Origin of the sequence: Plesiocystis pacifica SIR-1, from assembly GCF_000170895.1 — a bacterium.
GTDB lineage: Bacteria > Myxococcota_A > Polyangia > Nannocystales > Nannocystaceae > Plesiocystis > Plesiocystis pacifica.
This window is the reverse complement of the sequence record NZ_ABCS01000026.1, coordinates 57,672-105,832: the sequence shown is the minus strand read 5'-3', so window position 1 is coordinate 105,832 and position 48,161 is coordinate 57,672. Positions and strand designations below refer to the sequence as shown.

General features: G+C 70.2%; 38 protein-coding genes (1 of these 38 only partly in view). 14 read left to right on the top strand and 24 right to left on the bottom strand.

Annotated elements, in window-relative coordinates; genetic code table 11:
* The first annotated feature begins 752 nt into the window (after positions 1–752).
* The 3 genes from dnaN (at position 753) to gyrB (ending at position 5,956) form a co-directional block, all read left to right on the top strand.
* Positions 753–1,871 (top strand): DNA polymerase III subunit beta, encoded by a 1,119-nt coding sequence (gene dnaN / locus PPSIR1_RS15730; RefSeq protein WP_006972076.1) that lies wholly within the window; start codon positions 753–755, stop codon positions 1,869–1,871.
* 19 nt (positions 1,872–1,890) lie between these two features.
* A complete protein-coding gene (gene recF, locus PPSIR1_RS15725) occupies positions 1,891–3,111 on the top strand; it encodes a DNA replication/repair protein RecF (protein ID WP_006972075.1) in 1,221 nt (406 codons plus the stop codon).
* A gap of 226 nt (positions 3,112–3,337) precedes the next feature.
* Complete coding sequence (gene gyrB, locus PPSIR1_RS15720) at positions 3,338–5,956, top strand: DNA topoisomerase (ATP-hydrolyzing) subunit B (protein ID WP_006972074.1); 2,619 nt, start codon at positions 3,338–3,340, stop codon at positions 5,954–5,956.
* A 280-nt stretch (positions 5,957–6,236) separates the two neighbouring features.
* Here the strand turns inward: gyrB and PPSIR1_RS15715 are convergent, their stop codons facing one another.
* Entirely contained in the window at positions 6,237–6,656 is a 420-nt protein-coding gene (locus PPSIR1_RS15715) for a hypothetical protein (protein ID WP_157595603.1), read from the bottom strand.
* A 223-nt stretch (positions 6,657–6,879) separates the two neighbouring features.
* Between PPSIR1_RS15715 and PPSIR1_RS15710 the strand changes: the two genes are divergently transcribed.
* Positions 6,880–8,145, top strand: coding sequence for a cytochrome-c peroxidase (locus tag PPSIR1_RS15710; RefSeq protein ID WP_006972072.1), 1,266 nt, complete (start codon positions 6,880–6,882; stop codon positions 8,143–8,145).
* Between the two features lie 66 nt (positions 8,146–8,211).
* On the opposite strand, the gene PPSIR1_RS15705 is transcribed toward PPSIR1_RS15710, so the two are convergent.
* From PPSIR1_RS15705 to PPSIR1_RS15695, 3 genes are all read right to left on the bottom strand, one after another.
* Positions 8,212–8,916, bottom strand: coding sequence for an MBL fold metallo-hydrolase (locus tag PPSIR1_RS15705; RefSeq protein WP_006972071.1), 705 nt, complete (start codon positions 8,914–8,916; stop codon positions 8,212–8,214).
* Between the two features lie 10 nt (positions 8,917–8,926).
* Positions 8,927–10,036, bottom strand: coding sequence for an S-(hydroxymethyl)glutathione dehydrogenase/class III alcohol dehydrogenase (locus PPSIR1_RS15700; RefSeq protein ID WP_006972070.1), 1,110 nt, complete (start codon positions 10,034–10,036; stop codon positions 8,927–8,929).
* Positions 10,037–10,138: 102 nt separating this feature from the next.
* Entirely contained in the window at positions 10,139–10,624 is a 486-nt protein-coding gene (locus PPSIR1_RS15695; protein WP_045116072.1) for a CarD family transcriptional regulator, read from the bottom strand.
* Positions 10,625–11,001: 377 nt separating this feature from the next.
* Between PPSIR1_RS15695 and PPSIR1_RS15690 the strand changes: the two genes are divergently transcribed.
* Entirely contained in the window at positions 11,002–11,490 is a 489-nt protein-coding gene (locus tag PPSIR1_RS15690) for a hypothetical protein (RefSeq protein WP_006972068.1), read from the top strand.
* Positions 11,491–11,604: 114 nt separating this feature from the next.
* Here the strand turns inward: PPSIR1_RS15690 and plsY are convergent, their stop codons facing one another.
* From plsY to PPSIR1_RS15640, 10 genes are all read right to left on the bottom strand, one after another.
* The gene (plsY, locus tag PPSIR1_RS15685; protein ID WP_006972067.1) at positions 11,605–12,213 is read right to left on the bottom strand and encodes a glycerol-3-phosphate 1-O-acyltransferase PlsY; all 609 of its coding nucleotides are present in this window, start codon (positions 12,211–12,213) and stop codon (positions 11,605–11,607) included.
* The gene (hisIE, locus tag PPSIR1_RS15680) at positions 12,210–12,938 is read right to left on the bottom strand and encodes a bifunctional phosphoribosyl-AMP cyclohydrolase/phosphoribosyl-ATP diphosphatase HisIE (RefSeq protein ID WP_006972066.1); all 729 of its coding nucleotides are present in this window, start codon (positions 12,936–12,938) and stop codon (positions 12,210–12,212) included. The genes plsY and hisIE overlap by 4 nt, the downstream gene beginning before the upstream one ends.
* An 18-nt stretch (positions 12,939–12,956) precedes the next feature.
* Positions 12,957–13,760, bottom strand: a complete 804-nt coding sequence (gene hisF, locus PPSIR1_RS15675) for an imidazole glycerol phosphate synthase subunit HisF (protein ID WP_045116071.1) — start codon at positions 13,758–13,760, stop codon at positions 12,957–12,959.
* Complete coding sequence (locus PPSIR1_RS15670) at positions 13,754–14,512, bottom strand: 1-(5-phosphoribosyl)-5-[(5-phosphoribosylamino)methylideneamino]imidazole-4-carboxamide isomerase (protein WP_232296486.1); 759 nt, start codon at positions 14,510–14,512, stop codon at positions 13,754–13,756. Before PPSIR1_RS15670 ends, hisF begins: the two co-directional genes overlap by 7 nt.
* Positions 14,513–14,525: 13 nt before the next feature.
* Positions 14,526–15,146: an imidazole glycerol phosphate synthase subunit HisH gene (gene hisH / locus PPSIR1_RS15665; protein WP_045116070.1), complete on the bottom strand. Its 621-nt coding sequence runs from the start codon at positions 15,144–15,146 to the stop codon at positions 14,526–14,528.
* 137 nt (positions 15,147–15,283) lie between these two features.
* A complete protein-coding gene (locus tag PPSIR1_RS47870) occupies positions 15,284–18,619 on the bottom strand; it encodes a dynamin family protein (RefSeq protein ID WP_006972062.1) in 3,336 nt (1,111 codons plus the stop codon).
* Positions 18,620–18,670: 51 nt separating this feature from the next.
* Positions 18,671–20,734, bottom strand: a complete 2,064-nt coding sequence (locus tag PPSIR1_RS15655) for a dynamin family protein (RefSeq protein WP_157595602.1) — start codon at positions 20,732–20,734, stop codon at positions 18,671–18,673.
* 5 nt (positions 20,735–20,739) lie between these two features.
* The gene (locus tag PPSIR1_RS15650) at positions 20,740–21,723 is read right to left on the bottom strand and encodes a M48 family metalloprotease (protein ID WP_006972060.1); all 984 of its coding nucleotides are present in this window, start codon (positions 21,721–21,723) and stop codon (positions 20,740–20,742) included.
* Between the two features lie 130 nt (positions 21,724–21,853).
* Positions 21,854–22,660, bottom strand: a complete 807-nt coding sequence (gene hisN / locus PPSIR1_RS15645; RefSeq protein ID WP_006972059.1) for a histidinol-phosphatase — start codon at positions 22,658–22,660, stop codon at positions 21,854–21,856.
* Positions 22,661–22,672: 12 nt separating this feature from the next.
* Positions 22,673–26,932 carry a tetratricopeptide repeat protein gene (locus tag PPSIR1_RS15640; protein WP_006972058.1) on the bottom strand — a complete coding sequence of 1,420 codons (4,260 nt, stop codon included), beginning with the start codon at positions 26,930–26,932 and terminating at the stop codon, positions 22,673–22,675.
* A 388-nt stretch (positions 26,933–27,320) separates the two neighbouring features.
* Here PPSIR1_RS15640 and PPSIR1_RS15635 point away from each other — a divergent pair, with 388 nt between their 5' ends.
* Both PPSIR1_RS15635 and PPSIR1_RS15630 read left to right on the top strand, forming a co-directional pair.
* Positions 27,321–28,628 (top strand): HD domain-containing protein, encoded by a 1,308-nt coding sequence (locus PPSIR1_RS15635; protein WP_006972057.1) that lies wholly within the window; start codon positions 27,321–27,323, stop codon positions 28,626–28,628.
* A gap of 23 nt (positions 28,629–28,651) precedes the next feature.
* A complete protein-coding gene (locus PPSIR1_RS15630; protein WP_157595601.1) occupies positions 28,652–29,335 on the top strand; it encodes a DTW domain-containing protein in 684 nt (227 codons plus the stop codon).
* A gap of 99 nt (positions 29,336–29,434) precedes the next feature.
* On the opposite strand, the gene PPSIR1_RS15625 is transcribed toward PPSIR1_RS15630, so the two are convergent.
* From PPSIR1_RS15625 to PPSIR1_RS15600, 6 genes are all read right to left on the bottom strand, one after another.
* A complete protein-coding gene (locus tag PPSIR1_RS15625) occupies positions 29,435–29,884 on the bottom strand; it encodes a hypothetical protein (protein ID WP_006972055.1) in 450 nt (149 codons plus the stop codon).
* Positions 29,885–30,493: 609 nt separating this feature from the next.
* The gene (locus tag PPSIR1_RS15620; RefSeq protein ID WP_006972054.1) at positions 30,494–31,678 is read right to left on the bottom strand and encodes a hypothetical protein; all 1,185 of its coding nucleotides are present in this window, start codon (positions 31,676–31,678) and stop codon (positions 30,494–30,496) included.
* Positions 31,679–31,727: 49 nt separating this feature from the next.
* The gene (locus PPSIR1_RS15615) at positions 31,728–32,606 is read right to left on the bottom strand and encodes a hypothetical protein (RefSeq protein ID WP_006972053.1); all 879 of its coding nucleotides are present in this window, start codon (positions 32,604–32,606) and stop codon (positions 31,728–31,730) included.
* A gap of 44 nt (positions 32,607–32,650) precedes the next feature.
* Complete coding sequence (locus PPSIR1_RS15610; protein ID WP_006972052.1) at positions 32,651–34,027, bottom strand: formimidoylglutamate deiminase; 1,377 nt, start codon at positions 34,025–34,027, stop codon at positions 32,651–32,653.
* Positions 34,024–34,704, bottom strand: coding sequence for an HAD family hydrolase (locus PPSIR1_RS15605; RefSeq protein WP_006972051.1), 681 nt, complete (start codon positions 34,702–34,704; stop codon positions 34,024–34,026). Before PPSIR1_RS15605 ends, PPSIR1_RS15610 begins: the two co-directional genes overlap by 4 nt.
* Positions 34,705–34,711: 7 nt before the next feature.
* A complete protein-coding gene (locus tag PPSIR1_RS15600; RefSeq protein WP_045116069.1) occupies positions 34,712–36,862 on the bottom strand; it encodes a retropepsin-like aspartic protease in 2,151 nt (716 codons plus the stop codon).
* 190 nt (positions 36,863–37,052) lie between these two features.
* On the opposite strand from PPSIR1_RS15600, the gene PPSIR1_RS15595 reads away from it, so the two are divergent.
* The 5 genes from PPSIR1_RS15595 (at position 37,053) to PPSIR1_RS15575 (ending at position 41,104) form a co-directional block, all read left to right on the top strand.
* Complete coding sequence (locus PPSIR1_RS15595; RefSeq protein ID WP_006972049.1) at positions 37,053–37,691, top strand: twin-arginine translocase TatA/TatE family subunit; 639 nt, start codon at positions 37,053–37,055, stop codon at positions 37,689–37,691.
* A gap of 16 nt (positions 37,692–37,707) precedes the next feature.
* On the top strand, positions 37,708–38,352 hold the full coding sequence (locus tag PPSIR1_RS15590) for a hypothetical protein (protein WP_006972048.1): 645 nt from the start codon (positions 37,708–37,710) through the stop codon (positions 38,350–38,352).
* 229 nt (positions 38,353–38,581) lie between these two features.
* Entirely contained in the window at positions 38,582–39,460 is an 879-nt protein-coding gene (gene tatC / locus PPSIR1_RS15585) for a twin-arginine translocase subunit TatC (RefSeq protein WP_006972047.1), read from the top strand.
* A 132-nt stretch (positions 39,461–39,592) separates the two neighbouring features.
* Positions 39,593–40,339 carry a hypothetical protein gene (locus PPSIR1_RS42830; RefSeq protein ID WP_157595600.1) on the top strand — a complete coding sequence of 249 codons (747 nt, stop codon included), beginning with the start codon at positions 39,593–39,595 and terminating at the stop codon, positions 40,337–40,339.
* Between the two features lie 12 nt (positions 40,340–40,351).
* The gene (locus tag PPSIR1_RS15575) at positions 40,352–41,104 is read left to right on the top strand and encodes a hypothetical protein (RefSeq protein WP_157595599.1); all 753 of its coding nucleotides are present in this window, start codon (positions 40,352–40,354) and stop codon (positions 41,102–41,104) included.
* Here PPSIR1_RS15575 and PPSIR1_RS15570 read toward each other — a convergent pair.
* From PPSIR1_RS15570 to serA, 3 genes are all read right to left on the bottom strand, one after another.
* The gene (locus tag PPSIR1_RS15570; RefSeq protein WP_157595598.1) at positions 41,085–43,151 is read right to left on the bottom strand and encodes a hypothetical protein; all 2,067 of its coding nucleotides are present in this window, start codon (positions 43,149–43,151) and stop codon (positions 41,085–41,087) included. The two genes, PPSIR1_RS15575 and PPSIR1_RS15570, sit on opposite strands and share 20 nt — an antisense overlap.
* Positions 43,152–43,465: 314 nt before the next feature.
* Positions 43,466–44,167 (bottom strand): hypothetical protein, encoded by a 702-nt coding sequence (locus PPSIR1_RS15565; protein ID WP_157595597.1) that lies wholly within the window; start codon positions 44,165–44,167, stop codon positions 43,466–43,468.
* Positions 44,168–44,459: 292 nt separating this feature from the next.
* On the bottom strand, positions 44,460–45,698 hold the full coding sequence (gene serA, locus PPSIR1_RS15560; RefSeq protein ID WP_232296485.1) for a phosphoglycerate dehydrogenase: 1,239 nt from the start codon (positions 45,696–45,698) through the stop codon (positions 44,460–44,462).
* 149 nt (positions 45,699–45,847) lie between these two features.
* Here serA and PPSIR1_RS42825 point away from each other — a divergent pair, with 149 nt between their 5' ends.
* Positions 45,848–46,981 carry a fibrinogen-like YCDxxxxGGGW domain-containing protein gene (locus tag PPSIR1_RS42825; protein ID WP_157595595.1) on the top strand — a complete coding sequence of 378 codons (1,134 nt, stop codon included), beginning with the start codon at positions 45,848–45,850 and terminating at the stop codon, positions 46,979–46,981.
* A gap of 59 nt (positions 46,982–47,040) precedes the next feature.
* Here the strand turns inward: PPSIR1_RS42825 and moaC are convergent, their stop codons facing one another.
* Positions 47,041–47,529 (bottom strand): cyclic pyranopterin monophosphate synthase MoaC, encoded by a 489-nt coding sequence (gene moaC, locus PPSIR1_RS15550; protein WP_006972040.1) that lies wholly within the window; start codon positions 47,527–47,529, stop codon positions 47,041–47,043.
* Positions 47,530–47,617: 88 nt separating this feature from the next.
* Here moaC and PPSIR1_RS42820 point away from each other — a divergent pair, with 88 nt between their 5' ends.
* Positions 47,618–48,161: the 5' portion of a ferritin-like domain-containing protein gene (locus PPSIR1_RS42820; protein ID WP_006972039.1), read on the top strand. It continues 458 nt past the right edge of the window; the window shows 544 of its 1,002 coding nt (coding positions 1–544); the start codon lies at positions 47,618–47,620; its stop codon lies off the right edge, out of view.

The window sequence follows — 48,161 nt, the reverse complement described above, 5'->3', positions numbered from 1 at the left end:
TGCTGCACGCGGTGGGGTGGTCGACGGGGAGGAATTTTTTGACGGGGGTGAAGAGCATCGAGGTGGCTCGACCCTGCTGCAGGCATTTAGAGAACACGGCGCAACTCGTTCGAGACCCCAGCATTCGCTCTGCGAACCCCGAGCAGGCCGCTCGGCGGGAGGGGTCCCTGCGACGAGCACCGAGCCGCCTACAATCTTGGAAGAGCAGAAGATGTGGCTCGGCTCGAGCGCAGGAGTGGGGAGGCGCCCGCCGAATAGGCCGCGGTGCACCGCCGGAGCCCCGACCCATGCCAACCAAAACCAACGACCTCCTCTATCAATTACCCACGACCGCCTCCATCGATCACCCAACCCCCCCCACACGAACCTCCCCGATTCTTCGCAGATTTTTTGGCGACCTCCACCGCACCTGCTAGGGCCCTCGACACCCCAAGACGAGCCCGTGAGGAAGCCCCCCGGCTCCCGAGACTCGTCCACAGCTGGGGAGAACAACTCGTGGAGGGCGAGGCGCGCCATTTTCCCGTGGACAAAGCGGCACCCCGTCCACGCCCATCCACGATCTCCGATCTGGTGAAAGCCGAGTCATTTCAGTGACTTGACTGGCTTATTCACTTCTCCACAGGACAGATCAGAGATCGAGAGAATTTTAAAATTAAAGAACCCTGATCCCTTAGCGGCCGACCTCGAACTCTCGCCCGTCCAGCCCTCCCAAGCTGCCCGCTCCCCTGGTACAACGGGCGGCCGAGGACCCCATGGAGTTCGAGATCGATCAGGCCCGCTTTTTGTCCGCGCTCACCCTGGCGTCGACCGTCGCGGATCGCCGCAGCACCATGCCCGTCTTGGCCAACGTGCTCCTCCGCGCGACGACCGACGACGAGCTGGTGTGCTGCGCGACGGACATGATGATCGCGCTGACGGAGAAGGTGCCCTGCAAGGTGAGCAACCCCGGCAGCCTGACCCTCGGCGTGCGTCACCTGCAGAGCGTGGTGCGGACCCTCCCCAGCGGCGCGCTGCGCATCAAGAGCCTCGACAACTCCTGGGCGCAGATCCTCGCCAAGCGCTCCGAGTTCAAGCTCATGGGCATGCCCGAGGGCGACTTCCCCGAGCTGCCCGACGCGAGCGGGGAGAGCTTCACGACGGTGCCCGCCCACAAGCTGGTCAACCTCATCGAGAAGACCCTGTTCTCCGTGTCCACCGACGAGGCGCGCATCAACCTCAACGGCGCGATGCTCGAGTCCGACGGTCAGACCGCGACGATGGTCTCGACCGACGGCCACCGCCTGACCAAGTTCAGCCTCGAGCTCGAGGGCCTCGCCCTGCCCCGGGAGATCATCGTCCCGCGCAAGGGCATGGACGAGATCCGCAAGGTCCTCAACCGCGTCGAGGGCGAGGTCGGCATCGCGGTCAGCGACCAGTACCTGTTCGTCGAGGCCGAGAAGCTGACCCTCTCGGTCAAGCTCAACAACGTCACCTTCCCGCCGTGGAAGCAGGTCGTGCCCAAGGACTTCCAGCGCCGCGCTGGGGTCGAGCGCACCGAGCTCATCGGCGCCCTGCGCCAGGCCGCGGTCATCGCCCCGGAGAAGACCGCCACGGTCAAGGTCCAGCTCGACAAGGGCAGCTTGCGCCTCAACGCCGACAACCCCGAGCTCGGCGCCATCAACCTCGAGCTCCCGGTCGACTACGACGGCAGCCCGCTGACCGCCGGCTTCAACGCGAACTACCTCATCGAGGCCCTCGGGGCCCTGAGCGCGGACCGCATCTACCTCGACTTCCAGGGCGAGCTCGATCCCTGCGTGCTCCGCCCCGCCCCCGATGACGAGGGCAACGACCCCGTGGACTTCCTCGCGGTCGTCATGCCCATGCGCATCTGAGAGGTCCCAGGCCCCCGTCTTGGAGCTGCGCCGGCTGACCCTCGCGGACTTTCGCAACTTCCGCGGAGCTACGCCCGAGCAGCCGGGCCCTGGGGTCGAGCTGGCCTTCGGCGAGCGCTTCACGGTGCTGTGGGGGCACAACGGCGCGGGCAAGACCAACGTGCTCGAGGCCCTGTACCTGTGCTCGACGCTGCGCTCGTTTCGGACCACTGACGCCAAGGCGCTGCTGCGCCGGGGCCAGGACCACGCCCGCGTCGAGCTCGAGGCCTTCGACGACGACCTGGGCCTCGACACCTGCCTCGAGGTCCGAATCGATCGCGGCGCCCGCTCGACCCGCCGCAGCGCCCGGGTCGACGGCAAGCTGGTTCGATCGGCGACGGACTTTTACGGCCGGGTTCAGGCCGTGCTGTTCACCCCCGAGGACCTCGGGATCCTGCGCGGCTCCCCGGGCGGTCGACGACAGTTCCTCGACCGGGTGCTGTTCGCTCGGCAGCGGGCCCACATCGCCGACGTGCAGCGCTACGAGAAGCTGCTGCGCTCGCGCAACCGCGTGCTCAAGACGGATCCTGCGGAGCTGCCCCGGGCCGAGCGCACGCGCATGCTCGACACCTACGACCACGGCCTGGCCGAGGTCGGGGCGCAGATCTGGGATCGAAGGCAGGGCCTGGTCGAGGACCTGCGCGAGCCCTTCGCGGCCGCCTTCGCGCACATCCACGATCGCCGGGATCCGGGGGAAGGCGGGGCCGCCCTCGCGGCCGGTCTGGCCTACGGGGCGCGGGTGCTGACCCGGGAGTCTCAGCCGGCGACGGCGGTCGAGGACCTCCCGGGCCGTCAGCAGGCCCTGGCGCAGGCTCTGCGTGACACTCGACGGCGCGACGAGGCCGCGGGGCGGACCACCGTCGGGCCGCACCTCGACGACCTGCACGTGCGCCTCGACGGCGTCGAGGCCGGGGACTTCGCGTCTCAGGGCCAGGCCCGGGCGCTGGTCCTCGCGTTCAAGATCGCCGAGCTCCGGGACGCCCAGCAGCGCCACGGTCGACGCCCCACCCTGCTCCTCGATGACGTGTCCAGCGAGCTGGATCCGCGCCGCAGCGCCCGTTTGTTCGAGACCCTGGCCCAAGAGGTCGGTCAGTGCGTGCTGACGACCACGGACGCCCGCTACATCGAGCTCGGGGCCGGGGTCGAGCGCCGGGACTTGCAGGTCCGAGACGGCCAGATCCGCGTCGCCTCCGAGTCCTGATTGGGGCCCCAATCGGGGCGTCGATCGGGCCCTCGATCGATGGCTCGATCAGGCCGTTGGCGAAGCACCAAAAAGTGCTGATTTCGCGCCGCTAACGCCCGGTTATTCGCCGATCTCGCCTGGTCAGGGATCGCCTTCGGTGCTATCTTTCGCGCGCGCGAGGTGCCCAGACAAAAGCCCCATCTCGAGGCTTCGATCTGGACCCCATCGCCACCCCGCTCCGACCATGACGACCGCCGAATCCCAGGCCCCCTCCGCGTCCGAGACCGAGTCCCCCGAAGCCCAAGAGGGACAGCCGACGCCCGCCGCCGACGGGCCGCCGCCCGCCTACGACGAGAGCTCCATCTCCCACCTCGAGGGCCTCGAGGCCGTGCGCAAGCGGCCCGGCATGTACATCGGCGACACCGACGTCACCGGCCTGCACAAGATGGTGTTCGAGATCCTCGACAACTCCATCGACGAGGCCCTCGCCGGGCACTGCAAGCAGATCCAGATCGTCATCCACGAGGACGAGTCGATCTCGGTCGAGGACGACGGCCGCGGCATCCCGACCGGGCCCATGGAGGTCGAGGGCAAGATGGTCCCCGCGGCCATCGCCGTGTTCACCAAGCTGCACGTCGGCGGCAAGTTCGACAACGCGGCCTACAAGGTCTCCGGCGGCCTGCACGGCGTCGGCGTGACCGTGGTCAACGCCCTGTCGGACTGGCTCGAGCTCGAGATCAAGCGCGAGGGCAAGGTGTTCACGGCCCGCTTCGAGCGCGGCGAGGTCGCCCGCGAGCTCGACGTCGTCGGCGAGACCGAGGCCCGCGGGACCAAGGTCACCTTCCACGCCGACCCGCTCATCTACACCGGCGTGCGCGTCGACTTCGACACGCTCAGCTCGCGCTTTCGGGAGCTCAGCTACCTCACCGAGGGCGTCAACATCACGCTCACGGACCTGCGCCCGACCATCAACGGCGAGAAAAAGCGCGAGCAGTCCTTCGACGGCGAGGGCGGCGTGGCCAGCTTCGTCGAGCTGCTCACGGCCAAGCGCACGCGCATCGGGGCGATGATCGAGCTGCGCTCGCAGGTGCCCTTCGAGTTCGAGGGCCAAGATCACGAGCTCGGGGTCCAGGTCGCCCTGCAGTGGACGGACGCCTACCACGAGATGGTCCACTGCTACACCAACAACATCGCCAACCGCGACGGCGGCACGCACCTGACCGGGCTGCGGACCTCGCTGACCCGCGTGGTCAACGGCTACGCCGGCGACAAGAACCTGCTCAAGGGCCACAAGGGCAGCCTCGCCGGCGAGGACGTGCGCGAGGGCCTGGTCGCGATCATCTCGGTCAAGCACCCCGACCCCAAGTTCAACTCGCAGACCAAGGAAAAGCTGGTCTCGAGCGAGGTCACGGCGCTCGTGGGCACGGCGGTGACCGAGGCCCTGAGCCGGCACTTCGAGGAGAAGCCCAAGGACGCCAAGCTCGTCGTCGAGAAGGCCCTGCTGGCCGCTCGGGCCCGGGCCGCGGCCCGCAAGGCCCGGGAGACCATCACCCGCAAGGGCGTGCTCGACGGCCTGAGCTTGCCCGGCAAGCTCGCCGACTGCCAGGAGAAGGACCCCGAGCTCGCCGAGCTGTTCATCGTCGAGGGTGACTCCGCAGGCGGCTCGGCCAAGCAGGGCCGGGACCGGAAGGTTCAGGCCATCTTGCCCCTGCGCGGCAAGATCCTGAACGTCGAGAAGGCGCGCATCGACAAGATCCTGTCGAGCCAGGAGATCGTCACGCTGATCACCGCCCTGGGCACGGGCATCGGCGAGGACACCTACTCCATCGACAAGCTCCGCTACCACAAGATCATCATCATGACGGACGCGGACGTCGATGGTTCGCACATCCGCACCCTGCTGCTGACCTTCTTCTTCCGCCACTTCGTCGAGATCATCGAGCGCGGCTACCTCTACGTGGCCCAGCCGCCGCTGTACAAGGTCAAGGCCGGCAAGAAGGAGCGCTACATCAAGAACGAGGGCGCCCTCGACGAGTTCATCGTCAGCAACGCGGTCGCCGACCTCGAGCTCGAGATCGGCGGCGCGGCGGCGTCCAAGGAGGTCCTCGCCGAGGTCGCCAACGCGGGCATCCGCTACAACAACGTGCTGCGCTCCCTCGAGCGGGAGCACCGGCGCGGCATCCTCGAGGGCATCCTCGGGGCCATCGAGGCCCGGGGCTGGGAGGCCGTCGAGGCCGCCTTCGAGCAGGGCGACGACGCCTTCCTCGCGGCCATGGGCCAGGCCGTGGTCGAGGCCGCCGTGCCGACCATGCCGCTGACCAAGGTCGCCGCCAGCTTGCGCAAGGTCCTCGACGAGGTCGAGGCTCCCGCGGAGGGCGAGGGCGACGAGGGCGAGGGCGAGGTCCAGGCCGCGCGGGAGCGGACCGTGCTGCGCTTCGCCGTGCTGTCCGACGGCGTGACCGTCAACGAAGACGTCGGCCTGCCCCTGCTCCGGTCCACGGAGATCCGCGAGCTCCTGCGCATTCGGGCCGAGCTCGCCGCCCGCGGCGAGGGGGCCATCAAGCTGCGCAAAAAGGGCGACACCATCGCCGAGCCCAAGTCCCTGATGCAGGTCATCGACCACGTCGGCGAGGTCGGGCGCAGCGGCCTGTCCATCCAGCGCTACAAGGGTCTGGGTGAGATGAACCCCGACCAGCTGTGGGAGACCACGATGGACCCGGAGAACCGGGAGCTCTTGCAGATCAAGATCGCCGAGAAGGACATCGCCGACGAGGTCTTCACCGTGCTCATGGGCGACGAGGTCGCGCCGCGCCGGGAGTTCATCACGGAGAACGCCCTCAACACCCGCAACCTGGACGTCTAACTTTGCCCCCGCAGGCGGCTCGAACCGGGGGCGCTCCGTCGCTGTCCGCTCCTCCGCTGAGGTCGTGGGGCAATGGGGTTCGTCCCTACCGAGAAAGGCAGCCGCCCACGGGTTCAACGCCAGCTGAGTCCGTGGACGATGCTTTCGTGGATCATGGGTCCCGGCGCGGCCGGGGTGGGCGACTGCTAGGCGGCATGTGGTCGCCCCCGCAAGCGGGGGCGTAGTCTGGCGAAGGTGACGCAGATGAAGGTCAGACCGTCAGGCCCGGACGACGGGCACCTCAGTAGGCTTGGTCGAGCAAGGCCTCGAGCTCGGCGTCCTCTTCGGCCAGCTCGATGAACAGGCTCTGGACGTCGAGGGCCTGGGCGCCCTTGCCCCGGCGGGGGATGGCCCAGCGCTTGCGCGATTGGTAGCGCTTGACGCCCGTGGGGTCACCGACGAGCTCGACGCACAGGTCGAAGCCGCGGGTCGGCTTGCAGTCGCGGGTGCGGACCTCGTAGCTGCGCTGGGCTTGGAGCATGTGCACGACGCCGCGGTCCTTGCCCTTTTGCTTCCACGTGAAGCTGTCGTAGGAGCCCTGGTAGACCGAGCCGTGGTAGAAGCTGCCGGCGCTGCGCTTGGCGACCTCGGTGATGACCATGGCGTCGACCTGGTCTCGGGGCCCCAGCGGCATCTCGCTGACCCACAGGCGATCAGTCAACTTGGCGGGGGCCTTGTTGTTGCATCCGCTGACGAGGCCGAGGCTGGTCCCCAGGAGCAGGAGGGCGCCGACGAAGCTCGGAAGGCGAGTGCGTGCGGCACGACTCGAGGGATTCACGGTGCTGGGTGCGGTGGGCTCGGGGATCACGGCTAAATCGTGACAAGCTCTCGCCGGCTCAGCAAGGTGGCTTTTGCGTCAGCGACGCGGGAGATACCATGGAGCCATGCTCGACCTCGATGTCCTGCGTCGCTCCTCCCTCCTCGCCAGCGCCGCCCTCGCCCTGACCCTCTTCGCCTGCGACAGCGGCGAGGGAGAACACGGCGGCGGGCACGGAGAAGGTCACGCCGAATCCCACCTTGGCCGGATCCCCGCTGCGGCCCCCGAAAAGCCGATGATCGACGTCGACAAGCTGCGCAAGCAGGCCTTGAAACAATTCGCGGTGCTGCCCGAGTCCTTTCCAAGCGCACAAAACCCCGGCACGAAGGCCAAGGTCGACCTCGGTCGGATGCTCTACTACGACGGGCGTCTGTCCGTGAACGGGGAGATTTCGTGCAACAGCTGCCACGTGCTCAGCGAGTACGGCGTCGACTCCCTCCCCACCTCACCGGGTCACGAAGGCAAGAACGGCGACCGCAACTCGCCGACCGTGTTCAACGCCGCCGGTCACCTCGCCCAGTTCTGGGACGGGCGCGAGCCCACCGTCGAGGCTCAGGCCAAAGGGCCGATCCTCAACCCCATCGAGATGGGCATGCCCGACGAGGCCACCGTCGTCGCGGTGCTCAACGCCATCCCCGGCTACGTCGAGGCGTTCCAAAAGGCCTTCCCCGACGCGGCCGAGGGCGAGGCCGTCAGCTACGACAACATGGCCAACGCCATCGGCGCCTTCGAGCGCAACCTGGTCACGCCCGGGCCCATCGACAAGTGGCTCGCCGGCGACGACGCGGCGCTCTCGGCCGAGGCGATCGCGGGCCTGCAGCTGTTCATGGACTCCAAGTGCACCGATTGCCACACGGGCACGAACTTCGGCGGCGCGAACTACCAAAAGCTCGGCGTCGAGAAGCCCTGGCCCGGGCTCGAGGACGTGGGCCGCTTCGCGGTCACCAAGGACGAGCGCGACCGCAACGTGTTCAAGGTCCCGAGCCTGCGCAACATCGAGGAGACCGGCCCCTACCTCCACGACGGCTCCATCACCAGCCTCGAGGACATGGTCACCAAGATGGTCGAGTACCAGGTGCCGCGCGAGGCCCTGAGCGAGGAAGAGATGGCCAACATGCTCGCCTTCCTCGGCTCGCTCACCGGTGAGCTGCCCACGGCCTACATCGCCAAGCCCGATCTGCCCGAGGGCGACGTGGCCGGCGTGGTCGGGGGCACGGGGGGCGATGACGCAGACGCGGACGCGGACGCGCCGGTCGAGGACGCTCCGGCCGAAGCGGAGCCCAAGCCCGAGCCCAAGCCGGCCGAGGATGCTCCGGCGGACGGCGGCGAGTAGTCCCCTCCCCTCTCAAACGAAAAGAGCAGCTCCATGGCTGCTCTTTTTCGTGCCTGCTCGCGGACCTCAGCCCGCGTCGGGCTCCCACGGATCGGGGATCGGCAGCACCGTATTCGGCGTCTTGCCGTCCATGCGATGCGCCACGAACTCCGCCACCGTGGTGTGCTTGAGGTAGGGGTTGTCGCGCAGCTGCTCGTCGACGGTGGCCGAGGGCGTGGGCCCGTAGTGGTGCCCCGGGTACATCACCGTGTCCTTGGGCAGCTTGCTCATGAGCGCCTCGAGGGTCTCGAACATCAGCTCCGGATCGCCGCCGACGAAGTCGCAGCGTCCGCAGCCGTTCACGAACAGGGTGTCGCCGGTGACGATCGAGTCGCGCAGGCGATAGGAGCACGAGCCCGGGGTGTGTCCCGGGGTGTGCATCATCGTGATCTCGAGCTGCTCGCCGACGCGCACGGTGTCGCCGGGGCTCGAGGCGATGAGGTTCTCGCACTTGAAGTCGGCGAACTCGATCTCCGGGCGCAGCATGTGCACGGGCACGTCGACGTGTTTCAGCAAGGCCTCGACCTTGTCGACGTGGTCGAAGTGGCTGTGCGTGCACAAGATCGCCGAGATGGTCACGTCGAGGCGCTCGGCCTCGGCGAGGATGCTCGGCGCGTGCCAGGCCGGGTCGACCACGGCGACGGAGCGCGTGCGCTTGTCACCCAGGAAGTAGATGAAGTTGTCCCAGGGCCCGAGCTCGAACTGGTGGACGAAGATGCCGTCTTGGCGCATGCAGTGGCCCCTAGAAGGTGATCACGGAGCGGATCGACTCGCCCTCGTGCATCAGGTGGAAGGCGTGGTTGATCTCGTCCAGGGGCATGGTGTGGGTGATCATCGGGTCGATCGAGATCTTGCCGTCCATGTACCAGTCGACGATCTTGGGCACGTCGGTGCGGCCCTTGGCGCCGCCGAAGGCCGTGCCGCGCCAGCTCCGGCCGGTCACCAGCTGGAAGGGGCGCGTCGAGATTTCCTCGCCCGAGCCCGCGACGCCGATGATCACCGAGGTGCCCCAGCCCTTGTGGCAGCACTCGAGGGCCTGGCGCATGACCTGGACGTTGCCGACGCACTCGAAGGAGTAGTCCGCCCCGCCGCCGGTGAGGTTGACGATGTAGGGGACCAGGTCGCCCTCGACCTCCCTGGGGTTGACGAAGTGGGTCATGCCGAAGCGCTCGGCCATCTCTTTTTTGCCCGGGTTGATGTCGACGCCGACGATCATGTTGGCCCCGGCCATGCGCGCGCCCTGGATGACGTTGAGGCCGATGCCGCCCAGGCCGAACACGACCACGTTGTCTCCGGGGGCGACCTTGGCCGTGTTGATCACCGCGCCGATGCCCGTGGTCACGCCGCAGCCGATGTAGCAGATCTTGTCGAAGGGGGCGTCCTCGCGGACCTTGGCCACGGCGATCTCGGGGACCACGGTGTAGTTGGTGAAGGTCGAGGTGCCCATGTAGTGGAACAGGGGCTCGCCGTCGATCGAGAAGCGCTTGCTGCCGTCGGGCATCAGGCCCGCGCCCTGGGTCGAGCGGATCGCCTGGCACAGGTTGGTCTTGCCGGACGTACAGAAGTTGCACTCGCGGCACTCGGGGACGTAGAGGGGGATGACGTGGTCTCCCTTTTTGAGGCTCTGCACGCCGGGGCCCACGTCGACCACGATGCCCGCGCCCTCGTGGCCGAGCACCGCCGGGAACAGGCCCTCCGGGTCCGCGCCCGAGAGGGTGTAGGCGTCCGTGTGGCAGACACCCGTGGCCTTGATCTCGATGAGGACTTCGCCTTCCTTCGGGCCGCCTACTTCGATCTCTTCGATGGTCAGCGGCTTGTTCGGGGCGTGAGCGACAGCGGCGCGCGATTTCATGGGCCGAGGGTACCAATGGAAACTTGGTCAACCACCAAAAAGGCTGGCCCGATGATTCGGAGCCAGCCTCTCGTGGGTTTGAAATGGGAGCGCGGTCGGGCGCTAGGTGAACATCGCCTCGATCTCTTTTTCGACCTCGTCCTCGGTCTTCTCTTTGACCAGGGCGAGCTCTTGGATGAGCAAGGCCCGGGCCGTCTCGAGCATGTTCCGCTCGCCGTAGGACAGGTCCTTGTCACCGCGCAGCAGGTAGAGGTCGCGGAGCACCGTGGCGATCTTGGCCAGCGAGCCCGTGCGGATCTTGTCCATGTACTCGCGGTGGCGACGGTTCCAGGTCGCCGTCGAAATCTTCTCGCCGCGCTTGCGCAGGACCTCGTAGACCTCTTCGACCTGCTCGTTGGTGATCAAGTTGCGCAGACCGACGGAGTCGGCGTTGGACATCGGGACCATCAAGGTCATGTCCTTGCCGAGCACCCGCAGCACGTAAAATCGCTGAGTCGTTCCCGAGATCTCCCGGTTCTCGATGCCGGTGATCTCGGCGACGCCGTATCCAGGGTAGACGGCCTTATCACCAACTTGGAAATCGGGCATACGTTCGGATCCTGAGCCGCAGACGCACTACGGCGGGTCGTAACAACTACCATGATGGTGGAGAAAAGTCAAAAACCTGAGCTTTGTCTCACTCGCGCGCTAGCCCACGGAAAAAGCTAAAAAACCCCCCGCAGCTGGGCTCGCGGCGGGCTCGGATTTGAAGGCGCGGAGGCGATTGCTCGACCTGGGTAAAGCTGCCGTCGTCGCCGTGTGAAACCAGCCGAATCGGTCGATGCGTCTTGAACACGAGCGGTCGAATTCGCGTCTGGGCAGCCATGCGAGGTGTGCTTCCGTTGGCATCCAAGGTCGGGGTCGGGCCCCGCGCAGACCAGGGTGTGGGCTTGCCCCCAGGTCCCGTTTCTCTATCATCACTCGCCATGGCTCCCCGCAGCGGCATTGGTGCCATCGTCCTCGGACTCGGCCTCGCGCTCGTCTCGGCTTGTACGCCGAACCCCGAGCGCCTCGACTCCCCGGCGAGGAATTTCTACTACGCCATCGAGGACGACGATAAGCAGCTCGAGTACCTCAAGCTCAAGGAGTCCGAGCGCCAGGCCCACCTCGAGAAGCTCGGCCTATGGGCAAAGTGGCTCGAGCTGTCCAGCGAAGAGCGCGAGGCCGCCGAGACCGGTGAGATCAAGGTCGGCTTCAAGGAGTTCGCCGCGTACATGGCCTGGGGTCTGCCCGCCGACGTGCGCGTCGCCGAGGCCCGCGGCCGGGAGGTTCGCTACGAGACCTTCATCCGCTGCACCAGCGGGCCGAAGATCGGGCGCTACGTCAGCTCCAACGTCGACTGCGACGGCACCTCGAGCGAAGTCCAGATCGCCGTCGAGAAGGGCATCGTCACCGAGATCAAGTACCTCGACTAGGCCGAGCCTGGTCTTCGACTTTCAGAGGGTCGGCCAAAACGAGTTCTGGCCGACCCTCTGTCTATTTTAGCAGTCGCGGACGACGCCACGCCCTCCCTGCCCCACGTCCGCGACTCAGGGCGCCCTCTCTTCGCGGCGCTCTTTGTCTTGGTTGTTTCCGCCCAGGATGTCCTGGAGGTTGGGCCGATGGCGCTCCCAGACCAGGCCGGCCGTGGCCGCGGCGAGCAGCTTGTAGGCCAAGGGCGCGGTCGGGTCGGCGATGGTCAGGCCGACGATGGTGGTCGTGGCGGTGAGCGAGCCGATCGCCGACACGCGGGTGAGCCACAGGGTCTGCAGGTAGATGGCGATGCCGACCACGGCCGCGACCGGGGACAGGACGAGGAACACCCCGAACGCGCAGGCGACCCCCTTGCCGCCGCGAAAGCGCAGGTAGGGCGTGAAGATGTGGCCCAAGATGGCGGCGAGGGCGACGAGGGCGAGGGGCCCGGGCGCGTCAAAGCGGGCGCTCGCGGCGAGCACCGGCACGCTGGCCTTGGCGACGTCGCCCACGAACACGAGCAGGCCCCAGCCCTTGCCGAGGTTGCGCATGGCATTGCTCGCGCCGATGTTGCCCGAGCCGACCGCGCGCAGGTCGACGCCCCGGGCCTTGCCGATCAGGTAGCCCACGGGGATCCCGGCGACGAGGTAGGCGCCGAGCATCCACGCGAGGACCTCCAGGCTCATGAGCCGCGGCTGGCTTTCTCGTCGATGCCGCTGACGCCGTGGCGCTCGTGGACGATGGCCGACACGCCGGCGGGCTCGAGGTCCCGGGCGGCGAGGCCGACGAGGGCGAAGAAGAGCAGGTCCGCGGCTTCCTTGTGGACCTGCTCGTCGCTCTCGCTGGCCAGGGCGACGGCGAGCTCCTCGGCCTCCTCGCGGATCTTCGCGTTGATCTTGGCGATGCCCTTGTCGAGCAGGCTGCGGACGTAGCTCTTGCCCTCGGCGTTGGTCATGCCCTCCCCGGCCTTGCGGGCGAGGATGGTCGACCACAGCAGCTCGACGGCGGGATCGGTGGCGTGGCGTGGCGGCGCGGGCCCGTCGTCCTCGCCGACGATCGTGCCGAGGTCCTCGCCAGAGATGCCCAGGCGCTTATAGAAGCACGAGTCCGCGCCGGTGTGGCAGGTGGGGCCCGCGGGCGTGGCCGCGACGACCAGCGCGTCGCCGTCACAGTCGACGCGGATCGACTCGAGCGCGAGCACGTTGCCGGAGCTCTCGCCCTTTTGCCACAAGCGCTGCTTGGAGCGGCTGAAGAAGGTGACCTTGCCGCTGTCGAGGGTGAGGGCCAGGGCCTCGCGGTTCATGTAGCCCAGCATCAAGACGCGGCCGTCTCGGGCGTGGGTGATGATCGCCGCGACGAGGCCCTTGTCGTCGGGCGCGAGCGTCGACCACAGGGACTCGAGGGTGTTCATGACAGTCTCCGAGCGTGCTCAGGCCGCGCGTCGGCCTTCCGGGGGTCGGACCGGGATGCCGCGCTCGGTGAGGTACTGCTTGGTCTGGGCGATGGTGTAGAGGCCGAAGTGGAAGATCGACGCGGCCAGGGCTGCGTCGGCTTCGCCCTCGCCGAGGGCCAGGCCCTGGCGGATGTGCTCGAGGGAGCCGACGCCGCCGCTGGCGATGACCGGGATGTTCACGCGCCGGGCGACCTCGCGGGTGATCCACAGGTCGTAGCCGTCGCGGGTGCCGTCCTTGTCCATGGAGGTCAGCAGGATCTCGCCCGCGCCGAGCTCGGCGACCTGCTCGCACCAGCGCAGCGCCTCGAGGCCGGTGCCGCGGGAGCCCCCGTGGATCACGACCTCGTAGAGGGGCTCTTCGTCCCGGGGCAGCGCGGGCATGCGGCGCACGTCCACGGCGACGACGATGGCCTGGCTGCCGTAGCGCTTGGCGAGGCGCTCGATCAGCGGGGGCGAGCTGACGGCGGCGGAGTTGATCGCGACCTTGTCGGCGCCGGCGTTGAGCAGGCGGCGGACGTCGTCCTCGCGGCGGATGCCGCCGCCGACGGTCAGCGGGCAGAAGATCTGCGGGGCGACGCTGCGGACGATCTCGACGAAGGTCTCGCGGCCCTCGGTGGTCGCCGTGATGTCGAGCAGGCACAGCTCGTCGGCGCCCTGGCGGTCGTAGGCGCGGGCGGCCTCGATGGGGTCGCCCGCGTCGCGCAGGCCCTTGAAGTGCACGCCCTTGACCACGCGGCCATTCTTGACGTCCAGGCAGGGGATGATGCGGCGTTTCAACATCGGCTCAGGGCCTCCTCGAGGGTGAAGTTGCGTTCGTAGAGGGCGCGGCCCAAGACCACGGCCCGGATGCCGACGCTCGCCAGGGCGTCGAGGTCGGCGAGGGTGCCGACGCCTCCGCTGGCGATGACGTCGACGGACTCGATGTTCTCGGCCTCGCAGTGCTGATCGATCTGCGTCTGCAAGGCCGCGGTGGACTCGACGGCGGGGCCGACCTGCAGCCCGTCGCGGGCGACGTCGGTGTAGAGCAGGCCGCCGGCGCCCCAGGTCGCGGCCTCGCGGCCGAGCTCGGCGGCGCTGATCGACGAGAGCTCGCGCCAGCCGTCGACGGCGACCATGCCGTCGCGGGCGTCGATGGCCACCACCAGCTTGCCGGGGTGGCGCTTGCACGCGGCCTCGACGGCCTTGGGCTCGCGCACTGCGAGGGTGCCGACGACGATCTTCTCGACGCCGGCTTCAATCAAGGCCTCGATCGCGCCGACGTCCCGGACGCCGCCCCCGACCTCGAACTCGACGGGCGTGTCGCGCAAGCTGGCGACCTCGCGGGCCGCGTCGAGCATGCGGCGGATCAGCTCGACCTGGCGGGCCTCGCCAAAGGCCCCGTCGAGGTCGACGACGTGGATGCGCTGGGCGCCCGCGCGGACGAACTCGGCGGTCAGCTCCCAGGGCTGCTCGGAGTAGACGGTCACCCGCTCACGGTCGCCCTCGGCCAGGCGCACGGCCTTGCCCCCGAGCAGGTCGACGGCGGGGATCACCAGCACTGGCGCCTCACTGGCGGCTCCCGAGCAAGAACGCACGCAGGAAGCGAAGCCCGGCCTGCTGGCTCTTCTCGGGGTGGAACTGGCAGCCGAAGATGTTCTCGTGACGGACCGCGGCGGCGAAGTCGATGTCGCCGTAGGTCGCCGACCACATCACGTCGTCGGAGTTGGCCGCGTCGACGTAGTAGCTGTGCACGAAGTAGTAGTGCTCGTTCGAGGGTCGAACCTCGTTCCAGCCCATGTGCGGGATCTTGAGGCGGCGGGTCTTGTCGCCCTCTTCGACGGTCATGTTGTCCGGGAAGCGTCGACAGCGCCCAGGCAAGATGCCCAGGCCCTTGCGGCCGCCGCCTTCCTCGGAGCCCTCGAAGAGCATCTGCATGCCAATGCAGATGCCGAGGAAGGGGTCACCCCGCTGGATCACCATGCGCAGGGCCTCGCCCATCGCGCCGTCGACCAGTTGGTCCGTGTGGTCCCCAAAGGCTCCTTGCCCCGGGAAAACAACGATTCGTGAGGTCGCCACCAGGTCGGGGTCGTTCGTCACGATGGTCGACGACCCAACCTGGATGAGCGCGCGCTCGACGCTGGCGAGGTTACCCAGGCCAGCGTCGACAAGGGTCAATTCCCGAGCCATGGGTCGGGCGTTTCTAACACAAAACCTGCTTGAGACCGACGAAATTCTGCGATCATGGTTGGCTTACCCGTCCATTTGGCGCCATGAGCGCCGGACGTCGAGCCAGATGGGGTGAGCCGATGTCTCGGTCGTTTCCGTCAGCTCTCGCTCGACGCTTCGATCGAAACCTGGTCGACCAGTCCGTCGAGCGCGACGAGCACGGAGCTGCGCAGACGTAGAGCCTCGGCCCGGGGGGCGCTGGTCGAGCTCCGCCGGGCGCGAGCCAGGGCACGCTCGAGTTCGCGGAAACACGAGCGGGCGTTGACCCGCCAGTGGTCCGCGAGGTCGCGCAGGCCCGAGCGGACGGCGGCGCGCAGGGCCTGTTCGCCGCGGCTGGCCGCTCGCCCGTGTCGGTTGATCAGCTCCTGGGCGAAGCCCCGCGCGGCACTGCTGGCCAGGTAACCCCGGGCCCAGGGCACGAGGCGCTCGACGAGCAGGTTGGCGAGGACTTCGTGTTCACCCGCGAGGCTGGCGATGCGGGTCTGCAGCGCGGCCATGGCCGCGTCCTCGAGGGTCGCCTCGAGGTACTCCGCGTCTTGCTCGTCGAGCTTGCGGCGCAGGCCGGCCCCGGCCTCGACGATGCCCAGGGAGAGGGCCTCGCGGGCGAGGACGTCGTCGAGGTTGAGCAGGCCCTCGTGGAGCTCCTCGGAGAAGCGGGCCAGGGTCCGGGTCGCGCGCTCGAGGGCCGCGGCCGGGTCCTCTCCGGCGCCGCGCCGCTCGAGCTCGGTGACCGCCGCGAGCACGCTGGCGCGGGCGAGGCCCAGGGCCTCGGTCAGGCGCCGGCGGATCAGCTCGGCCTTGAGCTCGCGGGCGTGGGCGAGGAAGTGGCGCTCGAGGGCGTCGTCGACCACGGTGAAGGGGTCGACCCCCTGTCCGGAGTCGGGGCTGGCGCCCGTTCGGTAGTCGAGGGCCTGGGCGGCGGACAGCGGCAGGACCTCGACGAGGACCTCGCCGAGCTGCTCGCGCAGGTAGGTCGTGAGCTCGTCGCGGTCGGCCTCGCTGTCGAGGGTGTCGACCTTGTTGAGCACGCCCAGGACCTTGCGCCCGCCCTCGCGCAGCTCCGCGAGGATGCCCGCCTCCGTGGCCGTTCCGCCCTGGGTCGCCGAGAACAGCCACACGACCGCGTCGGCCTCCTCGATGAACTCGCGGGCGACGGTCTCGTGGTACTCGTCCAGCGCGTTGAGCCCGGGGGTGTCGACCACGGCCGCGTCGCCCATGCGCTCGCCGACGCGGTCGATCTCGAGGTGGCGGATGCGGTCGGCCTCGCGGTCGTCGAGGTTGCGCAGGTAGGCGTCGAGCTCTCCCGCGGCCACGGTCGAGATGGTCGCGTCGCGGTAGTGGACCCGCGCGCCCCGGCCGGCGCCGCGGCGGAACACGTTGATGGTGTTGGTCGTCGGCAGCACGCCCATGGGCGCGACGGCCTCGCCGAGCAGGGCGTTGACGAAGGTGCTCTTGCCCGCCGAGAACTCGCCCATGATCGCGATGGTCAGCGGCCGGGCGAGGCGCTCGCGGGCGGCGATGACCATGCGCAGGGCCTCGGCCCCGCCGTGGATCGTCGCGCCGAGGATGTCCACGGGCAGCTTGGCGAGGAGCTCCGTGGCGGCGCCGAGCTGGTCCTCGAGGCGCTCGCCGACCTGGGGCCGGGTCAGCGCGGCGAGGCGCCGACGGGCCGCAGGCAGGTCCGGGTCCTGGATCAGCGCGGCGACCAGGGCCCGGCCGGCGGCGTCCATGCCCGCGGGGCCGTCGAGCATCGATCGCTCGGCGACGGCGAGCTCGCGCTGGGCGGCGACCAGGGCCTCGCGGCGCAGCGGGTCGCGCAGGGGGCTGAGCTCGTCGGGGCCGAGGACCTCGCCGAGCTCCGGGCGTAGGCTCAGGTGGTAGGGCGGGCCCGCCGAGAACTGGCGCTTGATGTCCGCGGGCACCAAGTCGGCGCCGCGGCCCTCGTGGGCCCGGCTCAGGGCCTCGCTCAGGGCGGCGCGGATCCAGTGCAGGCGCAGCTCTTCGCCCAGGGTCAGCGCGGCCTCGTCCCCGAGCTCGTGGCGCACGGCCGCGAGGGCCTTGGTCACGCTCGGCGAGAAGTCCTCGACGAACAGCGCGACGTGGGCGAGCTCCTGGGACCGGGCCGGGCGGGCGTGGGGCGGCGCGCTGCTCAAAGCTTGGGCCAGGGAGCTGAGCATGGCCGTGGGCGGGCTCAGCTCGTCGTCGGCGCGGCTGGCCTCGCGCCACCGGCGGAACTCGGCGAGGGCCCACAGGCGCAGGCGCTCGCCGTCACCGGCGTCGAGCTGGAGGTAGCGCAGGGCCTCGGCGCAGGCCTGGCTGGCGTCGGGGCTGACGTGGATCAGCACGCGCACCCGGGCCTCGAACACCAGGCCGCCGCCGGGCTCGGAGCTCGGTCCGCTCGGCAGCTCGGTGAGCAGCTCCATGGCCGCGCTGCGCTCGCCCCGGGCGGCGAGCACCCGGGCCAAGAGCGCGGTCTCGAGGGCCGTGTAGCTCGTGTCGACGAGCTCGTCCCCGGCCCGCGGCCCGTCGAACTCCGTGCCCGCCTCGTCGACGGTGAGCATGTCCTCTTCGGGCTCGACCCCGGGCTCGGCGTCTTGGTTGGCCTCGGCGGCCGCGGCCGCGCGCTCGCGCACGACCTGGCGGCGGGCGTCGGTGATCCGGCGGTGGTAGGCGGTCTGGACCCAGCGCTCGGCCTCGGACACCCGGCCGTCGGCGAGGAGCTGATCGACGCCGAGGGCGAGGGTCAGCCGGCGCAGGCCGTCGCCCGCGCCCGGGGGCAGCGCCGCGGCGGCCTTGCGGATCTCCCGGATGGCGCGCTCGTGCTGGCCGAGGCGGCGGTGGGCCGAGGCCGCGAGCAGGTGGGCGAGGAGCTGAGCCTCGATGAGGTCCTGGGAGGACAGGCGCTCGAGGTTGCGCTTGCCTCGGCGCAGGTGGTCCAGGCACGCGCTCGGGTCTTGCTGGTGGCGCAGGGCCTCGGCGGCGTCGACCAGGGCCATCGCCCCGACCCGCTTGGCGTCGAGGCGGTCGGCGAGCTCGCGCAGGATCTCGATGCCCCCGGGGACCCGATCGTCGATGAAGCGCTCGTGGGTGGCCGTCAGCGCCAGCGCATTGACGAGGTTGGGCTCGTCCCCGTAGGCGCCGGTCAGCTCGCGGAGCACGGTCCGGGCCTGGCCGGCCTCGCCCGCGACCCGCAGCGCCCGGGCCTGCTCCGTCGCGTCGCGCACGGCCTCGGGCACGCCGACGTTCTCCGACACCTCGACGACCAGGTCGCGGGCGCGCTTGGCCCACTCGTTGACCGTGTTGCCCACGGAGTTCAGGTTGAAGCTGCGCGCCCACTCGCGGGCCTGCCGACCCGCCTCACGGGCCTGACGCCCGACCTCCTGGGCCTGGCGGCTCGCTTCTCCAAAGGGCTTGTCGTCGTCTTCCTCGGCCATGGTGCGGTCTCCTCTGGGTCGGCCCCGGCTCCGGCGGCTCGGCTCGGTCAATCAGTGCAGGACGGGCGCGTCCTCGTCGTCGCCCGAAGGGTCCTCGGCCTCGCGGTCGAGCTCGATCGAGCGCAGCTCGGTGATGAGCGCGTCGAGCTGGGCCTCGAGGCCGTTGAGCTCAGCCTGGGCGACCACGGCCACGCGCTCGCGCAGGCGCTTGGCGGCTTGCTCCGCGGGCGTGTCTTCGCCTTCCTTCGAGTCCTTCGAGGCGTCTTTGGGCTCGGGCGCGGCTTCGGGCGCCGCTTTGCTCGGCTCGGCGTCGGCGTCGGCGTCGGCCTCGACCTCGACCTCGACCTCAGCCTTGGCCGGCTCGATCTCGGTCGCGGCGTCGGTCGCTGCCGCGTGCACGCGCAGCTGGGCCTCGTGACGATCGAGGCGCTCTTGGGCCGTGCGCAGGGCCGTGAGCAGCTGCTCGCTCAGGGACAGGTCGGCCAACATGAGGTGATCGTCGAGGGCGTCGCCATGGCGCGCGACGAGCTTGTCGATGATCGCGCCGAGCTGATCCGTGGCCGCGTCGAGGGCCCCCGGCAGGGCGTCGCGGACCTGCGCCCGGGCGTCGCGGACGGTCTTCTCGCGCAGGATCACCGTGGTCAGCGGAGACGCGATGGTCATGACCATCCCGGTCACGGTGCTGCCGAGGTACCAGATGATCGTCCCGACCAGGCCCAGGGCGAGGGTCCCGACCTCGACGATCACCGCCGGCGGCTCGACGTAGAGCCCGGGCCCGCGAAAGCCCAGGGGCATCATGGCCTCGACCAGGCGGCGGTGGGCGAGCTCGCCGTGGGTCGCAAAGATCTCGCGGGTCAGGGCCTCGAGCTCGCCGCGCAGGCGCTCGCTCTCTTGGCGCGCGAACTCGAGGAAGGCGTCCTGGATCGCGCCGGGGATGACCTGGGTCAGGGTCGAGAGGTCGGCCTTGTGGATCTGCGCCAGGGCGGACTCCTCGAGCTCGCCCCGGAACGCGGCGATGCGCTCTTTGCTGGCGCTGACGATGGTCTCGCCCGCGGCGGGGATGCGCTTGCGCAGGCCGTCGAGGTCGTGCTCGCGGGCGGCGAGGGTCGACTCGACCGCGGCCAGCTCGCGGCTCAGGGCGTCGCGCTCGAGGTAGAGGGCGCGGGCCTGGAAGGACGCGTTGTAGCCGAGCAGTCGGGCCTGGCGGAGCATGGCCGAGCGGGCCCGGGCCGGGAGGATGGCCGCGCCTTCGCGGGCGAAGCCAAACAAGCGGGCGCGCACGGCCGCGAGGGCGCGCACGGCCTCGAGCTCGCTGTCCGCTGAGCCGCCGCCCTCGCGCAGGGCCGACTTCGAGTCGACGCAGTAGATGTCCAGGGGCCCGGGCAGCACGGAGCTCAGGCCCTCGCGGCTGTGGGCGATGACCCGCTCGCGCTCGTCCTCGGGCACCAAGTCGATGCGGTTGATGACCACGAGCAGCTTGGCGCCGCCGCTCTCGTCGAGGCCTCCGACGGCCGCGACGGCGTCGGTGATCAGCCGGAGCTCGGAGCGGCTGAGCACCTGGGTGGCGTCGAGGACCAGCACGAGCACGTCGGCCCGGGGCAGCTCGGAGCGGCTCAGGGCCGCGCGGAAGCGGTCGATGTCGTTGAAGCCGGGGGTGTCGATGAGCTCGACGGCGCTCGGCAGGCGCTCGGGGTCGACGAGCAGCTCGGGCTCGCGCCCGGCCTCGTCCTCGGCCTTGCCGCGGGCGAGGGTCGCAAAGCGCTCGGCGTCCACGGGGGTGCGCCCGCCGTCGGCCTCGAGCAGGTAGGTCCCGGGCTCGCTGCCGTCGCCCGCGGTCGCGGCCGAGCGGATCGCAACCACGGCGCCCGTGGTCGGGGTGACGCCCACGGGCAGCAGGGCCTCGCCGAGCAGGGCGTTGAGCAGGGAGCTCTTGCCGTGCTTGATCTCGCCGAGGATCACCGCGCGCACGCGGCCGTCGTCGAGGCGTCGGCGGGCGTCGGCGACGACGGTCTGGGCCAGCTGCTCGTGGCCGAGGGCGTCGGCGACCTTGGACAGGCGCTGGGCCGCGTGCTCGAGGCGAGCCTTGGGCGTGCGGGGGACGGGCGTGTCGGGCATGGCGGTCACAGGATCCCCAGGCGGTCGGTGAGGCGGGCGTCGACGCGGGCGAGGGACCAGGCGTCGGCGGGCACGTGGAGGTTGGCGTCGGGCTCGTCGGGCTTCGACGCGCCCGACTTGGGCTCGGCGTCCGACTTGGGCCGGGCGCCCTCGCCGATCTGGCGGATGAGCTCGGCCCGGCGGGCGCGGGTCGCCTGGATCCGCGCGTAGACCCCCGAGCGGGCGAAGTCCGTGAGCGCCTGGATCCGCGCCTGGGTCGAGGGGCCGTCGGGCAGCCAGTCCGAGGCGGTCAGCTGCGGCGCGCCGTCGAGGGGCGTGTGCAGGTGCTCGCCGGAGCGGGTCAGGACCACGGGCGGGTTGCTCAGCATCTCGATGGCGGCGTCGAGGTCTCCGCAGCACAGCAGCCCGGCGCGGTCGGCCGAGAACACCATCACCCGCGTCCACGGGCTCAGGGCGCCGCGCAGGCCCCGGATGCCCAGGCGACCCTCGCGGCGACCGGCGAACAGGTGGGCCGTGAAGAACACCGCGTGGTCGCAGTGCAGGTGGCCCAGGCCCGAGCCGATCGCAAAGGCGCGGGCGCTCGGGGCCAGGGCGGCGAGGGCCTCGGCGTCGACGATCAGCCAGCGCGCGCCGCCTCGGGTCGCGCCGAGGCTGGCGACCAGCGGCCAGCGACCGCGCTGCTCGGGCCGGACCACGCGCAGCGTCGGCAAGGGCGCGCGCAGCAGGGCGATGTGCCCCCCGATCTCGCGCATCAGCGGGACCGGGGCCGCCGTCGCGTCGAGCAGCGCGTCCTCCATGAGCTGGGCGGCCAGACGCGGCCAGGCGCGGTCGACGGTGCGGACGAGGGTGTTGCCGACCGTCGAGCTCGACAGCCAGCGCGAGCGCCGGAGGTCGACGCCGTAGGCGTAGCCCTGCCGGGCCATGCCCTGCTCGTAGACGTCGAGCAGTCGGTGTTGGACGAAGTGGGAAAGGTCGGGGCTAGCGCTCACGGTGGCCTCGCCGGCCCTGCTCGAGCAAGGCGCGGGCGATGCATGGTAGCAGGGCGCGCCGGGGCTTCTGACGCCCAGGCCCGAGTTTCTCAGAACCGTCCAGGGGCGCGGCCCCTCGGGCCTCTGGCAGTCAGCGCCCGAGCATGGCGAGGGCTTCGGCGTGCAGCTGGGGCGTCGCCGCGGCCACGGTGTGACCGCCCGCGTCGGCGTCGAAGCTCTCACCTCGCCAATCCGTGATGACGCCGCCGGCCCCCCGAACGACCGGCGCGAGCGCGGCGTAGTCGTAGTGTTTCAGGCCCGACTCGACGACGAGGTCGAGCTGCCCCATGGCGAGCAGCGCGTAGGCGTAGGCGTCCATGCTGAAGCGAGCCAGCTTGCACGCCCGGGCCAGGCGCGCGAACGCGGCCTCCTCGGCGGCGTCGAAGTAGCCGACCGCGCGCGGATCGGTGGTCGAGACGCGCGCGTCGGCGAGGCGCTCGCAGCCGCTGGTCGTGATGGCGCGGACGCTCGCGCGGCGGTGCAGCCACGCGCGCTCGCCCGCGCCGATCCACCGCTCTTCGACGTGCGGCTGGTCGATCACGCCGAGGATGGGCTCGGGCCCGCGCTCGAGGGCGATCAGCGTGGTCCAGGTCGGCGCGCCGCAGATGAACGAGCGCGTGCCGTCGATGGGGTCGAGGACCCACCGCAGCTGCGCGTTCGGCAGGCGCTCGCCGTGCTCTTCGCCGAGGATGCCGTGCTCGGGGTAGCGGCGCTCGATCAGCGCCCGGATCGCGCGCTCGGCCTCCCGATCCGCGTCGGTCACCGGGTCGAAGTCGGCGGCGAGCTTGTTGTCGACGGCGAGCGCCGAGCGAAAGCGAGGCAAGGTCTCGCGCCGAGCCGCGTCGGCCAGCTCGTGCGCGAAGGCGACGAGCGCGTCGAGGTCGAGGGTCTGTGCCATGGGCAGCGCCCGCTAGAGGCCCCGCATGGTCCGCTCGACCTCGCGCCGGCCGGGGGCGTTTTGCGGCGCGATCTTCAAGTATTCCTCGAAGGCCTTCTTGGCGTCGCCGCGCCGACCCAGCCGCATGTAGCTCTCGCCGAGGCGGCGCCAGGTGTCGATGAGCTGGCGCTCTTGCGCGTACTCGATCGCGTTGTCGACCCCCGCCTGGAGGGCCTTGGCCGCGGCGCTGTGCTGGTTGCGGTCGTTGAGCATGCGGCCCTCCTGGTAGTAGGCCTCGAACAGGTTGGGGTCGAGCTCGTGGGCCTTGCGGAAGTCGGCGATGGCCTGCTCGCGCTTGCCGAGGTCGCGGTGGGCGAGCCCGAGGGCGAGGTGGGCGTAGGGGTAGTCGTCGCTGTCGGCGACCACGGGGGTCAGCAGCTCGATGGCCTTGCGCGCGGCGCCGTCGTAGGCGTAGAGGCGACCGAGCAGGGCCGCGGCCATGCGGTTGTCGCCGTCGAGCTCGAGGGCCTTGCGGTAGTGGCCCTTGGCGTCGGGGACCCGGCCGTTGTACTCGAGGGCCTGGCCGAGCCAGACCTCGACCTCGGTGTCGCCCTCGGTCGTCTGGGCCTGCTGGATCTCGGTCAGGGCCTCGACGTAGTCGCCCTGGACGAGCAACGCGCGGCCCAGCAGCAGGTGCGCGCGCAGCTGGTTGGGGTCGCGCTCGAGCACGGCCTTGGCCAGCTTCTCGACGTCGTCGTAGCGCTCTTGCGCCAGGCGCAGCGAGGCGCCGGTCAGCAGGATCTCGACGGCCGCGCCCTCTTCCGAGAGCTGCTCGCCGATGAGCGCGTCGAGCTGTTCGAGCTGCCCCTTGCGCAGGTAGACCTCGCCCAGGGGGGCGGTCAGGCCCGGGAAGCCGCCGGTGCGATCGAAGAGCTCGACGAGGGCCTCCTCGTGGGCCTTGCGACGATCGAGGGCGTCGAGGATCTGGGCGCGGAGCAGGCGGGCGTGGTTGTTGCCGGCCTCGATGCGCAGGGCCTCGTCGGTGGCCTCGAGGGCGTCGGTCAGCGAGCGCTGGCGCTCGAGGATCTGGGCGCGGAGCAGCTCGAGGGTCGAGCGAGCGCGGCGGCCCTCGGCGCTGTCCTTGTCCTCGGTGGCCTCGATCGCCTTGCGCTGCTCGTCGATGAAGCTCAGCGCTTCGCCGGACTTGTCGAGGTCGAGGAGCAGGGCGACCTCGGCCTCCATCGAGGGCGTGTAGAAGGGGTCGAGGGTGCGGGCCTGGGCCCAGGCCTGGCGGGCCTCGTCGACGCGCTTTTCGAGGGCGTGGGCCTCGGCGGCGATGGTCATCGCCTCGGCGTCGGCGCGCTCCCCCAGGGCGCCGATGCGCTCGAGGGCGCGGACGAACTCGCCCTCGGCGAGGTCTCGACGCGCGGCCAGCTTGATGATCGCCGGGTCCTCGGGCCGCTCTTGTTCGAGCACGTCGACCTCGGCCTTGGCCGCGGGCAAGTTGGCGTTCTCCAGCCAGATCATCACGCGATCGATGCGCGCCGCGAGCAGCCCCGCGTCGGTGGCCAGGGCCTGCTCGAGCAGGCGGACCGCCTCGATGATGTTGCCCTGACGCCGCGAGAGCTGGGCGCGCTGGCGCAGCAGCTCGGCCTTGTGGCCGTCGCTGACGACCGCGGGGCGCAGATCCTTGCCGGCGGCGACGGCCTCGGCGAGCAGCCCCTCGGCGGCCGTCGAGCGCATCAGGACCTCGCGCAGGCTGAGCTGATCGGGGGCCTCGTTGGCCGCCTTGCGCAGGGCCGCGAGGCCGTCGTCGGAGTTGGCCGCGAGGCGGGCCTCGAGCACGACGAGCTGGGCCGCGCGGTCCTCGGGGCGCAGGGTGAGGACCGCCTCGGCCGTGGCCCGGGCGCCCTCCACGTCGCCGGTCTCGAGCTGGACCCACGCGCGGTAGAGCTGGCTGCGCGGATCTTCGCCGCCGAACTTGGCCAGGGCGCCCGCCGTGTCGCCGTTGGCGAGCAGGCCGAGGCCCTCGATGCGCGCGATGAAGGGCTCGGGTCGACCCTGGTAGCTGGCCAGGGCCGTCGACGCGATCTGCAGGCGCTCGGGATCGGGCCCGTAGCGCAGGTGCAAGAGCATGGCGGCCTCGGCCTGGCCGACGGGGTCGTTGGCCGAGCGCTCGAGGGCCTGGACGTAGGCCGCGGGGGTGTCGAGGTCGAGCTTGGCGAGGATCTCCTCGGGGCGCTCGGCGGCCTCGCGGGGCGCACCCTGATCGCCGCCCTCGCTGGCACCGTCGCCGCCGCTGCTGCCCGCGGGCGCGCCGGTGTCTCCCTCGCCGAGCAGGCCCAGCTGGGTCGCGGCCACGAAGCCGCCGCCGCCGAGGACCAGCAGGCCCACGAGGCTGTAGGCGACGATTCGGCCGATGCTGCGCCCGCCCTTTTCCGGCGACGCGTCTCGGCCCTTGACGCGGATCTTGGCCCGCGTCTTGGTCTTGGCCTTGTCCTTGTCTCGCTCCCCCGACTGGGCCGCGGCCTCGCTGGCGTCGGAGTGGATCTCTCCGGCGGCCTCGCTGCCGTCGCCCTCGTCGACGTCGAACTCGAGCTCCTCGTCGGGCACGTCGGCGTCGGCGTCGAGGTCGAGGTCGGGGATGTCGAGGTTGCTCTCGAAGTCGGGCTTGGGCGCCGGGAAGTCGTCGACGAGGCCCGGGAGGTCGTCCGCGGCCATGGGCAGGTCGTCCGCGGCCATGGGCAGGTCGTCCGCGGCCATGGGCAGGTCGTCCGCCGGCATGGGCAGATCGTCGACGGCCATGGGCAGGTCGTCCGCCGGCATGGGCAGGTCGGCCGCCGGCGTGGGCAGGTCGGCCGCCGGCGTGGGCAGGTCGGCCGCCGGCATGGGCAGGTTGTCGAGGATCAGGCTGTCGGCCGCCGTCGGGAGCTCCGCCGCGGGCTCGTCATCGAGGGCCGGCATGGGCAGATCGCCGAAGCTGTCGCCGCCGTCGAGGGCAGGCATGGGCAGGTCGTCGAAGCCACCGCCACCGCCGCCGTCGAGGGAGGGCATGGGCAGATCGTCGAAGCCACCGCCACCCCCGGTCTGGGCCGCGGCCGGCGTCGGCGCGGCCAGATCGTCGAAGCCGCCGATGCCGTCGGCGGGCATGGGCAGATCGTCGGCCGGGCGCTGCTGCGTCGCGGGGGCGGGCAGGCTGTCGAGGCTGCCGAAGGTCGGGCGCTTGCGCTGGGGCGGAGCGGGCGGAGCCGCGGGTCGGGGCGCTGGCGCCGAGGGCCCGCTGGTGTCGAGGGTCAGGTCGTCGTCCGTCGGCGTCGGCAGATCGAGGCTGTCGAACTGCCCCGATTGCTCGAGGGTGATCTCGCTGTCCTCGGCGAGCACCGGGTTGGCCGAGTCGAGGCCCGCGAAGCCGCTCTTTGGCAGGGCGCGGCGCGGGGTGGCGTCGATCGGCGGCGCGTCGAGGTCCCCGAGCTCGATGGGCTCGTCCTCGTCGTCGTCGCGGAACTCGAACTCCGAGACCCCGCTCATCGCCGCGGGGTGGTCCATGGACTCGAACTCGCTGATGTCGCCGGTGGTGATCGACTCGAGCTCGGGGAGCGCCTCGGGGTTGCCGGTGAAGAAGGGATCGTCGACGTCGAAGGTCCCCGAGTCGAGGCTCGAGGGCGCCGGGGTCGGCTCGCGGGGCGGCACGGGGCGGGCCGAGGGCTTGGGTCCGCGCTCGGGCCCCGGTCCGCGCTCGGGTCCCGGTCCGCGCACGGGCGCCGAGCGGCCGAAGGCGGGGGGTCCACCGGGCACGGGCGGCGGGGCGGACTTCTTGGCCCCGCCCAGGGGCGGTGGCGCGGGCGGTCGCCCCTGGCTGGGACCACCGAGGGGCGGCGGCGGGACGACGCCGGGCTTCTTGATCGGCGGAGGCTTGCCGACCCCGCGTCCTTTCAAGGGAGGCGGCGCTGGCGGGCGACCCGAGACCGGCGCGGCCTTGGCCATCGGCGGGGCCGGGGGCGGCAGCGGGGGCTTGGGCGGAGGCGGAGCCGTGGCCGCGACGAGGGCCTCCTCTTCGTCGTCGTCGTCGACGGGGAAGGCCAAGCCGCCGTCATCGTCGTCGTCGACGGGGACGGCCAAGCCGCCGTCGTCGTCATCGTCGTCGACCGGAAAGGGCAGGCCGCCGTCGTCGTCATCGTCGTCGACCGGAAAGCTCAGGCCGCCGTCGCTCTGGGCCGCGCGCATGGGCTCGTCGTCGTCGTCGTCGCGCGGAATCGAGAAGGTGCCGCTCTCGTCGAGGCTCAGCCCCGTCATGCCAAACAGGGTCTTGGACGGGGACCCACGCCCCGAGGGCGGGGGCGGGGGCAGAGCCGAGCCGGCCATGGGCGGGGGCGGCGGGAGCGGCGAGCTGCCGCCTTCGTCGGGGAGGGGTTCGTCGAAAGGAGAGGGACCGCTCCCGGTGGAGGCTCCGCAGCGCGGACAAAAAGGCGGAAGCCGCACTTTGGAGTCGTCGATCGTGTGGCTGCAGTTCGAGCAGGTGAACATGGTGACGGCGGTCCCGGATCCGGCGGTCGAAGCTCGGGCAGCCGATCATATCATTGCCCGCAGCGCGCGCCCCTTTTTGCGGCCAAGGGCCAGGGAAGGCTGGGGGGGTCCTGGTCAATTGCCTCATCACCCGAGCAGGGGCGCGGACGATTGGGTAGTGTCGGCCCCGGTGATCCTCCGCGACCCGGTCCACGGCCTGATCTCCTTCGCCCCGACGACGCCGGGACCGGGTGACCCGTACCGCCTGCTGGTGCGCCTCATGGACACCCGCGAGGTGCAGCGGCTGCGACGAATCCGGGCCCTGGGCCTGGCCTCGCTGGCCTTTCCCGGCGGCGAGCACTCTCGCTTCGCGCACGCCGTGGGGTCGGCCTACGTGATGAGCCGCTACCTCGAGCGGGTGCGTTCGCTGGCCGACGAGCTCCCGGCGCACGACCGCATCGACAGCGACTGGGAGGCGATCGCGCTGGCTGCGGCGCTGGTCCACGACCTCGGCCACGGGCCCTTCTCGCACACCTTCGAGCACGTCTTGCCCGACGCGCGCATGCACGAGGACTGGACCTCGCAGATGCTGCTCGACCCAGACACGGAGGTCCACCGCGTGCTCCACGAGTTCGACCCCCAGGCGCCCGCGGCCGTCGAGCGGTTGATCCACGGCGCGTGCCCGATCCGCCACCTCGCCCGGGCCGTCTCGGGCACCTTCGACGTCGATCGTTGCGACTACCTCATGCGCGACAGCCACATGACGGGCGTGCGCTACGGCCTCCTCGACCTCGACTGGCTGCTGGCCTCGCTGCGCCTGTACCTGCCCGCAGGCGCGAGCGCGGCGACGCTGGCGGTCGACGGCGCCAAGGGGCTCACGGCCGTCGAGGGCTTCTTCCTCGCGCGCTTTTACATGTATCGCCAGGTCTACCTGCACAAGGCCGTGCGCGCGGCGGAGGTCATGCTCCGCGGCCTGTTCCGTCGCCTGCACGAGCTGCACGACGCCGGCGAGAGCGTGCCCGGGACGCCCGACGCCCTGGCGGCGATGTTCCGCGGGGCGCAGCTGTCGACGGAGGACTACATCAGCCTCGACGACGCGTTGCTCGAGACCGCGATGTGGCACTACGCCCGCGGCGACGATCCGGTGCTGCGCGGGCTGAGCCAGGGGCTGCGCGAGCGCAAGCTGTTCAAGAGCGTGCGCGTGCGCGACGAGGTCAGCGACGAGGAGGTGCGCGCGCGCATCGATCCGCTGGTCGCCGAGCTCGGCCTCGATCCGCGCTACTTCGCCGGCATCGACCGCACGAAGACCCGGGCCTACGTCGAGGACGAAGCCCTCGTCGTGCTCTCGGGTCCGCGGGTCCAGAGCCTGCTCGAGGCCTCGCCGGTGATCCACGGCCTCGCCTCGGAGGTCTACACCTCGCACCGCGCCATGTTCCCGACCCAGCTGCGCCACGCGGCCGCGGACGCCCTCGAGGACCTGCGCTGATGGGCGGCCAGCGACGCTTTGCGATGGCGCGCTGTCGCGAGTGCGGCCTGCACGAGGAGCTGTGCATCTGCGACCAGCGCCCGCGCCTCGAGCTGCGGACCAAGCTGCTCGTGGTCCAGAACAACAAAGAGCGCAACAAGCCGACCAACACCGGGCGGATGATCCCTCAGGTGCTGAGCCACGCCGAGCTGATCTACTTCGGGGCGCGGGGCGTGCCCTGGGACGGGGGCCCGCTCGTGCGCCCGGATCACGACTACGTGCTCGTCTTTCCCCGCGTCGAAGACCCCGAGGGCCAGGCGCCCAAGCCCGCTCCGGTCCTCGACCCCGAGCGCATCGCCGCGCTCGAAGCCAACAGCCAGTCCGAGCCGGGGCGCACCCTGGCCGTGGTCATCCTCGACGGGACCTGGGCTCAGTGCGCGCGCATGAGTCGACGGGTGCCCGAGCTCGCGGCCATGGAGGCCTGGGGCTTGCCCGAGGGTCCGGCCTCGCACTGGGGCGTGCGCGTGCCCTCGGAGCCCAGCCGGATCTCGAGCTTCGAGGCGGCGATCCGCGTGGTCGAGCTGTTCGAGGGCCCCGAGCCCGCAGCGCAGATGCAAGCGCACTTCGATCGCATGGCCGCGGCGATGCAGTTCATGAAGGCCAAGCGCCCGGACCCGCGGGTCCCAAACGAGTGGATCGAAGCTCGCCAGGCTCGCTTCGGCCATTGACCACGAACAGGCACGAAAAGGCCCGACAGCGCAGACTGTCGGGCCTCTGGGGGGATTGGGTGGGGGAGAAGTAAGAAAAGCCAAGTCGTGGGTTCGACGCTAGGCGCCGAGGCGGTTGCGGATCGAGGCGAGGATTTCGTCCTCGCGGGCGTGATGCGGCTCGGGATTCTCGAGCTTGGCCTTGATCAGGGCCTCGAGGATGGCGCCGCGCTCGGGGTGGGGGGGGAGATGCTGGGCGAGGCCGAGCTTGCGGCTGACGAGGACCTTGAGGAAGGGCTCGATCTTGCGGACCTCTTGGGCGATGCGCATGGTCGCGGCCTTGCCTTCACCGCGGCGGAAGGGGTAGCGAGGGGCGCTGTTCTCGACGGCGACCACGACATCACGAGCGAGCTCGATGTCGACCTTGTCCTCGACGCCGAAGGAGGCGATCACGATGGGACGGCTCTGCGCCTTCTTGTTGCCCTCGCTGCTCCACCAGACGTTGTGGGCGATCGAGAGGTAGGTTCGGCGAGAATCGCCACAGCGGACCTTGTTCTTACGCAAGTACATTGATCAAATCCTTTTTGGTGTTCCTGCCGAGGAGCTCGATCCGGCCCCTGTTGGCCTCTGACGGGTCGCCAGAGCAAATCTTCAAGTCCCATGCCGACGCACCCCGAGATGGGGGATGTAAGCTCGGCCAATCGGTGCACTCGAAGGGCTTCAACCCGCTTTGAGTGGCCATCAATGGCTATGGAGCGCCCAATCGAGATTTACATCGATTTGCAAGTCATTGAATTTACGCAGGAATTTTCCAGAATCGGGACATTCGGGGGCCGCGACGCGATTCGATCCAGGGCCGCACGGGGTGCTGGCTCCCCGAATCACGGCTTTTTGGGGGTGGTCGATCCAAGCGGGGGCGTTGGCCTCGCCTGTCGAAAGTGTTGCGCATCGCAACGAGCCAAGCGCGCCGCCCAGACTGGTGACACCCAGGATCCAAGACATGTTTGTCCGCGCAGTCCTGGTGCCACGACAGCGATGTCGCGGGACGGGATCGGCCTGGCGCGTAGGCTGGCCAGGGTGGCCACAAACGAGGGTTTGGACCCCCCGTACCCCGGGGAAACCCTCGATTGTTGGCCGCCTCTGGCTGCTTTAGCCGTCGTGGACGATCACGTCCACGACTCAATCTTGGCTGTCGAGGAGCGCGATGATGAGCGCCTCGGGCAGGGCCTGGTCCGGCGTCCGCGACACGAACGCGCCGGCGTAGCCGCGACGCACGAAGGTGCCCCGACCCAGGCGCGGCGCGAGCACTTCGAGGGCGCGGACCTCCTGGCCGCCGATCATGTGGGGATTGGCGTGGGTCTCAAAGTGAGGCTTGGACAGGGGGCCCTCCTCCACGAACACCTCGCTCAGGAATTCGACGACCACGGCGAAGTCGACCCGCTTGCCCTGGAGCTCGTCGGTGAGCTCGCGGGGCAGGCCAGCCGGGAGGTCGCCCGCGATCGCGCGGACCATGAAGGGCTCGAGGATGTCGGTGTCGGCGAGCTCTGCGCCCTTGGGGGCCGCGACCACGCCGAGGTCATCGATGACGTGGGGCAGGTCGGCGCGCATCGAATTGGCCCGGGCCTGGCGAGCCTCCTGCTCGGCCTGCGCCTCGGCGGCCCGGCGCTTCTTGTCATCCTCGACGGTCGCGCGCTTGGGCTTCGCGGGGGCTTGGGCCTGCTGGCCACCAGGCGCGTCAGAGCTGGGGCTGGGGCCGCCGGGCGCGTCGGGTCCGGGTCCGCCGGCCGGAGCGTTTGGATCCTCGCCCTCGCCCTCGGCGGGCTGGCCCGCGAGGGTCATCAGCATCTCGCGGTCGTCGGCGTCTCGCTCCATCAACGAGCACGAGACCTGCGGACCGCCGGCGAAGCCGTTGGCGAGCTCCTCTTCGGCGAGCTGCATCTGCGCGAGCAGCTGGGCGACGGGCCAGTCCTGCGCCGTCGATCCGGCGGGCATCTGATCTTCGGTGGCGTCCTGGGCCGCGAGGGCCTGGCCGCGCTGGGCGACGATGAAGCCCTGGCGCGGCTCGTCGGCGTCGTACCAGTACTGGATCAGCTGCTGGGGCATGACCTGCGAGGCCACCATCCCGAGCTCGGCGTTCTCGCGCCAGAAGGTCGCCGGGTTGTCCCCGATGATCGAGCCCTCGATGTGCGCGAGGACCAGCTGGATCTCGGGGTGGCGGGTCAGCACGAGCCGCGCGTCGAGGATGTTGCGGGCCTGGGCCACCAGGCTCTCGGCCATGACCGCCGCCAACATCGTGGGGCGAAACATCGAGAGCGGGAAGATGATGCCGCCGTGACGGCTGGGGAGGCTGATGTCGTCGACCATGGCGCGCCCGGAGTGTACGCACTCGATCGCCGTTGGAGAACCCGCCCGGTCAACCCTCGTCCATGACCGCGATGGACACCTGCCAGCGGTCGGCCTCGAGGTCGCAGGGGAAGCGGCCGACGACGAGGTAGGGGCCCTCGGGGAGGGCGCAGCGGTGAAATTCCTGGTGGACCTTGCCGTCGAGGGCGATGAAGGACCGGTCCTCGCACCACTCGTCGAAGCGCGCGAGGGCGAAGTCGAGGATCGAGCTGCTCTCGTCCCCGCCGACCTCGGCCGCGGTCAGGGCGACGACGCCCCCGCCTGCCTCGAGGGCGAGGGCGCGCTCGTTGATCGTCACCTCGTCGGTCGGTCGGCAGGCCCAGGCCTCCGCCCCCGTCGAGGCCCCGGCCGGGCCCCGCGGCGCGTCCGGGGTCGGGCAGCTGCGCGGCTCGCTGGGTTTGGGTTTTGTGTCGGGGTCTTCGCCCGCGAAGGGGTCGGGGTCTTCGCCCGCGAAGGGGTCGGGGTCTTCGCCCGCGACGGGGTCGGGGTCTTCGCCCGCGTCTGCGCCCGCGCTCGCAAAGGGATCGTCGACGAGCGCCTCGCCCTGGGCGTCGGCGGGCTTGCACAGCGCGCGCGCGCGGCTGTCGACCAGGGGCCACTCGAGCCCCGGGCCCATGACCTCGACGATGTCCGCGAGGGTGCGATCGAGCTGGACCCAGTTGCCCTTGGGCGCGTCGGCGTCGGTCGGCGCGTCGGGGTCGCCCTCGCCCTTCCCTGCCCCCGGCGTGCCCTTGGGGTCCCGGGCCTTGGTCTGCGCCCCCTCCCACACGCAGCGCTCGAGCTCGTCGTGCTCGCAGTCGGGCGGGATCTTCTCGTGGGGGCAGGCGCTCAGGGTCCCGAGCAGCGCGCCGAGCAGCGCGAGGTTCGGGAGGTCGAGGCGGCCGGTCATGAGCGGGTCGACGATCGCAGAGGCGAAGAGATTTGCGAAGCCGGTCAGCGCCGACGTCGCCCACCGACCCAGACTTGGGTGATGGCCTCGGCGCGGCCTGCCAAGAGCAGGGCGTCCACGGCCAGATCGGGGTCCACCCCGCGCAGCAGCCAGTGATCGAGGTCGAAGCAGGCCGCGTCGAAGGGCGAGCCGACGGCGAGGCGGCCGAGCTCGGGCCGACCGAGGGCCGCGGCCCCGCCGGTGGTCACGGCCGCGGCGAGCACCGGGGCGACGTGGCCGCGTTCGTCGCGCAGGCACAGCCGGGCCTGCCGGCGCAGGCGCTCGTGGAGCTCGAGGCTGCGCGCCTCGGTGACCAGGTCGATGATCGCGTTGCTGTCGCTGCCCAGGGCCAGGGTCGCCCCCGCCTCGCGCCAGCGCGTCGCCGGGACGATGCCGTCGCCGAGGTCCGCCTCCGTCGTCGGGCACACGCAGATGTTCTGGTCGGCCATGAGCGCGAAGTCGGGCTCGTCGATGTGGATGGCGTGCACGGCCGTGAACGCCCCGGGCCGGGTCATGAAGCCCGCGTCGGCGAACACCCGCAAGGGCGAGCGGCCGTGCTCTTCCCTGCACTGGGTGTTCTCGAGGGGCTGCTCGGACACGTGGCTGTGCAAGACCAGCTCGTGGGCGTGGGCGTAGGCCGCGAGCTCGGCGAGCTCGGGCGCTCGCACGGCGCGGACGCTGTGCGGGGTGACGCCGACGCTCAGCGTCTGGGCGCGGTGCTCGCGTCGGCTTTGGGCCAGCTCGCGCAGGCCATCGACGCGGGCGAGGTAGCGATCGACGGAGCCGTCGCAAAAGCGGCGCTGCTCGGGCAGCGGCCCGTCGTGACCGACCCCGGCCCGGGCGTAGTAGACCTCGAGCAGGCACAGGCGCAGGCCGACCTCGTCCGCCGCGCGGATCACCTGCTTGGACAGCTCGTTGGCGTCGGCGTAGGGCTGGCCGTCGGCCTGGTGGTGGAGGTAGTGGAACTCGCCCACGCAGGTGATGCCCCGGGCGAGCATCTCGGCGAAGCAGTCGCGGGTGATCGCGTACACCCCCTCGGGGTCGAGGGCGTTGGCGGCCGCGTACATGGCCTCGCGCCAGCTCCAGAAGCTCGACGGGTCCGCGCGCTGGCGCCGGTGGGTCGCCCCGCGGATGCCTCGCTGGAAGGCGTGGCTGTGGGCGTTGACCATGCCCGGGACGAGCAGGCTGTGGCCGAGGTCGTAGACGAGCTCGCCGGGCTCGGGCTCGCGGGCGTCGTCGATGGCGACGATCGAGCCCGTGCTTTTGTCCACGGTGATCATCGGGTCGCGCGCGAGCGCAGCCACGCCGCCACTGCCCTCGGGCTCGACCCACGCGACGCGGGCGGTGAGGGTGAACTGCTCGGGGCCCGCGGTGCTCGTCATGACGGACGCTGGCTCGCCAGCCACTGGGGCAGCTCGGCGGCGGTCTCGAGCACGTGCTCGACGCGATCGAGGAAGCTGGGCGCGGGTGCCTTGGCGGAGGCGGCCTCGCGCGTGGCGAAGTGCTCGGGCCCGGTGCGCACGCCGATGAAGGTCAAGCCAGCCGCGGCCGCGGCCGTGTGGTCGTCCTCGCGGTCGCCGACGTAGAGCGCCCGCCCCCGGCCGTGGCGACCCAGGGCGTCCCACACCGGCTCGAAGCAGCGCGGGTCCGGCTTGTTCGCCGGCTGATCCTCGTAGGCGAAGATCCCCTCGAACAGCCCCGGGCGCAGCCCCGCTTGGCCCATGCGCTGGGCCAGGCGCTTGCGCGAGCGCTTGGTGACGATCCACAGGCTGTGCCCCCGCTCGCGCAGCCCCTCGAGGGCCGCGGGCACCCCGGGGATGTGCGGGTAGCTGTGGTCGTCGGCGAGCTGTTCGTAGCGGGCCATGAAGGGGTCGAGGCTGGTCCCGGGCCACAGCCGCGCGAGGGTGTCCTCCCAGGTCGGGCCGTAGTGGACCAGCTCCGCCGCGCTGGGCCTGCGCCAGCCCAGGTCCCCGGCGATGCGCTGGTGCAGGCGCACGTACTCCGGGAAGCTCTCGATCAGGGTGTCGTCGAGATCGAAGATCAGGACCGGGTAGACCATGGCGGGCTCACTTCGCCGGGGCGGCCTCGGGCTTTTTGGCCGGTGCAGCTTCGGCTTTGGTCTTCTCGGCAGGAGCGGGCTCCGGCGGCGCCTGGATGAACAGGGTCTGCGTCGAGTAGTCCAGGGTCCAGCGCCCGCGCCCGAGGACCTCGAGGCCGAGCATGCCGTCGAGGCGGAACATGTCGCTGGTCGCGTTTTGGTAGAGGAAGCCCCAGGCCGCGCCGAGGTTGGTGCGGGTGTACTCGCCGAGGGCGAAGCGCTCGATGCCCGCGAGGGTCGGGACGCCGGCTTGCATGGGTGGCGCGCCGATGCCCGCGTGGGCGTAGGCGCCCTCGTTGGCCGTCAGGTCCGCCCCGCGCATGCCCGTGTTGAGCAGGTACACGCCCTCGGCCCCGTTCATCTCGCCGCGCAGGTAGATGTAGTGGGTCTCGTGGACGTAAAAGGGAACCTCGGCCCCGACCTGGTTGGCCTTTTGCTGCTTGGCGCACTTGCGGCCGGTGTCGACGATCTCGAGCTCGCGCTTTTCCCGGTCGACGGTCAGCTGGCGCCCCGCGAAGGGCCGGATGCCGATCACCCCGTCGACGCCGGTCATGCCGACCACGGCCCCGAGCTGATCGGCGGGGAACATGGTCACGGGCACGTTCTTCACCGTCATGTCGCCCAGGCCCAGGCTCTCGAGCTGACCCTGGGGCAGGTTCGGCCCGCCGGCGGCCAGGGGCGCCATGGCGTCGGTGCCGATGACCAGGGAGTGGGCCTGCTGGTCGGACATCAGCAGGTCCGAGGCGCCGGTGTCGAAGAGCATGCGCAAGGTCGCGTCGTCCGCTTTGATCTCCAGGATGATCACGTCGTCGACGCCCTCGACGAAGGGCAGGGTCGTGACGCAGCCCTTCATGGAGGCCTGGAGGGGCTTGCCCTCGAACGCGGCGTAGCGCTCGCCGATGACCGGGAAGCCCGCGGCGGCCAGGTCCGCGCCGGCCTTTTGCCACTGCCCCTGGCGCAGGTGGATCCACGCGAGCTGGCGCGCGGCCTCGTCGGTGCGCAGGCCGTTCTTGACCGCGCCGCGCAGCTTGGTGTCGGCGTCCTTGAGCTTGCCCTGGAGCAGCGACACCCGGGCGAGGATGTACTGGGCCTCGATCTCCTTGGCGTCGAGCGCGAGCGCGGCCTTGGCCGCGATCGCGGCCTCGCCGAAGTGCGCGGCCTGGAACGCGGCCCGGGCCCAGCGGACCTGGGGCTCGAGCTCCTTGGGGGCCGCCTCGGCGTCGGACTTGGCCGCGAGCAGGTTGGCGAGCAGCACGTCCTGGGCCGGCTCCGTCGGGCCGAGCTCGGGCACGGCGAACATGTCCTCGCGGACGTCCCGGTGGTGGACGACCTGCAGGTGCAGCTCCACGACCTGGGCGGGCAGGCCCTCGACCTCGGTGATCTGGTCGATCTGCCACGCGACCTGGGCCCCGTCGACGTCGCGGTAGTCGGAGTAGACCCGGCGGACCAGGTCGCCGGTCTCGGTGTCGCGCTCGAGCTCCTCGTAGAGCAGCCCCGTGGATCGGTCGAACCACTTCTCGCTCTCGGGGGAGGTCTCGCTGGCCGCGAACCACCGGACCCCGTCGAGCTCGCGCACCCCCTGCTCGCTCTGGATGGTACGGGTCGGCAGGAGCTCGAGGGCCAGGTCGGAGCGCTCGGCCACGCCGAAGTACCAGTGCAGCAGCGCGTCCTCCCGGAGGATCGGCGTGGCCGAGGGGTCCTCGAGCATGAGCAGCTGGGGCTCTTGCTGGAGCTGCCAGCCCGTCTCCCCGTCGAAGCCGCGCTCGAGCACGTTGTCCCCGACGACCATGCGCCGGTACATGCGCCCGTCTGCCGTCGAGTAGAGGACGAACTGACCTTCGGTGTCCTCCCAGATGCAGTCCTGGGCCCCGGCCTCGCAGCCCTCCTGGGCCTTGAACACGACCCGGGCCTCGACCGTGCGCTGGCTCAGGGCGCCGAGGGCCTCCGCGCCGCCCGACGCCGAAATGTGACGATCGAGGAGCTCCTGGGCCGAGCTCGGGGCGGCCGCGGTCCCCGTCGGGGTCTCGAGATCTTCGGGGATCGTGAGGCAGCCGGTGGACGCGGCCAGAACCGGGAGCGAGGCGAGGATCGCGGACAGCGCGAATCGGCCTGAGCTCACGCCGTGACGGAGGAGGAGGGGGCGCGAGGCCATGGCCGGAAGCTTGCCTGCGGCCCCCGGGGGTGTCTAGACGGGCCGGATTGCACTTCTCACGTGGGCTTTTCTCCAGTGGCGGGCGGCGGGCTGCCAGAACCGACCGGGGAGGCTCGGCCCTGGCGACAGCCTCGGTCCTCCCTGCTATGGTTCGCCGGTGTTCGGTCTCGGCATGATGGAGATCGGGCTCATCATCGTCCTCGCGGTGATGTTGTTCCCGCCCAAGGAGCTGCCGAAAATCGCTCGCATGGTCGCGCGCGTCTACGGTCAGGTCCGCAAGACCGCCGAGGACTTCCGCAGCGCCGTGCTCGATGACGAGGACCTGCGCGAGCCCATCGACGAGATCAAGGGCGCCTACAACGAGGCCCGCTTCGAGGTCCGCGACGCCGAGCGCAAGGCTCGGCAGCAGCTCGCCAAGGCGCAGATGGATCTGCGCATGGCGACGGCGCGGCGACTCCAGGCCGAGCGCGAGGCCAAGGCGGCCGAGGCGGCGGCAGCAGCCGCGATCGCCAAGGCGAGCGAGGGTGGATCCGCAGAGGCGAGCGAGGCCCAAGAAGGCGCAGCAGGCGCGACGGCGCCGGTGGAGGCAGCCAACGACGGCGCCGAGACCGAGGCGAGCGCTCACCCGACGGTGGCCTCCCCCGATCCGCGCGTCATCGCCGGGCGCCGCTCGGGCGCCTACACCCCTCGCGCCTACACGCCGCCCGCTGCCTCCGTGCCGAGCCCCTCGTCGAGCACTGACGAGGCGGCGCCCAGCAAGGGCGGCGAAGACGAAGCCCGCGAGGGCGTCGCCTGACCTGGCCCCGCTCGCCATGAAGCTGCGCCCCAGCCACGCCGCGTCGAGCTGCGTCTTCGCCCTCGCCTGCGCTAGCACGCCCGAAGCAGCCAGCGTGAGCGCCGGGCACGAGCGCGGCGACCAGGCCGGGGCCGAGGGCGAGACCGAAGCACAGACGCGCAGCGCCGACGCGTCGATCATCGAGGACCCGCTCCCGTCACGCGGGCCCTTGTTCCATTCGTCCACCACTCTGCCCAAGCCGCTGCCGCTGAGCCCACAGCCTCCCCCCTCCAAAGGCTTCGAGCCCATCGACGCCTCGGTGGTGCTGGTGTGCAACTACGGTGTGGCCGTCGCCGAGGGCACCCTCGTTCGCTCGCGCCAGATCCTCGAGGACGAGCTCGAGGGGATCGCAGCTCTCGACGAGGTCTGCGGAGGCGAGCTCTCGAAGATCGACTTCGAGGCCCACGCGCTCGCCGCAGTGCGCGTGCCCTTCACCGCCTCGATCGTCTACGCAGCCACCCAGGGCCAGGCCCTCGAGGTCGGCGTGGTCGAGTCGGCCTACTGCGAAGGGCCCCAGCCGCCCGGGCCCTCGCTCGCGTTCATCGCCGTGCCGGCCGCGGTGGACTCGATGACGATCAGGCATCGCAGCGAGGGCGCGTGCACCGGTGAGCCCCGGCCCTGAGTCGTGGACGTGGGGCAGGGAGGGCGTGGCGTCATCCACGACGGCTCAAATAGGCAGAGGGTCGGGCAAAACTCGTTTTGGCCGACTCTCTGAGCGAGCGTGAACCCCGCGAAACCTCCGCCCATCAAGCATTGCGGAAAAGGCGCCGGCGTTGATCTCGCCTCCCCCGATCCGCGGGTCATCGCCCAGAGCCGCTCGGGCGCCTACACTCTCCGCGCACCGGACCCGGATGAGCACCACGGATCAAGACAGCAACGGCGAGGACGGTCTGGCTCAGGGGCCCGATGGCGACAAGCCCATGGCCTTCCTCGATCACGTCGGGGAGCTGCGCGCGCGGCTCGTTCGCATCGTCCTCGGTATCTTCCTCGGCTTCTTCGCCTGCTTCTACTTCGCGCCGCAGATCTCGGCCTTCCTGCGCCTGCCCCTCGACAACGCGTGGGAGTCCGCGGGCATGGCCGACGAGGCCAAGCTCCAGGCGCTGGCGATCCAGGACCCGCTCATGGTCGACGTCCGCGTCGCCGTGACCGCGGCCATCTTCCTGACCTTGCCGTGGATCTTCTTCCAGGTCTGGCTGTTCGTGGCCCCGGGCCTCTACGCGAAGGAGAAGAAGTTCGTCATCCCCTTCGTGGCGGTCTCGGTGATCATGTTCCTGATCGGCTCGGCCTTCGCCTTCATGGTGGTCCTGCCCTTCGTCTACGAGTGGATGATGGAGTACTCCACGGGCCGCGGCGAAGAGATCCAGCTCGAGCTGAACAACTACTTCAAGGGCACGACCCGGGTCTTGCTCGCCTTTGGGTTGGTGTTCGAATTCCCCCTCGCCGTGGCCTTCCTGGCCAAGGCCGGCGTCGTCACCGAGAAGGTCCTGGTCCGCTTTTGGAAGGTCGCCGTCGTGGTCATGTTCGTGCTCGCGGCCTTCTTGACCCCGCCCGAGCCCGTCAGCCAGATGCTCATGGCCGGGCCCATGGTCGTGCTCTACTTCATCTCGATCGGCGTGGCCTGGGTCATCAACCCCTCGTCCAAGGTCGAGGCGGAGCTCGCGGTCTATGACGAAGCCGACGAGGACGACGAGGACGGCGACGGCGACGGCGACGCTGACGACAGCGAGTAGTCGCGCGATCGAGCAGATCCGCGCGTGGAGGCGGCTGAGTCCTTAGTTTCCGCGCGCTGTAATGACATTACTTAATCGTTGAAAGCGTACAGCGGGCTGTGTCCTCCGGGCGCATGCGTCATACCTGCACCCATGGTGAAACGCGCTTCCCGGTTGTTCGCACTCAGCTTGTGCGTGCTCGCGCCCCTCGCGTGCACGGACGACGCCGACCCCGGCTTCGTCGACGACGAGAGCGGGAGCGAGGGCGGCTCGGACGACGCCGCCGACGAGGTCGGGACCGAGTCGGGCTCGACCACCGGCACGGGCGAGGGCGAGGGCGAGACCACCGAAGAGTCTGGGACGACGGAGGAAGAGCCGACCGAGAGCACCGAGACCGGGGAAGAGGAGTCGACGCAAGAGGAGTCGACGGCGGAGGAGTCCGAGACCGGCGAGCCCCTCCCGCCCTGCGACCCGGGCACGATCTGCGAGGACGCCGAGAACCTCGGCACCGTCAACGGCGACACCTCCAGCCCGCCGCTGATCGCCTACGGCAACAACGAGGCCATCTACCGCTTCCGGGTCAACGAGGACTACGGCGGCTTCCTCCAGGACGGCTACCCCCAGGAGGTCCGCGTCGAGCTCATGGGCGCCGAGGGGGCCAACTACGACCTGTTCGTCAACCGCAGCGAGGACGACGACAGCACCCCCTGCAAGGAGGGCGGGTGGACCAGCGCCGAGCCGGGCAGCGAGGAGACCATCAGCCTCGAGTGGGGCGAGACCTACCCCTTCGCCAACGGCTCCGACGACTCGCGCGACCTCATGGTCCACGTGTTCAGCGACCAGGACGTGTGCGACCCCGACCTGCAGTGGACCCTGATCATCACCGGCAACACCCTCTGAGGAGACAGCTCGATGCGCACGCACACGACCACCATCATGGGGGCGCTCGCCCTGACCCTCGCCCTCGCTCCCCTGGCCTGCACCGACGAGGGCGGCGGCTCGGACGAGCTCGCCGACAGCACCGGGAGCGAAGACACCGGCATGGGCGACGACGAGGTCGACGAGGGGACCACCGGCGCCGAGTCCGAGAGCGGGTCGGGCAGCTCCGACAGCTCCGAGGGCGAGGAGTCGACGGAGGAGGAGTCGACGAGCGAGTCCGAGAGCGAGGAGTCGACGGAGGAGGAGTCGACGGAAGAGGAGACCGAGACCGGCGAGACCTGGCCGCCCTGCGAGCCCGACAACAGCTGCGAGGACGCCACCGATCTCGGGTCCATGGCCGGCGACAAGCAGCGCGACTCGCTGATCCACTTCGGCACCGGCGAGGAGTGGGTCGAGTTCCGGGCCACCGAGGAGCTGTCCGGCTTCGGCTTCAACAGCGGCGCGCCCATGAAGGTCCGCATCGAGCTCAACGGCCCGCCCGGGACCGACTACGACCTCCACGCCAACCGCAGCGGCGACCCAGACGGAGACGCGTGCGGCAACGGCGGGTGGACCAGCGACGAGGAGGGCAACGCGGACATCCTCAGCCTCGAGTGGGGGGAGGGCGACGCCTTCGCCAACGGCGAGGACGACACCCGCAACCTGGTCGTCCACGTGTTCAGCGACGACGAGGTGTGCGATCCGGATCTCGAGTGGATCCTGGTCATCACCGGCGGCGTGCTTTGAGGCCGCACTGCACGCCGTAGAGGGCTTGGGTCTTGCTCTCGCCGGTCTCGGCGAGCAGCCCCGCGGACTCGAGGGCCTCGGCGATCGCGTCGATGCGCTGTTGTGGCGCGTCCTTGATGGACAGCTCTGCGACCAGTGGCGCGTCGGGCTGGCAGCGCGCGTACCACAGGGAGAGGTCGAGTTCGCGGCCCTCCTCGTCGGTGAAGCGCCACTTCAGCTCGGTCGCGCGGCGATCGCTGGTCTCGACCGTGGGCAAGTCGGTGGCCGCAGCAAAGTTGGTCAGTATCTTCGACCTACCTTCGTGCGACCAATCGTCGACTTCCCGGCGGTAGTGGACGGAGTAGCGGGCTGGGCCCGGACCCCTCGAGCCGACCTGCCGATCGATCTCGAACTCGGCCTCGCCGTCGAAGAAGGAGTGCTCCTTCCCTAGCGCGCAGCTCTGCGCGCGCTCCGGGCTCCGGAACTTGACGCTGACATCGGCGCCGTCGATGGGGTCACCGCAGCGCTCGAGGCCGTCGGCGCGCCTGTCCGTCTCGAGGTCTCGACGCACGCGGAGCAAGACCTTGGGTTCGCGCCAGGAAGCTCCGGCCTCGTCTTCAAAGGCGACGGAGCGACACTTGGGCCACTTGGCTTTGCGCTTGCGTTTGAAGCCCAGTCCGTCGAGGGCGTCGTCGAGCTTCTCGACGAGCTGGTTCGGGTCGGCCTCCAGCACGAGAGGGAAGGAGCTCTCCGTCGCCGAGAAGCTGCAGCTCTCGCCCTGCGTGGTCGAAGGCGAGGAGCTCTCGCTCTCCCTCTTCCCCTCCTTGTCTTCGTCGAGGATGAAGTCGTAGGTGTACAGCGCCTCGACATAATTCTCTCGATACTCGATCCAGGCGAAGGTCGACGCGTAGGTGAACACCCCGCCACATACGAGGGCGATGAAGAAGCTGGCCCAGGCTCCCGACGGTGACGAGGCCTCGGGTGGCGAGGCCTCGGGCACGCGAAAGCAGAGGGCGACGCGAAGCGACACGGCGAGGAGGGGGATGAACGCCACGAACACCGGGACGCTCCACTCCGTGGGGTCGTGGTGGCGGGGAAAAGCGTCGATGACTGTCAAGCAAGCCAGCAACCACACGACGATGGGCACGACCTTGCGCCAGGCCCAGACGCGGACCTTCCAGTCGGGGGGGCGAAGGCGGGATAGCACCTCCGCTCGCTCTCGCATCCCGGCGAAGCTCCCAAAGAGCAGGCAGACCACGCAGAAGATGAACCCGTGCATGACCCCGGCCTGGCAGACCCGGAGCTGCTCGAGGGTGAGCGCGATGTGCACTTCGGGATCTTCCTCGAGCATGGCCCGCTGGTAGGTGAGCTTTTGTTGGTGGCGTATGGATTCTTTTCGGATCTTCTTCCGGAACTTGAGCTCGTGGCGTTCACGGAGGGTGTTGTCGGAGCCAGCAAAGTGGAAGCAGTAGGTTGGGACAGATTCGTTGGTGGTGTCTCGGGCGATGCACCACCTCTGTTCCTCTTTTAGACAGTCTGCGTAGTCGTCGCATTTGTAATCCAGCTTTTGGCACGCTTTACGCAGCTCTTTGCAGCTCTTGGGCGGGTTGTTCTCGTTCTCGTTCTCGTTCTTCTTCTCGTTCTTCTCCTCGTTCTTCTTCTCGTTCTTCTTCTCGTTCTTCTTCTTCTTCTCGTTCTTCTTCTCGTCGTCGTCCTTCTTCTCGACGTCGTCCTTCTTCTCGTCGTCGTCCTTCTTCTCGTCGTCCTTCTTCTTCTCCTTGAACTTGAGGGGTGCCCAGTACGTCGTCAGTTCGACGAACTCGTCCGAGAAGCGTTGGACGACGATCCCGATCGGGTGGGACACGAGCAAGAGCGCGCCAACGAGCAGAGCGGGACCCGTCAGCGCAGAGCCTCTAAGAGAGTCCTTGAACCACGCGAGCACAGCGGATCCGCGCTCACGGACGACCGCGGCGGGTCTGGAGAGCAAAGCCTGGGGCTCCATCCACGCCAGGACCAGGAGCAGGACCCAGAGCAAGCCGAGGCCGAACTCGAAGAAAGTCGACACCATCAGCTCACGAACTAAATCCATCGCCTACCGTAGCACGGGCAGAAATGGCTGCTGGAAACCCCCTCGTGCTGAGCGTGTGGCACGACCATGCCCAGTAGTGAGGACAACGGCACGACCGTGGCAGCTGGTAAGAGCGACACCGTCACCTCTCCGGACTCCCGAGGGGAGTCGTGCAAGCTGAGCGACCCCGAGGCGACCTACAATCTAGGCGGGACGAGCTGCGTCCCGGTGTTCATGGAGGGCGCGGCTCCACCCGGGCTCGAGGACGTGGGCTGTGCATCACGTCGCCCTGAGCCCGGGGAGCCTGCGCGCGATCACAAGATCGGGTCGAAGCGCATCTCGATCTCGGTGCCTTGGCTGTCGAGGATCAGCTCGCCGTCGTGCAGGATGTCCTTGGGGATCTGCGTGCACTCGCTGAACTCATCTTGCCAGCACAGGGCGATGAGCAGGTCGTCCGCGAAGGTGTCGAGCTCCCAAAAGTCGATCTGGAAGATGCCCGGGGGGTTGTAGATGAACAGCTCGCTGGGCCACGCCGCGGGGCACGAGGACTCCGAGGACTCGTAGATCAGCAGGTCGTCCTCGTAGGCGTAGTAGGCGATCTCGGCCCCGCCCAGGCCGTCGCTGCAGTCGGGCGGGGTGTAGGCCATCACGCGGATCTCGTAGTTGAACTGGTTGGCGTCGACGCACTCCCCGTCGGCGCAGATCTCCTCGTCGAGGCACTCGTCGTTGTCCGAGCACGAGCCCGTGTCTTCGGTGGTCGTGCTCTCCTCGGCCTCGGAGGTGTCGGCGGAGCTGTCCGTCGTGCCCGCGTCGGTGCTGGTCTCGCCCGCCTCGTCGTCCGTGCCCGTGGTCGTGTCCTCGCCGGCGCTGGTGCCCTCGTCGGCCTCGCCCATCCCGGTCTCGCCCGAGCTCCCGACCTCGCCGCCGTCGTCGCTGGGGCAGCCCGTGAGCGCGAAGGCCATCGCGGCCGCGCACAAGCTCGCCACACGTCCCATCTTCATCTCGATCACTCGCATTCACCCTGTGTAGCCGACCGAACCCGCCGTGGGTTTGGTTCGGCGAGGGCTCGCGAGGAGAGAAAGCTGCTTACGATGCGAATGTACTCTCGACTCGAAGGCGCCCAGCCAAAGCGGAGGAGCGGAGCGACGAAGCGCTCAGCCAAAGCGGTCTTCACCCCCGCCAGGTGACGCCCCCTTCAGGGGGCGACCGAATGCCCTTGCGAAGGTACGAACACCATTGCCCACCAAGCCAAAGCGTAGGAGCGGAGCGACGAAGCGCCCCCGGTCCGAGGCGCTCGCGGGGGCAAAATCAAAGCAGCCGGGTGCGGCGGGGCAGCGACTGCGCGAGGCCGGCCAGGTCCGCGCGCAGGGACTCGACGCGCGGGTCGTCGGATTTCGCGTCGACGTCCATGAGCAGCAGGCCCACGCCGGCTTGGGTCTCGAGGCGCTGGCCCGTGATGTTGAGGCCGGCGTCGGAGACCCGCTGGTTGGCGGAGGTCAGCACGCCGGGGACGTCGCGGTGGATGTTGAGCAGGCGCGAGCGGCCGGGGCTGATCGCGGGGGCGTCGATGGCCGGCAAGGTGATGCAGCCGGTGGTCCGGCCAAAGCGGGTGTAGGCCGCGAGGGCCTCGCTGACCTCGACGCCGATGTTGGCCTGGGCCTCCTGGGTCGAGCCGCCGATGTGCGGGGTCAAGATGACCTGGCGCAGGCCCTGGAGCGGGCTCTCGAAGGGGTCGGCGGTGCTCTTGGGCTCCTTGGGGTAGACGTCGAGGGCGGCCCCGGCGACGTGGCCCGACTCGAGGCTCGCGCGCAGGGCCTCGATGTCGACCACGGTCCCGCGCGAGGCGTTGATCAGGTAGGCGCCGGGCTTCATCTTGGCCAGCTCGGCGGCCCCGAACATGTTCCGGGTCTGCGGCGTGTTGGGCACGTGCAGCGAGACGAAGTCCGACCCAGCTAGCAGGGCGTCGAGGCTCTCGGACGCGCTCGCGTTGCCCAGGGGCAGCTTGTTGACGATGTCGTGGTAGCGCACGCGCAGGCCCATGGCCTCGGCGAGCACGCTCAGCTGGCTGCCGATGTGCCCGTAGCCGATGATCCCGAGGGTCTTGCCGCGGACCTCGTGGGCCCCCTTGGCGTCCTTGCGCCACCGGCCCTCGTGGGCGGCCCAGCTGCGCTCGAAGAGCTGGCGAGACAGGCACACGATCTCGGCGATGACCAGCTCGGCGACGCTGCGGGTGTTGCTAAAGGGCGCGTTGAACACGGCCACGCCGGACTGGGCCGCGACCTCGAGGTCGATCTGATCGGTGCCGATGCAAAAGGCTCCGACCGCGGCCAGGCGCGGGACGGCCTCGAAGATCGGCGCGCGGACCTTGGTCTTGCTGCGCACGCCGATCATCACGGGGCCGTCGCCGGGCAGGCCGTTGAGGGCCTCGATGATCTCCTCGGGTCCCAGCCCCGCGGAGGTCCGGTGGACCTGGACGTCGGCGCGCTCGAAGGCGTCGCTGGCAGAGGCGTGGATGCTCTCGCTCAAAAGCACGTGGGCGCGTGGCACGGGCGGAGTCTGCAAGGCCGACCCGGCGCGGTCCAGCGCATCCGTGGAGCAATCTCGCGCGACCTCGCGACCTGGGAGCACGGGCCCCACCGCGGCGCCTGGAGACGAATCCAGATTGTGCGCGACTCGCGGATCCGTATGCTCGGGGTATGCGCGGAAGCACGAAAGTAATTCAGCTCGCCGGTATTTCCTTGATCTGCCTTGGTTTGACCGCTTGCCCGAGCGACGACGTCGGCGGCGTCGAAGGCTCGGGCGACACCGACAGCTCCACGCAGGGCGACGACACCTCGACGGACGACGAGGTCGGGAGCGAGTCGAGCTCGACGGGGACGACGACGGAGGAGACGACCGACGCGACGACGGAGGAGACGACCGACGCGACGACGGAGGAGACGACCGACGCGACGACGGAGGAGACGACCGCGGACGAGACCGCCGACACCACCGACGCGACGACCGAGGACACCACCGACGGCATGGAGACGGAGACCGAGACGGACACCGGGGTCATGCCCGAGTGCGCGGAGCAGGTCGACTGCACGGACGGCGGCAACTGCCTCGAGGGCATGTGCGTGACCGTGGCCAGCTGCCTCGAGCTCGCGGACCTCGACGTCGACGACACCCTCGAGAGCAACGCCTACGAGCTCGACCCCGACGGCGAGGGCCCCATGCCGCCCTACATGGCGTGGTGCGACATGGAGACCGACGGCGGCGGCTGGACCCTGGTCATCAAGTCCTACGGCAACTCGGACGCGTTCCACTTCGACTCGCCCGAGTGGCTGGCGATCGACCCCTACGAGCCGGGCAACTTCTTTGACGACCGCGCCGAGACCAAGCTGCCCAGCTGGTCCAACGTGTCCTTCACCGAGCTGATGGTCGCCATGGAGGCGCCGATCGGCGTGGACCCGGAGCCCTTGAACCTGCAGACGATGATCACCGACCTCGAGGGGGACAGCCTCTACGACCTCATCGCCCCCGACGGCTACGTGCCGACCTCGGCCGGGCGCGAGGCGTGGCTCGGGCTCATCGAGGGCAGCGCGCTCCAGCCCAGCTGCGACCTCGAGGGCCTCAACGTCCGCGGCGACAACGTCGACAACTGGCACCACGTCCGCATCGGCATCATCGGCAACGAGCAGGACAACTGCGGCTCGCCGGACTCGCGCCTGGGCATCGGCGGGGCGGGCAACGTGTGCAGCACCCAGGACTTTGCGACCGGCAACTACACCGGCTGCAACGACGTGAACGTCAACATCGAGTCCTTCGGCATGGTCTTCGTGCGTTGATCCTTTTTGCCCCCGCGGGCGCCCCCGGACCGGGGGCGCGCCGCCCCCGGGCGCGCGGTCTATTGCGGAGGGCGGGTCCAGTGTCCGGACTTGCCCCCGCGCTTTTCGAGCAGGCACAGGTCGGTGATCGTCATCGAGCGATCGATGGCCTTGCACATGTCGTAGATGGTCAGCGCCGCCGAGCTCGCGGCGCACATCGCCTCCATCTCGGGGCCGGTGCGATCGACGGCGGAGACGGTGGCCTCGACGATCACCCCGGGCAGCGAGGCGTCGAGCTCGAAGGCGACCTCGACGGCGGTCAGGCGGACCGGGTGGCACAGCGGGATGGCGACGCTGGCTTGCTTGGCGCCCGCGATTCCGCCCAGGCGCGCGACCCCGAGGACGTCCCCCTTGCCCATGCTCCCGGCCTCGATGCGCTCGAGGGTCGCGGGGGCCATGACCACCTTGGCGCGGGCTCGAGCCATGCGCGGGGTCTCGGGCTTGGCCGCGATGTCGACCATGTGGGCAGCGCCTGCGCTGTCGAAGTGGGTGAGCTCGTCGCCGGCCATGGGGCGGGAGGGTAGCAGCCCGGCGGGTGAGCCCCCACCCTGCTCCGACGTGGGCCGACTCGCCTCGACTTGGCCTAAGATGGCCAGGATGGATCTGCACCGCGTCTTGCTCTCGACCCTCGCCGTCGTCCTCGTCCCGAGCCTGACGGGGTGCCCGACCACGTGGAACTGCAACCCGCCCGAGGAGGCCTTCGACGTCGACGATCCGCTGACCGTCGAGCAGCTCGAGGCCCTGGCTACGGACTGGGGCGTCGAGGACTGGATGGAGCTCGACTGCGAGTCGGTGTGCAGCGCTCGGTACAGCGACGAGCGGGGCTGGACCGTGGGGACCACGGACAGCTGCGAGCTGGTCCAGCCCACGGTCGACGGGGACGGCGCGATGGTCGAGGAGGGGCACATCCGCTGCAGCGGGACGGGCTACGAGTACCTGTGCGAGGGTCGGCGCCCCCTGGGCTACGTCGAGGCCGAGCTCGACGGCGGGGCGGACGAGCTCGGTCGGGCCCTGGTCGCCATGGCCGTGCTCGAGGCGGCCTCGGTGCTGGCCTTCGAGGAGCTCGCCGGGCAGCTCGAGGGCGTCGACGCGCCCGCGCAGCTCGTGGCCCGCTGCCGCGCCGCGGCCGAGGACGAGCGTC

What these genes read in the sequence shown, in the direction of transcription:
- PPSIR1_RS15655 (WP_157595602.1), bottom strand. Translation starts at nt 20,734, where the DNA reads ATGCCCGACACGCCCGTCCCCCGCACGCCCAAGGCTCGCCTCGAGCAC.
- PPSIR1_RS15695 (WP_045116072.1), bottom strand. Translation starts at nt 10,624, where the DNA reads ATGCCCGATTTCCAAGTTGGTGATAAGGCCGTCTACCCTGGATACGGC.
- hisIE (WP_006972066.1), bottom strand. Translation starts at nt 12,938, where the DNA reads ATGAACACCCTCGAGTCCCTGTGGTCGACGCTCGCGCCCGACGACAAG.
- PPSIR1_RS15610 (WP_006972052.1), bottom strand. Translation starts at nt 34,027, where the DNA reads ATGACGAGCACCGCGGGCCCCGAGCAGTTCACCCTCACCGCCCGCGTC.
- gyrB (WP_006972074.1), top strand. Translation starts at nt 3,338, where the DNA reads ATGACGACCGCCGAATCCCAGGCCCCCTCCGCGTCCGAGACCGAGTCC.
- PPSIR1_RS15630 (WP_157595601.1), top strand. Translation starts at nt 28,652, where the DNA reads ATGGCGCGCTGTCGCGAGTGCGGCCTGCACGAGGAGCTGTGCATCTGC.
- moaC (WP_006972040.1), bottom strand. Translation starts at nt 47,529, where the DNA reads ATGGCCGGCGACGAGCTCACCCACTTCGACAGCGCAGGCGCTGCCCAC.
- PPSIR1_RS15690 (WP_006972068.1), top strand. Translation starts at nt 11,002, where the DNA reads ATGGCTCCCCGCAGCGGCATTGGTGCCATCGTCCTCGGACTCGGCCTC.
- PPSIR1_RS15570 (WP_157595598.1), bottom strand. Translation starts at nt 43,151, where the DNA reads ATGGTGTCGACTTTCTTCGAGTTCGGCCTCGGCTTGCTCTGGGTCCTG.
- PPSIR1_RS15620 (WP_006972054.1), bottom strand. Translation starts at nt 31,678, where the DNA reads ATGGTCGACGACATCAGCCTCCCCAGCCGTCACGGCGGCATCATCTTC.
- PPSIR1_RS42830 (WP_157595600.1), top strand. Translation starts at nt 39,593, where the DNA reads ATGGTGAAACGCGCTTCCCGGTTGTTCGCACTCAGCTTGTGCGTGCTC.
- PPSIR1_RS42825 (WP_157595595.1), top strand. Translation starts at nt 45,848, where the DNA reads ATGCGCGGAAGCACGAAAGTAATTCAGCTCGCCGGTATTTCCTTGATC.
- PPSIR1_RS15705 (WP_006972071.1), bottom strand. Translation starts at nt 8,916, where the DNA reads ATGCGCCAAGACGGCATCTTCGTCCACCAGTTCGAGCTCGGGCCCTGG.
- hisN (WP_006972059.1), bottom strand. Translation starts at nt 22,660, where the DNA reads ATGGCACAGACCCTCGACCTCGACGCGCTCGTCGCCTTCGCGCACGAG.
- PPSIR1_RS15710 (WP_006972072.1), top strand. Translation starts at nt 6,880, where the DNA reads ATGCTCGACCTCGATGTCCTGCGTCGCTCCTCCCTCCTCGCCAGCGCC.
- PPSIR1_RS47870 (WP_006972062.1), bottom strand. Translation starts at nt 18,619, where the DNA reads ATGGCCGAGGAAGACGACGACAAGCCCTTTGGAGAAGCGAGCCGCCAG.
- PPSIR1_RS15700 (WP_006972070.1), bottom strand. Translation starts at nt 10,036, where the DNA reads ATGAAATCGCGCGCCGCTGTCGCTCACGCCCCGAACAAGCCGCTGACC.
- dnaN (WP_006972076.1), top strand. Translation starts at nt 753, where the DNA reads ATGGAGTTCGAGATCGATCAGGCCCGCTTTTTGTCCGCGCTCACCCTG.
- PPSIR1_RS15605 (WP_006972051.1), bottom strand. Translation starts at nt 34,704, where the DNA reads ATGGTCTACCCGGTCCTGATCTTCGATCTCGACGACACCCTGATCGAG.
- PPSIR1_RS15565 (WP_157595597.1), bottom strand. Translation starts at nt 44,167, where the DNA reads ATGCGAGTGATCGAGATGAAGATGGGACGTGTGGCGAGCTTGTGCGCG.
- PPSIR1_RS15615 (WP_006972053.1), bottom strand. Translation starts at nt 32,606, where the DNA reads ATGACCGGCCGCCTCGACCTCCCGAACCTCGCGCTGCTCGGCGCGCTG.
- PPSIR1_RS15640 (WP_006972058.1), bottom strand. Translation starts at nt 26,932, where the DNA reads ATGACGGGGCTGAGCCTCGACGAGAGCGGCACCTTCTCGATTCCGCGC.
- tatC (WP_006972047.1), top strand. Translation starts at nt 38,582, where the DNA reads ATGAGCACCACGGATCAAGACAGCAACGGCGAGGACGGTCTGGCTCAG.
- hisF (WP_045116071.1), bottom strand. Translation starts at nt 13,760, where the DNA reads ATGTTGAAACGCCGCATCATCCCCTGCCTGGACGTCAAGAATGGCCGC.
- PPSIR1_RS15575 (WP_157595599.1), top strand. Translation starts at nt 40,352, where the DNA reads ATGCGCACGCACACGACCACCATCATGGGGGCGCTCGCCCTGACCCTC.
- hisH (WP_045116070.1), bottom strand. Translation starts at nt 15,146, where the DNA reads ATGGCTCGGGAATTGACCCTTGTCGACGCTGGCCTGGGTAACCTCGCC.
- PPSIR1_RS15590 (WP_006972048.1), top strand. Translation starts at nt 37,708, where the DNA reads ATGAAGCTGCGCCCCAGCCACGCCGCGTCGAGCTGCGTCTTCGCCCTC.
- PPSIR1_RS15625 (WP_006972055.1), bottom strand. Translation starts at nt 29,884, where the DNA reads ATGTACTTGCGTAAGAACAAGGTCCGCTGTGGCGATTCTCGCCGAACC.
- plsY (WP_006972067.1), bottom strand. Translation starts at nt 12,213, where the DNA reads ATGAGCCTGGAGGTCCTCGCGTGGATGCTCGGCGCCTACCTCGTCGCC.